Consider the following 57,671-nt stretch of genomic DNA (forward strand, 5'->3'; position numbering starts at 1 on the left):
ATTGGTCCTGACCTAACCGGTTCTAATCGGGCAAATACAGATTATATCCTTTTGAATGTACTTGAGCCAAGTGCTGAAATTCAAGATGCCTATAAATTGGTGGTCATCACGACAATGGACGGACGTACCTATACAGGCAATGTGGTAGCAGAAAATCCCAAGCAACTTACTTTAAAAATTGCTGGACAAGAACCTGTGAAGATCAATAAATCAGCGATTCAAAACAAAGAGGTAACCAATGTTTCTTTAATGCCTCCAGGCTTATTTGAATCACTTTCCGACAAAGAGGTGGTTGATTTAATGGCCTATTTAAAAAGTCCAAAAAAATTAATTAATAAAAGCCAGTGCGAATTTTAACTCTGATTCCTGCTGAATTGGTCAACAGATGGTTCCATTTTGAGGTCAACCCTCCCCAATCAGGCTGATCACCAATGTAGTAACCCAAATCATAAGTCAACTTGTAATAGATGGCCAGATTTGGGTTCAATTCAAAATTCACTCCTATTTGGGGTGCAAGAATAGCTTTGGTGAAAACCTTAGTTGCTCTTTGGGAAGATATGACCACCTTCTGATCTGATTTTAGATTTATAAATTGAAAACCTGCTTCTCCACCAGAGAATAGGGAAATGTGATCATTGATAAAATAATCATAGCGAAACAAAGCTTTTGTCTCAAACAATTGTTGGTATTGAGAGGAATAGCCTTCATCATTAATGACCCTGTTCAAATTAAAAAGCCCGAAATTAAGGCCATAATTCAGTGAATGTGCCATTCTGTAATCGTTGACATGGTGATTGAGGCCTAACTCATAGCCTATTGCAGGATTAAATACATCCTTTTGCTGACCTAGCAATACCTTTTGGGTAAGTCCACCACTGATTTCAATTTGTTGGGCGAAAACATTTTTGACAGACAAAATCAATAAACAGCTTAAAAGGACGGTAATGCTTATTTTCTTCATTTTTTTTATCTACTAAAATACAGGTTTCAAATGTTTTGACTTTCAGATGACTACAATGCAAAGACAATTTTTATTCCAATTGTGATTGAGAATAAATTCCTGAATGAAATGACCCAAGTCAAAATAGTTAAGAGTCGACCTACTCGTAATTTCATTTTAAACTGACCAATAACCCAAATGAAAAACTTAAACCACTTTTTAAAACTTAAGATTTGGTAAAGGATGTCTCATTACCCAAAGAAAAAAGTAACTTTGTGAGCAAAATATTACAAAACTTTGACAGCATCCGACAACGGAAAATACATTTGGAACCATGAGCTGGCAACCCTTCATTTATTGAAGGAGAAAGCCATTTTTTTAGTGAAGGAGAATACCCTCTTATTGGCTGACACGCATTTTGGCAAGGCCGCTCATTTTCGCAAGGCCGGTATTCCTGTTCCTGAAAACATTCATTTAGAAGATTTTGCGCGAATTCATCAATTATTGGACAGCACAGGGGCCTCAAAGGTCATCTTTCTAGGTGATTTGTTCCATAGTGATGCCAATGAAAGCTGGTTTACCCTACTTGAGTTCATTGAACTTCACCCAAATATCAGCTTTCAGCTAGTTTTGGGTAATCATGACATTTTACCAGAAAGTATATACAAAAACAGTCCATTAGAAATACATTCAGGAGGCTTAAAATTGGGTGATTTACTGTTAAGCCATAAACCTCAGGAAGGCCTTGCAAGGGATACATTAAATATCTGTGGCCATATTCACCCTGGCATTGTTTTGAAAAAGAACAGTAAACAAAGGTTCAGGCTACCGGCCTTTTATTACAAAAACAATTCGTTAATCATGCCTGCTTTTGGGCAATTTACTGGCTTGTTTTCCATGGATGTAAATAGCGCTGAAAGCGTCATGGTGACCACCCCAGAAAGGGTAATTCCAATCAAATTAAATAATAAGGTTGGTTAAGTAAATATACCTGATTAATTTTGACAAACACATTATTATGTGATGGCCAAATTAAAGAGAAAAAAAACGAGGCTGGGGAGTTATAAATTCACCAGTGTACTATTCAGCATTACCCTATCTTTACTGATGATGGGATTATTCGGTGTTATTGCCATCCAGGCAAAAAAACTGACATCTATCATCCGTGAAAACATAGAGGTGCAGGTATTTCTAAACAAAGAAATAGAGAAATCCAACATAGACAAGCTCATCGGACAGATGCGTAAAAAACCCTATGTCCTGCAAAAAGAAGAAGTACCAGTTCTAAAGTTCACTAGTAAGGATGAGGCGGCAGAAGTTTTTCTCGAGGAAGTAGGCGAGGATTTCACTAAGTTCCTTGACGACAATCCTCTTAGAGATTCATTTACCTTTTCAATCAATGAAGAATTTCAAACTCCTGAAGAAATTGATAAAATCGTAGCAGAGATAGAGGGGATTCCAGGTGTTTTTGAAGTTACCTACATGCAAGATGTCGTTTCTTCAATAAATGAAAACCTGTTAAAAGTGGGTATTGTTTTGGGAGCTTTGATTTTAATTCTACTGGTGACGGTGGTTATCTTAATAAGCAACACGATAAAATTAGCCCTATTTTCTCAACGGTTTTTAATCCGAAGCATGCAATTGGTTGGCGCCACTAAGGGCTTTATCAGAAGGCCGTTTTTATGGCGTGCTTTCTTATATGGCGCTTTGGCTGGTGTATTTGCCTCTGGTATTATTTTCACCCTTTTGGAATATGGTAAAAACTTCATTGAAGGATTACAATTACTTTATGATATAGAATTGCTTGCCATGTTATTTGGCACTTTAATTCTATTAGGAGCACTTATGTCCTGGTTAAGCACGTACCGCTCTATCAACAAATACCTCAACATGTCTTTGGACGAATTATACTAAGAATATGAAAAACAATCCATTGCCTTTTTCGAAAAAAAATTACCAGCTTATGCTCATAGGCATAGCCATTATTGTGATAGGTTTTACCATTATGGGAATGGACAATACCCTTCATGGTTTTGGATTTATGGGTTTAACCTTAGGTCCTATCGTCGTATTGTCGGGATTTCTTTTTGAATTTTACGCCATTTTTTATAAAACCAAATAAAGATAATGACCATTTTTGAAGCAATTATTTTGGGCATTGTTCAGGGCCTTACTGAATTTTTACCTGTTTCGTCCAGCGGCCATTTAGAAATAGCTGGAGCCCTTTTGGGAAGCAATTCATTACCGGAAGAAAGTTTGCTATTTACTGTAGTCGTTCATTTCGCTACTGCATTAAGTACAATCGTGGTGTTTAGAAAAGATGTTGGAGAATTATTGAGGGGGCTGTTTCAATTCAAAAACAACGAGGAAACAATGTTTTCTCTGAAAATCATTGTTTCCATGATTCCTGCAGTGATTGTAGGTTTACTTTTTGAAGAGCAACTAGAACAGTTATTTGGAGGCAAAGTGGTTTTTGTAGGCTTCATGCTTTTGATCACAGGCCTTTTACTTTACCTGGCCGATAAAGCAAAAAATACAGGGAAGCCAGTATCTTTTGTCAATGCTGTAATAATCGGTTTGGCTCAGGCGGTTGCTATGCTACCAGGCATTTCCCGCTCAGGAGCTACTATCTCCACTTCCGTTTTGTTGGGAATAGATAAGAACAGGGCAGCAAGATTTTCTTTTTTAATGGTTGTCCCGCTTATTTTAGGGAAAATTGGTAAAGACATTTTATCGGGTGACCTAACTTATCAAAGTGATCAGTTTGGAAGCATGGCGATTGCATTTATGGCGGCATTTATCGCTGGATTAGCAGCTTGCACCTGGATGATCCAATTAGTAAGAAAAAGCAAATTGAGCTATTTCTCAGTTTATTGTGTCATAGTTGGGTTAATAGCCATCGTTGCAGGAACATATTATTAATGGACAATCAGCAAAAACCATACGGAGAAGTATTTCTTGTCAATAAGCCTTACCAATGGACTTCCTTTGATGTTGTGAAAAAACTCAGGAATGCACTTAAGGTTAAGAAAGTAGGGCATGCAGGCACCCTTGATCCTTTAGCCACCGGACTATTGATCATTTGTGCAGGAAAAGAAACGAAGAACATAGAAAAATACCAGGCCCAGAAAAAGGAATACACTGGCACATTTGTATTGGGTGAAACTACCGAGTCTTTCGATTTGGAACAGGAAGTAATAACCGTTGCAGACCCATACCATTTGACAAAAGAGGAAATTCTAAAAGCTGTTGCAACGCTAACTGGCGACATCATGCAAATTCCTCCAAATCATTCTGCGATTAAAAAGGATGGAAAACGAGTATATGAGTCAGCGAGAAAAGGCATAACCGTAATCCTAGACCCAAGACCTGTTACGGTAGAAACTTTTGAAATAACAGGAATTGAACTTCCTGAAATTCATTTCAGAATCGTTTGTTCTAAAGGCACCTATATTAGAAGTTTGGCAAGGGACCTAGGTGACGCGCTGGAAGTAGGCGCTTATATGTCAGCACTTACTCGTGATGCAATTGGTGATTACAAACTTGAAAAGGCATGGGAGCTTGACCAATTGATAGACAAAATCAAAAAAGAGCAAAATGAAAATTTATAAATCTCTTGATGATTTTCCTTACATAGAAAAACCTGTAGTTACCATTGGCTCTTTTGACGGAGTACACCTGGGGCATCAAAAAATACTGAAAAGAATCAATAACATTGCCAGGACCATTAAGGGAGAAACCGTATTGGTCTCCTTTTGGCCACACCCAAGAATGGTATTGTTTCCCGAATCACATGGAATTAAACTGCTTTATAGTTTTGATGAAAAAGCAGCGCTTTTAGAAAGTTTTGGTGTAGACCATCTTTTAAGCATACCTTTTACGAAGGAGTTTTCTAAAATGGAATCGAAAGACTTTATTGAGGAAATTTTAGTTAACAAAATCAAAACAAAAAATTAGTCATAGGCTACGATCACCGATTTGGCAGAGGAAGAGAAGGCAGCTTTGCTCACCTTGATGCTGAGCAAGATCGTTATAATTTTGACCTGGAGGAAATCCCCCGGGAGGATATAGACAATATTGGCATTAGTAGCACTAAAATCAGAAAAGCGCTGGAGTCAGGGGATATAGTGAAGGCCAATGAATTTTTAGGCAGGCCTTATAATCTCCGGGGAAACGTGATAGAAGGAGATAAAATTGGTCGAACAATCGGTTATCCTACGGCCAATATCAAACTTGATGAACCTCATAAATTGGTCCCTATTGATGGCGCCTATATTGTGAGGGTCCTAATAGATGATGCATCCTATGCAGGCATGCTTAACATAGGCATGCGCCCAACTGTATCAGGCGAACGAAAGAATATTGAAGTAAACATTTTAGATTTCGATCAAAATATTTACGGTAAAACCATCAACCTGCAATTGTTAGCATTTTTACGACCCGAGAAAAAATTCGAAGACCTTACGGCATTAAAAATGCAGTTAAGTAAAGACCGAAACCAAGTGGTAGATTTCTTTTCAACCTTAAACAAGAAGTCTAATGATAAATAAAACCGTTAAAGACGGCATAGAAGCTGTATCCGACATAGAGAATGGTGCCGTTATACTTATCGGTGGATTTGGACTGTGTGGTATTCCAGAGGCAAGCATCAATGCCCTTCTAACCACCAACCTTAAAGGTTTGACTTGTATTTCAAACAATGCAGGTGTTGATGATTTTGGCGTTGGTTTGCTCATAAAGCAACACATGCTTAGAAAATTAATCTCCAGTTATGTTGGAGAAAACCTGGAGTTTGAAAGGCAATATAAAGTTGGTACGCTAGAATTAGAATTGATCCCACAAGGAACACTTGCTGAAAGAATCAGAGCAGGAGGAGCGGGTATTCCCGCTTTCTACACACCTGCAGGCATAGGCACCCATGTGGCAGATGGAAAAGAAGTAAGAGAATTTGACGAACGTTTATTTCTATTAGAGCGTTGGATAAAAGCAGATTTTGCGCTAATTAAAGCTTGGAAAGGAGATACAGCTGGAAACCTGATTTATAAAGGAACAGCGAGAAACTTTAATCCACTTATGGCTACAGCAGGCAAAATAACTATAGCAGAAGTCGAAGAGCTGGTACCTGTTGGTGAGTTAGATCCCAATCAAATTCATACACCTGGAATATATGTACAACGCATTTTTCAGGGAGATAACTATGAGAAGAGAATAGAAAATCAAACCGTTAGGAAATAATCTTTACTAAGCATGCTAAGCAAGAAACAAATAGCTCAGAGAATCGCCAGTGAGATCAAGGACGGTCAATACATTTACCTGGGAATAGGCATTCCAACGTTGATTGCCAACTATCTTCCTGAACAGCTAGAGGTGGTTTTCCAATCGGAAAATGGACTTTTGGGTATAGGCCCATATCCTGAAAAGGAAGACATGGATCCTGATATTATCAATGCCAGTAAGGAAACAATATCTATGGTAAAGGGGTCTTCCTTATTTGATTCAGCAGAAGCATTTGCCATGATCCGGGGAGGCCATATTGACTTATCCATCCTGGGAGCATTAGAAGTTTCAGAAAATGGAGACATCAGTAACTGGAAAATCTCTTCAGGACTTATTAAAGGAGTGGGCGGAGCATTGGATCTGGTAGCTTCAGAGGCCAAACTTTATGTGGCCATGCATCATTGTCACAAAGATGGTAGCTCCAAATTACTCAAGCATTGCGAGATGCCCATAACTGGAATTAAATGCGTTCAGAAGATATTCACTGACTTGGGCGTATTTACTATTTTGCCAGAAGGCGGCTTTAAATTGTGCGAAAGAGCACCAGGAGTAACTATTGAAGAAATAAAAGCTAAAACTGAAGGAAGACTTGTCATCAAGGGAGAAATAAAAGAAATGGAATTGTTTGCTCAGGATTAGTGAAGTCCTTTTGCCAATTCTTTCTTAATTTTGCATGAATTAATAGAATAATTATAGAAAATGAAAAAATCTGAAATCAAATTTACCGTTTCACTTGACGACGGTAATCTGCCAAAGAGTATAGAGTGGGATGCTACTGACAAAGAAACCGAAGGGCAAGAATCAACAAGAAGCATAAGTTTGAATATTTGGGATAACCTTAACCAAAGTACCTTAAGGATAGACCTTTGGACAGGAGATATGTCAGTTGCGGAAATGAAAAGATTTTATATTGACATCCTAGGTGGTATGGGTCAAAATATATTAAACAGTACTGGAGATGAGTATTATTCCGAAGAAATAAAAGCCCTTTGTGACCGTTTGGTGAAACATGTCAACGAAGAAAACGAAAAGAAATAATCTTTTTCATTCTCATTAAGAATGAAAGCAAAGGGATAATCCATTTAGGGTTATCCCTTTTTTTTTGCAAATTACAATTGCTGCAACCCTTTTTTTGTTCAATGATTTTTTAGAAAGAACTAGTAGGAGAACGTTTTAAAACAATTCATAAAAAAATAAAGCATTGCCCCCATATGAAATCTATCCAAAAATTCAGGTTGTAAGTATCGTTTATTGTCCTTAAAGCTAAAAGTAGTGCAAATTTTTAACCAATAAAATCCGCCAATTTTTTAAAAGAAAAAATTAGCGAATCAACACACATGGATTTGAGACTTTTTTTCACCTATTCCTTTTACAAAATAAATATTCAGTAAGTTAGCTCACTTATTATTATATAAATTCCCAAAATTTATTGTAGATTAAAGAACACATTTATACGCAGAGCATCTCAGCGATATTGTTTCAAAGAACAATTGAGCAGGATAATATCACTTAAATCATATTGCATTACCCATTTGACACCTAATCCCAAAGTGCCATGAAAACTAACCAACAACAAAAGGGTTTATATTATTATTTACTATTAATTTGGCTATTAACCCTACCTGTAGCCACATCATTTGCACAGGAATCTACTACCCTATCTGGAACCGTTAAAGACCAGGATACAGGAGAAACATTGATAGGTGTAAATATCCTTGTAAAGGGAAAGGTTTCGGGTACTATTACCGATGTTAAAGGTAATTTCTCTATTACCGTAAACGCTCCCCCTCCTTTTACTTTGATCTTTTCAATGGTAGGCTTTGCCAGTCAGGAAGTCCTCATTTCTTCTACTAACCCTTCACCTTTAGAAGTCAATCTGGCGGAACAAACATTTTTGGGGCAAGAAGTAGTTGTGTCTGCTTCCCGGGTAGAAGAAAGCATTCTTCAATCCCCTGTATCCATTGAAAAAATGGACATTCTAGACATAAGGGAAGCGCCTGGAGATTCTTATTACAAAGCCATATCCAATTTGAAGGGAGTAGATATCACCAGTTCTTCCATAAATTTTCAAATCTTAAACGCCCGAGGTTTTAACTCTACTGGTAACACCCGTTTTGTTCAGCTCACGGATGGAATGGACACACAGGCTCCTTCTTTGAATTTCCCAATTGGCAATCTCAATGGCCCTTCAGAACTAGATGTAGAAAGCATTGAATTTATACCCGGAGCCTCATCGGCACTCTATGGTCCAAATGCTTTCAATGGCATCCTTCTGGTAAACAGCAAAGACCCTTTCGATTACCAAGGGTTAAGTGCCTATTACAAACAAGGAGTCAATCATATCGGCTCAAATCCAGGTGAGCCAGGATCGCCACAACCTATGTATGAAGGGGCAATAAGATATGCCAAGGCTTTTAACAATAAATGGGCCTTCAAAATAAGTGCATCGATGATGCGGGCTGAAGATTGGTATGGCACCAATGAAACTGACCTTAACTCCGTTTCCCAAGGTGATTTACCTTTCAACCCAGGAGCAAACCTTGTTCATACCTTTGGCGATGAAGTGTCCAATAATATAGGTTTGCTAAGAAATGTAAGCGCTATACAACAACAAGCCAATGCCCTAGGGATAGGTGCCTATATAGGGAGTATTCCTGATCAGGTAGTTTCCAGAACAGGCTACTCAGAAAAAACCTTGGTCGATTATGGTGCGCGCAATTACAAATTAAATGGTGCTCTACATTACCGGGTCTCTGACAATGCAGAGCTGTTTTATTCCTTAAACTACGGTTCAGGTACTTCTATTTATACAGGTGCACAACGCTACTCCTTAAATGAATTTTTCATTACCCAGCACAAGCTGGAATTGAAAGGGGACAATTACTTCGTTCGAACTTATACCACCAGGGATAATTCAGGCAAGTCTTATATCTCAGATTTAAATGGTATTCTGATCAATGATACCTGGAAAGACAATTCAACCTGGTATGGGGAATACACACTAAATTATTTAGGCGCACTGGCGAATCAACAAGTTGTTCCTGGAACATTAGGAACTGTTCAGCAACAAACTGCCGCCCATCAATTTGCAAGGCAGCAAGCCGATACAGGCAGGTACTTACCTGGAAGCACTGAATTTAATGAAACAGCAGCGAACATTAGCGCAGACATTATCCCTAGTGGTTCACTGTTTTATGATCGCTCCCGGATGTACCTTACAGAAGGTCAGTATGACTTCAAAAATGAGGTGGATTTCATAGACCTTCAGGTAGGTGCGGCCTACAGGCTCTATGAATTGAGGTCCAATGGGACCATATTTGCAGATGGGGATGGAAACGACATCAGCATTACAGAAATAGGTGGATATGCTCAAGCGTCCAAACGTTTATTACAGGAAAAGTTAAGGTTAATAGGCTCTTTAAGGTATGATAAAAACGAGAATTTCGATGGTCAATTTAGTCCGAGAATTTCGGCAGTATTCACTGAAAAGAATCATAATTTCAGGTTGTCCTACCAAACGGGTTTTAGAATGCCTTCTACTCAAGCCCAACACATTGACCTCAATGTAATTTCTGCCCGACTAATTTCTGGCTTGCCTTATTATAGAGACAAATACAAAATATATGAGAATGGGTACTCATTGGCATCTGTCCAACAATATACTGCGGCAGTAGCTGAAGGAGCCAGCCCAATTGGGGCGTCTGCTACAGGGCTATTAGAACCAGTGACTTCACTTCCTGCTTTAAGTCCTGAAAAAGTCAAAGCCATAGAAGTTGGCTATAAGGGTTTGCTAATGGATAACAGGCTTCTAATTGATTTCGCTTATTATTACAATAGATACAATAATTTCATTTCTCAAACGGCCATTCGAAAAGCTCCGGGACCAGTATTCCCTGGTGCTGACCCCAATTCCGATGAAGGAGCCATTAATGCCATCAATGCACCTTCTCTTCTTACACCTGTGACCACCCCAGGACAAGAGAATACCTTCCAGACCTACACCAATATTGTAGACAGAGAGGTTCGTGCCCACGGATTGGTTTTAGGTGTCAACTTTAATCTCCCTGGTAATTATACCATAGGAGGTAATTACAATTACAACAAGCTACTAACTGAATTTGAAGCAGGATACCTTTCTGAGTTCAATACCCCTGAACACAAAACGAATATCGTCTTTGGCAATAGAAAACTCACCGATAAACTAGGGTTTAATATCGCCTATCGATACCAAACCTCATTTAGATGGGAATCCAGCTTTGCAAGGGGAAATGTTCCTGAAATCCATAATTTAGATGCTCAAATATCCTACAAAGTAAAAAGCATGAAATCCATCTTAAAATTAGGTGGGTCCAATGTTCTTAATAACAGGTATTTTCTAAATTTTGGTGGACCTACCACAGGAGCCATTTATTACCTCTCCATCACATTTGATGAATTGCTAAACTAAACCAATAAAATCATGAAACGATTTCAAACGTTTTTTACCTATTTGGCCATTGGTTTACTCCTCTCCTGCCAATATGAATTTCCAGAACCTGCTCAATTATCACCTGATTCCGGACAGGCCGATTTCACCAAAATGGTGACCATCGGAAGTTCTATTACAGCAGGTGTGATGGATGCAGCATTGTACGATAGGTCACAACAGAATTCCTTTGCTGTTATCCTTGCCAATCAGATGAAAGAAGCTGGCGGAGGTGATTTTAATGTCCCTGACATAAATGCACCAGTAGGTGATTTAATACTCACACCAACCGGCGGAAATTTAGGCCGTTTAATACTTACCGTGAATTTAAATACTGGCAGCATATTACCCTCACCAATTGTACCCGGAAATGCAATAACGCCATATACTGGGGATAAATTATCCATTAATAATTTCGGAATAAGTGGACTGGCATTGGCAGGTGCTCTTCTGCCTGCCTCTGGAAACTTACAGGAGCCTACCCATCCATTGTTTAACCCTTATTATGCAAGGTTTGCCAGTGCGCCTGGAACCTCAACGCCTATCGGAGATGCAGCAGCAGCAATGGCTGATGGAGGTACATTTTTTGTTTTTGGTTAGGAAAAAATGATGTTTTGACCTATGCGCTTACAGGGGGTGCCATACCAGAATTATTGACCAGTGAACAAGATTTTTCACAACGTTATCAGGTTGCTTTGGGAACCATGCTTCAAGCCAACCCTGAAGCCAAAGGGGCAATAGGAAACATTCCTAATATCAATGCACTCCCATACTTCAATACGGTACCATGGAATGCCTTACCGCTATCGGATGGATTGGCTAACTTGGCCAATGGTGCCTATAATGACTATAATTCTGCCCTTAGCAATTTAGTCGCTGCAGGAATGATTAGTGAAAGCGAAAGAGAACTAAGAAATATAAATTTCACTACAGGGCAGAATGGTTTTGTAATAGAAGACAAAACCCTGACTGACCTTTCGGGCCTTGGATTACCCCCAATCAGGCAAAGCAATGCAGAAGACAAGGTTGCACTTACTACCGGACAAATATTAGGTCAGACGCCCGGAAATGATCCAACTTTAATCTATGGGGTCACAGTTCCCATTGGAGACGAATACGTTTTGCTCCCTTCTGAACAAAATGCAATGACCGAAAAAATTGCAGCATTCAATCAGATTATAGCAACTGCCGTATCCGCTAACACTGACAGACTGGTTTTAATTGATGCGGAGGGATTTATGGACGATATTGGAAAAGGGCTGATTTCTTCAAATAATGTACCACTGACCAACTCCATAAGCCCCCCTAACGGAGTGTTTTCTACAGATGGTGTCCACCCAAATGCAAGAGGAAGCGCGGCTTTAGCTAACTATTTCATTACGGCGATCAATGGGAAATGGAATAGCACCATACCGATGACCAATCCAAATGCATTTATGGGCAATGATCTTCCACGCTAGGTCTTATGAAAACAGGTACCATCCTTTTGGCTGCTGGGAATTCCAGCAGATTAGGGAAACCCAAACAGTTGATCAAATATAAGGGGAATACCCTTTTGCAAAGCATTACTGATATCGCTTTGAGCGCCACCCAAGGGCCGGTAATCGTAGTTGAAGGGCATAAAAATTACCCCCTCACCTCACATCCAAGGCTAAAAAAGGTAGTGAACTTGGATTGGAAAAAGGGAATGGGCAGTTCATTAAAATTAGGACTGAAAATGCTAATGGAAAATGACCTGCCAGATCAAGTTTTGGTTCTTTTATCAGACCAACCAATGGTTGGTACTGAATTGATCCAAGATTTACTAGATGCAAAGGCAAATAGCCGGTTACCAATAGCTGCCTCTTATTATCATAACACGCCTGGAGTTCCGGCAATATTTGACAAGTCGGTTTTGGATAAGTTAGAGGCAATGCCAGATGAGGAAGGTGCAAAAAAGATTTTAATGTCAAATCCAGAGCTGGTGGCGTTGGTCAATTTTGAAGCTGGTAAAATAGATATAGATACTCCTTCGGATTTGATTGCCCTTAAAAAGTCGGACTGGGGCCATTTTGACAGCTAGAGACCACAGAAAATTGAAATTGTAATGGCATCAAACACATGCGTTTAGTTTGGGGGAGCATGAAAGATATTTGCCATGGCAGTAAAAAAATAAATCGTCACAAGCGCAATGATTAAGGTTTAATTGATAGACAAACCTTCAACGCAATGCACTTGTGACAAATTAGGTAAAGAAACTAGTTTACTGTAACACTAGCATCTAAAAGAGAAGCAGCCGCTTCGTCAAGGTATATACCGCAATCTGCATGCTGTTGTAAAATACTTGCAGGAAATTCCGGACTAACTTCGTTTTCAAGACAGGCTTTGACAGCCTTAGCTTTTCTTTCATCAGGTACTGAGCAGATGATTTTTTTAGCTTTCATTATCTGCTGAATAGACATGCTTATAGCTTTTTTAGGCACATCTTCTAAAGTTGGAAACCAGCCTTCTCCAAATTGTTGTTGACGACAAGCCACGTCCAGGTTCACTACCAAATAAGGCGTTTCAATGTCAAAATCAGCTGGAGGGTCGTTAAAAGCCAGATGTCCATTTTCACCTATACCAACCATGGCCACATCTATAGGGGATTTGGTAATAAGGTCATTTAAGCGCTTGGTCTCTTCGGCTGGATCCTTTTCACCATCAATAAGATGATAAGCTTTTAATTCTTTAACCTGATCCAAAAACCTTTCTTTAAGGTATTTTCTAAAACTTGCAGGATGGGTGATCGGTAAACCCAAGTACTCGTCTAAGTGAAACATGGTGACCTTACTCCAGTCAATATCCTCATGTGTCAATATCGTTTGAATCGTTTCAAACTGACTTGTTCCAGTAGCCAAAATAATATTGGCTTCACCTTTGTTTTGGATCGCTTCCAAAATTGCCGCTGCAGCGTGATCCCCTGCTAACTTGCCCATTTCAGATGGGTCTTTTCGATTATAAATCTTCATTTAATAGGTATATTTGTTAATTATTGAATTCATTTTTTCCCAAAATCATATGATCAGATTTAAACAAATTGTAAAAAGATCATAAATGAATTCTACCTATGATCAGGTAAAATATTGGGACTTCTTGTATACACTACAGCAAACACGAGGTAGCATTATAGATTAAATACAGCTCTTTCTACTCTTTCGCACATTTCTTTCCAAACATCCACTGATCCAATATAGGTCAACGAACCTTGTGATGAATTACTATTTAAGTTCAAGGCATTGGTGACTAAGCCAGGTAGTATGTTCCATTCAGCTTTACGCTATTCCTACAATACCGATACGAACTTTTTGAAATGTAGGCAACACATATCCGGATATATTAAAAACCAGAGGGTTATGCGAATTTTGAAAACTAAAATTTTCAACTTTAATCTAAGCTTTCAAACGGTCATGGTAGCTAAAGCAGTCAAGCCTCCTATTTTCAAAAATTCTTTTCTATTATTCTTCGTGATATTATAATACCGGATATTGGCAAAACTTACCCCTTGATTACCATTTCTTTTATAGTTAATGAAATAAAATTCCTTTTTATTACAAAAATTTGAAATAAATTGGGAGTATTAAGTTTTTTAAATAACTCCCCAAATTTACTGAAAGTCTTTGTCATGACAAACCCACCCATCAATCAAAATGATCCGGAGATAAATTCCCCGGTTTCTTCTTCACACACAGCTTCCAAAAGGCTACTCTCTATAGATGCATTAAGAGGGTTTGATATGTTGCTTATTGCAGGAGCTGGATCATTTATAGTACTTTTAAAAGGAAAAACTGGTATTTCTGCCATAGATTCGTTGGCTGGTCAGTTCTCCCACCCCGCTTGGAATGGATTTTCTTTTTATGATTTTATTTTCCTTTGTTTTTGTTTATTGCTGGAGTGTCACTGACCTTCTCTTTAAACAAGGGAAGAGCATTGGGTATGTCAAAAAAGACCCTTTATAGAAAAACATTTACAAGAATGCTAGTGCTTATTCTTCTGGGGATTTTATTTAAAAATTCACCAGTCCCATTTTTCGAACCTTCACAAATAAGGTTTGGAAGTGTATTGGGTAGAATTGGTATTGCTACTTTTGTGGCTACTTTAATTTACTTGAATTTCGATTTCTATAAAAGGTTAGGTGCTGCTATTTTAATACTTCTACTGTATTATGCGGCCTTATTTCTAATTCCTGTTCCTGGATATGGAGCGGGTGATTTAAGTTTTGAAGGAAATTTAGTTGGTTGGTTTGACCGTACTTTTTTACCAGGAATTCTTAAGCAAGAGATTTTTGATGAATTAGGGCTGTTAACTCAAATATCCGCACTTTGCTTAACCATATTTGGCACATTGGCCGGAGAAATTCTAGGCAAAGCCTGGTTGGATATCAAGAAAATAAAATACCTGGCCGTTGCTGGTGTTATTGGTGTAGTTCTAGGATTGATATGGGACTTGCATTTCCCAATCAACAAACACCTCTGGAGCAGTTCTTTTATCATGTTGACAAGCGGTTTAAGTTTCTTGACCTTACTGTTGTTCTATGTAGTTATTGATGTCTGGAAGATACGAAAATGGGCTTTTGTCTTTCAAGTCATAGGGCTTAACTCCCTCACCATATATTTTGCTTACAGTTTTATCGATTTTCGTTTTACAAGTCAAAAGTTATTTGCTGGCCTGTATGCCCCACTTGGTGAAGAATGGCATCCTGTTTTTCAAGCATTCGGTGCGCTCCTTTTGGTTTGGTTGTTTTTATACATCCTTTACCGTTTAAAGATTTTTGTAAAGGTATAATATAACTATACCCTCCCAAGTAGAAAAGCCTCTCAACATTAACGCTTATCATAAGAATTAATGTTGAGAGGCTTTATTATGTAAATTTCTAGCGATCTGTTAGAGGCGCTGTCTCCAATTAGCACCAATAAAAATAGCAAAGACCTACTATTTTTAAGCTATACCACTTTTAATAAATGCGGCTAATATCTGTTTAATGTTATGCCTTTACTTTTGTTGCAAGAGCAGCAGCTATCTCCATCAATGCTTTAATTTCCTCCTCATTAAATTCATAAGGATCTTTCATGGCTATCCCCAAAGTACCATATAGCTTCCCTTCTAAGATCATAGGGGCTGTGATGGCTCCTTCTACCTTAGTGTCTTTAGCACCTGGCCTCACTACTCCTGAATCATCTGTTTGTAAATTACACACTTGAACTGCTTCCATTCTTTCTGCAGCAATTCCAGCCATACCTTTACCCACAGGAATGGTACTCATCTTTGGTAGTAGAAAATCTGGAATTCCTACCTGAGCTTTAAGCTCTAAAAGTCCAGTTTCCGAATTTAACGCATGCAATGTGCCGGTAACGCAGTTAAACGAAGCAAGCGTTTCCTCAAGCCAGAGCTGCCACTCCAAGTTGCTTGAATTTAGAATCTTTTGGGCAAGATCAGAATTAGTTACCATTATTAATTTTATTTCGTTTTCAACAAAAAGATTTCACTACAATAATAAACAAATCCTATTTAACCTTTGCGGTTAATTTTATAAATTCGAATGAATAAACGACAATGTCATGCAGCTTTTTTATGAAGAGGAGATTAACGGGGACGTATTTACTTTGGATACTCAGGAATCCAACCACTTAGGGAAAGTACTAAGAAAAAACATAGGAGACACGGTGTTGTTCACGAATGGAAAAGGTTCTTTGTTTACCTGCCATATTGAAGACAATAACCCAAAAAAATGTCGCCTAAAAATAGTGGAGCAGATTTTTACTCCCATGGATAAATTCCATATTCACTTGGCCATTGCACCTACTAAAAATATGGACCGAATGGAATGGATGGTGGAGAAAATTACCGAAGTGGGGTTCAATGAAATTACCTTTCTGAAAACTGCGCATATTGAACGACCAAGATTAAAGCTGGATAGGCTTGAGAAAAAACTTATTTCTGCCTGCAAACAGAGTTTTAAAACCTGGTTACCTGTAATAAACCCAATTGTAGACTACGATAAATTTATTACTGACTCAGCATTTCAAACGCATGAGCGCTTTATTGCTTATGTAGATCAAGACAATGGTGAACACCTTATCAACCAAACTACTCCAAACCAGTCTTACTTAGTATTAATCGGTCCTGAAGGTGATTTTAGCCCAAAAGAAATCACTTCGGCCATTAACAATGGGTTTAAACCTTGTTCCCTTGGAAAGCACCGATTAAGAACTGAAACCGCTGGTCTTGTAGCCGTACATACTCTGAACCTATTGAACAACCAATAAACTTGCTTTAGTTAGGTAAAAGCTAAGGGCTATTAAAAGTGATTTATTTGGAGAAATGATTGTCATAATAAGTAAGGGCTCTCTCGAGATCCTCAGGAACATCTATTGCTACCGCCTGATGGGTAGTAGGTACCATTTTTATGCGAATCCCATTTTCCAACAATCTTAATTGTTCAAGCATTTCAACGTTTTCTAATAAGGACTTTTCCCATTTGGTAAATGTCATCAATAGGTCTTTTTTATAGGCATATATACCTATATGGCGGAAATACTCCGGAGAAGAGGTTTCATTTCTCTGGAAAGGTATGGGTGAACGGCTAAAGTAAAGAGAGAAGTTATTTTTGTCGGTAACCACCTTCACTATATTGGGATTTATGATTTGGCTAGCTTCCTTAATAGGAGACATAAGTGAAGCTACCTCTACCGTTTTATCCTCAAATACGGCAACCAGGTTAGACAGGGACTCTTTGTCTTGAAAAGGTTCATCCCCTTGCACATTTACAATTATGTCTGCTTCAATTGAAGCAGCAGCTTCTGCTATCCTATCGGAACCACTTTCATGTGCTTTTTGACTGAAAAACACTTTTCCTCCTTCTTTGCTTACAGCATCGGCTATGGATTGATGATCTGTTACCACCATCACCTCATCAAAAACACCTGTAGCCAGTGTACTCAAATAGGTTCTGGCGATAAGTGGTTTTCCTCTCAAATCGGCTAATAACTTAGCAGGAAAGCGAGTGGCTCCAAATCTTGCAGGAATTAAGGCAATGGTCTTCATTTATTGGATTTACAAATTCAATTTCAACTGTTTATCAATGATTTAGGATAAATTCTTTCTAGGTTTTTATCCTAAACCAACAAAATAAGGATTATATTAATAGCAAAGCTAAGCAATTTGAGAGCAATTTAGGGTAAAAAACAATATCTTTATTGATAGCCATGGACACTAACAAACAAAAAATGATCATGAAAAACATACGTGCCATTTTAGTCTTATTCGCCTTATTCTTGTGCGGCATGCATCCGGCATTTACCCAAGAAAACAATCAGGTAAAAGCCCTTTACGAAAAAGCAGAATATGATATCCCCATGCGGGACGGAGTAAACCTACACACCGTTGTCTATAGTCCCAAAGACAAATCAAAACCCTACCCTATCTTGATGCAAAGGACGCCCTACAGCGCAGGCCCTTATGGATCTGGCAAAATGAAAAACAAACTCGGCCCCTCTCAATTCTTAATGGAAGACGGTTATATATTTGTTTATCAAGACGTAAGGGGTCGTTGGATGTCCGAAGGTCTATATGACAATATGCGTCCTACACTTACAGAAAGAGTGGCTAGCTCTACCGAAATAGATGAAAGCACTGATACTTTTGACACCATTGAATGGCTACTTTCAAATGTAAAAAACCACAATGCAAAGGTTGGAATCTGGGGAATAAGTTACCCGGGTTTTTACAGTGCCGCTGCATTGCCCTATTCGCATCCCAATCTAAAAGCCGTTTCGCCCCAAGCGCCGATAGGTGATTTTTACTTTGATGATTTCCATCACAATGGAGCTTACTTGCTAAGTTACTGGCTGGCAACAACCGTTTTTGGTTACCAAAAAGACGGCCCGACAGAGGAGGCTTGGTATGACATGGTTAACCCAGAAACCAGTGATGGCTACCAGTTTTTCATGGACATGGGTCCACTGAAAAATGCAGACAAATGGTATGGCGAGGACAATTTCTTTTGGCAACAATTAAAGAACAACCCAGATTACAATTCCTTCTGGCAAAAGAGGAGTATCATTCCTCACCTAAAAGAGGTAAAGCCTGCTGTCCTCACGGTCGGTGGTTGGTTTGACGCAGAAGACCTTTACGGTCCACTTACCATTTATAAAACCATTGAAAGCAATAATCCTAACACCTATAACGCCATCGTTATGGGCCCATGGTCACATGGTGATTGGTCAAGGGAGTCAGGCCATCAAATTATTTCAAACATTTACTTTGGTGATTCTATTTCTACATGGTACCAAAAGAATATAGAACAAGAATTTTTCAACCATTTTTTAAAGGAGTCTGGGGAAGGGAAGCCAGCACTTCCAGAAGCGTATATGTTTGATACAGGAAAACATCAATGGGAAAAATTCAATGAATGGCCACCTAAAAACAGCCAATGGAAAAGCTTCTACCTGCATGAGGAAGGCAAGCTATCTTCTACAACACCAGAAGGTGACCGGTTTTCTACTTTTATATCCGACCCAGCCAATCCCGTCCCCTATAGCCAGGACATCAAATTAAACTTCACTCCTCGTAAATACATGGCGGATGATCAACGATTTGCAGCGAGGAGACCAGATGTTTTGACCTTTGAAACTGAGGTTCTACAGGAGGACATGACCTTGGCTGGGGAGATTATGGCCCGCTTAAAAGTCGCTACATCTCAAACTGATGCTGATTGGATCGTGAAATTGATAGATATTTACCCTGGCGATTATCCCAACCACGAATATGTACTTGATGGTGTAGAAATGGGGAATTACCATCTCATGGTTCGGTCAGAAGTGCTTAGGGGAAGGTATAGGGAAAGCTTTGAATTCCCAAAACCATTTGTACCAGATCAAATTTCTGCTGTAGATTTTAAGTTACAGGACGTATTTCACACCTTTAAAAAAGGTCATAAAATCCAAATTCAAGTCCAAAGTACCTGGTTTCCTTTAATAGACAGAAATCCTCAAAAATACGTAGAGAATATCTTTGAAGCTGATAATGAAGATTTCATTAAGGCAACACACAGGGTCTTTCATACAGAAAAATTTGCAAGTAAAATTGAAGTCATGGTACTTCCTTAGAATGGTTTAAAATTAGGATTTGCACGATTGTATTGTGAGAATGGCCAATGAAAATAACTATATTTATCTTTTATAATGCAACTCGAAAGTGATAAAGAAGTGTAGAAAACCGACAAAAAGCTTTTGAAAAGAGATGGTGGTTGCTCAATTAACATGAAATAAAACATTATGAAAACTAAAGAAAAAGAAATTGTGACCTTAAAAAGGTCATTATTAATTGATACAGAGGCTAAGCTTAATAAGCAAGTGGAAATGGAAGGGAAATCTTCTGCCTACTACCTTTCCATGGCTTCATGGGCAGAGATGCAAGGATTCTCAAATTCTGCTCGATTTCTATATGACCATGCTGAAGAAGAAAGAGGTCATATGCTTAAGTTATTCAGGTACATCAATGAGGCAGGTGGGCATGCAATTCAGCCTGAAGTCACGAATATCAGACAACATTTCAATTCCCTTAGAGAGGTTTTTGAGTTGATCCTTGAACATGAAATTGAAGTTACAAAGTCTATTAATATCATTGTAGATCATTGTTTCAACGTAAAGGATTTTGCTACCTTCAGTTTTATGCAGTGGTATGTGACTGAACAGCGTGAAGAAGAAACGCTTGCAAGGAGAGCTCTGGAGATATTCGATATAATAGGTGAAGAAGGCATAGGGCTTTGGACCATCGATCAGGAAATGGGCAAATTACATGCAACCAAAGAACCTGAGGTTTAATCCAATAATCTTCTAATCAAATTAAAAAACCCTTCAGTTATTTTACTGGAGGGTTTTTTAATTCCTACAATTTATTGAGCTTTATTTTTACCTGAAATGGGAATGGCTATTTTATCACCTAGATGAAACACTTGCTAAAAAAGACAGTTCACCTCTCTCGATACCGATTGAAGAACGCGTATTATTAGGATAAGATGGTAAAGTGAATTCCATCAAAAATTTTGATCTAATTAGGGCAAATCATTGCTTTGAATCAAAATGGCTCCTTTATTTTCCATTTCTGTGAAGGCTTCAATTGTATCATTCGGGGAAACATTCACACCTTTTGTAGCATCGGTCAACAAATAAGTTTTGAAGCCTAAATCCAGGGCATCTAATACAGTAAATTTGACACAGTAATCAGCCGCTAAACCAGTAACAAATACTTTTTCTATCCCTTCACCTTTTAAGAAGTCACCTAAGCCAGTTTCTTCTATTTTACCATTATCAAAAAAACCACTGTAAGAATCAACTTCAGGATTGGTGCCTTTTTTAAATATTTTATTCCAGCTTTGACCCTGTAGTGACTCAGGAAAACCAGCTCCTTCTGAATTTTCGACGCAGTGAATGGGCCACAAGTACTGATTAACACCATTTAGGTTTATGAAATCACCAACTTCTTTTCCTGGATGATTGGCAGCAAAACTGCCGTGGTTGGACGGATGCCAATCCTGGGTAGCGACTATAAGGTCAAATTTATCCTGAATTTGATTGATAACGGGGATTACTTCATTCCCATCCCCTACCGCGAGCGCTCCCCCCGGCAAAAAGTCATTTTGCACATCAACAATGATGAGCGCACTTTTATTTAAGTTAATTCCCATTGTCCATTGCTTTAGCTTTCAATACCAAGGCTGTTCGGTACTCATACAAGTTCGCTTCCAGCCCCACTGGATATATATGTGGATTGATCAACCTTTTGTGGGTTTTATCAAAAATGGCTAACCGATCTTGGGTCCGCTGCCTGATTTGTTGAATACTTGGTCGATCGTATATTTTCTCTCCCTTGCTGAAAATTGGCTTAAGAAGCACTTCTACTTCGGCATTGTCTACAGAGATTTTCTTTCTTCGGGTAGGATCTATTGGGTCTATGATGGTAACTGTATCACTTTTCTCCATCCCCTCGAGGTAAATCATATCTGCAATGGCTTTACCTTTAGAGGTATACCTCAACACGTTATGATATCCAGGAATGTTAATTTTTATGGATTGTTGAGACAATTTAATCTTTGGCACCCAATCACCATCTTTGCTTTTCAATGCAGACAACTTGTATACTGCTCCAAGTGCTGGTTGATCATATGCTGTTACAAGTTTTGTTCCAACTCCCCAAACATCTATCGATGCTTCCTGCATCTTCAAGGAAGTGATGATATGTTCATCAAGGTCATTACTTGCCACAATTTTAACATTGGGAAATCCGGCTTCGTTTAACATTTTCCTGGCGAGGTTACTGAAATAAGCCAAATCACCAGAATCTATTCTTATTCCTTTTAATTCCTTGCCTCGTTCTTTTAGTTTTTCAGCTACTTCAATCGCATGTTTGACACCCTGAACAATATCATAGGTATCTACGAGTAAGGTAGTATTGTCTGGGAAAGTTTCTGCATAGGATTCAAATGCAGACAGCTCATCGTCAAACGACATGATCCAACTGTGAGCGTGCGTTCCAGAAACGGGTATTCCAAAAAGCTTGGCTGCCATAACATTTGAAGTAGAGGCACAGCCTCCAATATAAGAGGCCCTGCTGGCCGCAAGTGCGCCATCGATTCCTTGCGCCCTTCTCAAACCAAATTCCATTACTGGATCACCGTTTGCCGCCAAAACAATCCTTGCAGCCTTGGTGGCAATCAAAGTTTGAAAATTGATGATATTCAATAAAGGAGTTTCTAAAAGCTGACACTGAATCAGTGGACCTTTGACCCTGACCATAGGCATATTTGGGAACACTACCTCCCCTTCCTCTACTGCATCTATGTCACAGCTAAAGGTCATGTTTTTCAAGTAATCAATGAATCCGCTTTCAAAGACTTTTTCTCCATTGGCCTCTTTCATTTCTGCCAAAAAAGCCAAGTCATTCTCACCAAACTTCATGTTCCTGCAGTAATCGATCACATAATCCAATCCTGCGGCGATAGTAAAGCCACTTTGGAAGGGGTTTTTTCTGAAAAACAGGTTAAAAATGGCCTCTTCCTCTGCTTTCCCAGCTTTCCAATAGGCATATGCCATGGTAAATTGGTAATAATCAGTCAGTAGGGTTAGAGAGCTATGGTAAAGGTCTTTGGTTATTTTCATATTAAGCGGTGCTATAAATCTCAAATTTACAGGTTTAAGCGGCTTAAACCACATTTTGACGCATTATTTTGATTTTGGGCTCCTCGCGTATAGAAAGTTGAGGATAACTCCTGATAGTACCAATAACATACCCCCGTAGGTGAATAAATTATAGGTCTCATCAAAAAGAATGAAACCAAAACCCAAAGCAAAAATAATCCCTATATAATTCAAGTTGGATACTTTTGCCAAATTAGCGTTTTGATAAGAAATCGTCATAAAATACTGTGCAAGTTGGGATAGAATACCTATTAAAAGTAGAAAGGCCCAATCCCAGCCTTCTGGTTGTTTCCAAAAAAAATAACTAAGCACCCCAGCTATAGGAATGGTCACTAGAGGAAAGTAAAAACAATCACCAATGGATGCTCGGTATTTTTAAGTTTCCTGATCACATTGTAGGCTAAGCCAGAAAACAAGGCTGAAGTAATGCCTATTGCCAAAAACAAGCTGTCAATCCTTGGATCAAATCCTTCAATCATTATTACTCCTGAAAAAGCAATGGCGAAAAAAAGGAATTGTTTGGGTTTGACTTTTTCTTTAACTATAAATATTCCTAAAATACTTGTGAAAATTGGACCTAGGTACTGAATCGTAACGGCACTTGCCAGGGGAATATGTTGAAGGGTATAGAAAAAAGTGATTAAACCAACAGAACCTACTACCCCTCTTATGACCAATAATTTCTTATTATTCCCGAAGACGGGCACTGCTTTGCGCTTTAAAATAAGATAACTAGCAATAAAGCTGAAAACTGAGCGGAAAAGGATAATTTCAATTGCTGGAATATGAGGCAAAGTCTTCACAGCTACATTCATTAGTGCGAAAAAACACACCGCCAGCAACATGTGCTTTACACTTGAATTACTCAAAACATTATTATTAATCGTAAATAAAAATTACCCCATTAAAAGCACTTTCAATAAAAATTGGTTCCGAAATGAAGATAAAAGGCGCAAAAGAAAACTAATTATCTTAAAGTTTGTTTAGCATATTAAAAAATGGGATTAAGCAAAGGACAAAAAGCACCAGACTTTACGTTACCTTCCACATCTGGCTCAGATTTTAAGCTTTCTAAAGATTTCTTTGGTAAAGCATGTGTTATTTATTTCTACCCCAAAGATTTCACAGGTGGCTGTACTGCTCAGGCCTGCGAATTCAGAGATCAATTTGAGGAATTCCGAGATTTAGACATTCCTGTTATCGGAATTAGCAGGGACGATATGGAAACACATCTGCGTTTCAAAAAAGAAAACAAACTTCCATTTGAATTACTCTCAGACACTAGTGGTGAAGTGTGTAAGAAATATGATGCGCTGGTGCCTATCATAGGTATTCCTAAACGAATCACCTATTTATTGGATAAAGGGCATGTAATTAAGGACGAATTTCAAGACATGTTCAATGCCAAGGCGCATATTAAAAAAATGTTAGACAATTATTAAGCAGAATACAGTGCACCTATTTCGTCCAAACTGAGAGGACTCCAAAAAAAAGGGATGCAAAAATGCATCCCTTTTTTATAGTGATATAAATAACAATTACACTTTAGGCAATTTCCACCCGTTGTTGTAATTGGCTTTAATAAATTTGTTTGCTTTTCCACTGGTAAATTGGCCTTTCTCTGCATCCCAATAGATCTTCTCACCTAATTTATAGGCAATATTCCCCATATGTGCATTTATTGCCGCAATGGATCCAGTTTTAATTCCACAGTTAAGCATTGAAGGATCATTCGCTTTCATTGCTTCTACAAAATTCCTGCTATGAATTCTCTGAGCAGATCCTTCAGGTTTAACAAGTTCCATGGCTTCAATTTTTTCTTTTTTGGTGCCATTCACATTTTCGGTTTCGGCAATCACTTTCCAGCCACCTCGGTTCACCACAAGTGTACCGTTGTTTCCAATAAAAGCAATGCCCTCCGTAGTACCATAATTCCCACCATCTATACCTGTGGCATGCTCCCAAAGCATATTAAACCCATCGTACTCATAAACAGTCTGCAAGGTATCCGGCGTTTCTGACGCATCATCTGGATAAGCCAATTTACCACCAGAAGCCATGATAGATTTAGGAGCGCTTACTCCCATTGCGTGCAAGGCAATATCAATTTCATGCACACCCCAATCTGTCATCAGACCTCCAGCATAATCCCAAAACCAACGAAAATTGAAATGAAATCGGTTGGCATTGAACGGTCTGTCGGGTGCAGGGCCAAGCCACATTTTATAATCTACACCAGCGGGAGGCTGGCTATTAGGAACCTTTGGAACAGGGTTCATCCATCCTTGATAAGCCCAGGTTTTTACCAGCCTGATATTCCCTAGTTTACCTGACTTGACCATTTCTATGGCTTGTGCATATTGCGACCCACTTCGTTGCCATTGCCCAACCTGTATCAATTTACCATATCGATCTGCAGCTTTAACCATCAAGTTGCATTCTTCTATGGAATTGGCTAATGGCTTTTCTGTATAGGCATGCTTACCTGCTGAAAGACTATCTATCAAGTTCAGGCAATGCCAATGATCGGGTGTGCCTATAATTACTGCATCTATGTTTGGATCTTCAAGCATCAGCCTGTAATCCTTGTATTGTTTCGGCCTTTTACCTCTTAGCTTGTAAACATCCTCCGTACGTTTGTCCAATACACTTTGGTCTACATCCGCCAAGGCTACACAATTGACTTCAGGAATACGCAAATGACTGTGCATATTTGACCATCCCATACCATTACAACCAATCAATCCGAAATTAATCTGGTCATTTGCTCCTATTCTGGTAGCACGAGCTTTCAAATGTTCTGCGGATAAAAAATTTGGCAAAGCTGCAAATCCTGCAGTAGTAAGTAATGATTTATGAATAAATTTTCTTCTGGAATTCATTATTACATGGGTTTAGGCTAATTAAGGGGTCAATCTAATTTTCTGGCCCAGATATTTCTAAAACTAACAGGGTTCCCATGATCCTGAATATGGAATGGTAACTGCGCGTCATGTTCCACATAATGAGGAATGCCTATGTACTCAGTAGGGCCTTTTAGCTCAACATTGTTTTGAACTAGGATGCCATTGTGAAAAACCGTAATTCTTGCTGGTGTAATTAACATGCCTTTCGCATCAAAACGAGGGGCTGTAAAAACTACGTCGTAGGTATTCCATTCACCAGGTTGGCGAGTAGCGTTTACCAAAGGTGGATGTTGCTTGTATATACTTGCTGCCTGTCCGTTAGAATAGGTCTTGTTATCATAGGAATCCAAAATCTGTAATTCATATTTTCCCATTAAGAAAAAACCTGAATTCCCACGGCCTTGACCATCACCTTTCACTACACTTGGAGAACGCCATTCCAGGTGAACTTGAACATCACCAAAAGTTTCTTTGGTTTTAATGCCTCCTGTTTTGGCTACTACAGTAAAAACGCCATCTTTTACTTCCCATTTTGGAAAGCTTCCATCCTTCTCGCTTACCCAAGCATCAAGACTACTTCCATTAAAAAGTACTATGGCATCTGCTGGGGGCAGGTGGTTTTCGTTCCCTGGACTAACTGGTTGCACAACGGGCTCATAAAATTCAGTAGCTTGAGGTGGTAATTTAATTTCTTTTTCCTGAGCTGTCACAGAAAAGGCTCCACTGACACCCAATACTAAAAACAAATAAAAGGATTTTGATTTCATTGGTATATTTTTGGTTTATGAATTTGTAAATTTCAAATTAAGTGATTTGTACCAGATAAACCCTAATTTAGGGCCATTAATTTTACTATACCTGGATATTTCAATGGATGAGTATCCAATTGTTTCCTGTAAAAAAATGTTTTAAACCCACCTTCATTGATTAGGGTTTCATTACAGGACTTATTATGATTACTTTTGTTATCCATCATTCAAAAACCTCCTAATTTTCGCGAAAAACTGTGCTAGAAATAGGATATTATCATTTGTAATTTAAAATTATGAACAATCGACAGTTATTTTTATCTCATTTGGCTCAAACCACTGATTTTCCTCTGTTGATAGAAATAGAGAAAGCAGAAGGGGTATTTCTTTATGGTCCAAAAGGTGAAAAATACATGGATCTTATTGCCGGAATTGGGGTGTCCAACATTGGCCATCGCCATCCAAAAGTATTGGCTGCAATCCATGATCAATTGGATAAATACCTTCATTTAATGGTCTACGGAGAATATGTCCAACAGCCTCAAACACTTTTAGCACAAGCATTGGTCAATACGCTTCCTCCAGAACTGGACAATGTATACCTGGTCAATAGTGGTAGTGAAGCGATCGAAGGTGCTTTAAAACTAGCGAAAAGATATAACAACCGAAGGGAAATCATCTCTTGTACAGACGCTTACCATGGTTCTTCACACGGGGCATTATCAATCGGTGGAAATGAAGTTTTTAAGCGGGCATACAGACCTTTGCTCCCCGGTATTAGAAATATAGCATATGGAGTCGAAGATCAACTAAGCTTTATTACTACTGAAACGGCTGCCATAATTCTAGAAACGGTACAAGGTGAAGCAGGAATAAGAGTAGCTGACAAGAATTATTTCAGGGCCTTGCGTGAAAAATGTAACCAGACTGGTACACTACTGATATTAGATGAAGTCCAGGCTGGTTTTGGTAGGACAGGAAAATTTTGGGCTTTTGAACATTTTGGTATCCAACCAGATATCTTGGTCTGTGCCAAAGGTATGGGAGGAGGAATGCCGATTGGGGCTTTCATTTCCTCTAAAAAAATCATGGATGTCTTTAAAGAAAACCCACTTCTAGGTCATATAACTACCTTTGGAGGACACCCAGTGAGTGCCGCGGCATCTTTGGCTACCATTAAAGCGATTATAGAAGAAAACTTGGTGGAACAAGTTGAGGAGAAAGCGGAATTGTTTAAAAGCTTGTTGAAGCATCCCAAAATCAAGGAAATTAGAAACAAAGGACTGATGATGGCAGTTGCTTTCGACTCTTTTGATGTATTAAAACCGATAATAGACCGTTGTATAGATGGTGGGGTGATTACAGATTGGTTTTTATACTGCGACAACGCCATGCGCATAGCACCTCCACTTACTATCAGTAATGAAGAGATAAGATTGGCCTGTAAATGCATTTTACAAGCCATCGATGAAGAATAATCTTCATTTAATATAAATTAGAATTAGAGTTACCTGAATAGTGAATTTTCATAAAGGCAGATTTTATGGATCACTAATGTTTGCATTGAAATCCCGACTGGAAAAGGGAGATGCAAATTGTACTGAGAACAAATAGACAAAGCTTTGAAATTTTGTCTATTTTGCAGAGAAATTGATTATACAAGAATAGATTAATTAAAAAATTAACCAATTGCATTATGATGATTCGCTATTTTTTATTCACCTTATTTTTATCCCTAAGCTTAAATTTATCGGCTCAGGAACAACCTGCTACTGCCTCTGATGGCGTTGAAAATGGTACAATTGAACAACAATTTGACTATTTAAAAAAGGTATCAACAAACTACCAGGAATATAAAGTCATCAAATTCCGTTCCCTTGAAAAACTCCAATCCAACATATTGGATTCTATTAAAGGGTACCAATCCACAATTCAGGAATTAAAAACGACACTACAGGAAAACAAAACGCAAATTGCCGATTTGAATCAGCGGCTTACAACTACAAAAGCAGATTTTGATAGAGCTGTTGAGGAAAAAGATAGTTTTAGCATTTTTGGAATGTTATTGCACAAGAATTTTTATAACAACCTGGTTTGGGGAATAATCATACTCTTAATTATAATTCTGGTTATTTCTTATTTCAGATTTAAGAGAAGTCATCAAATAACAGCTGAAACACAGCAAAGCCTTGAGGACCTTCGTGAGGAATTTGAATTGCACAGGAGAAATACCCTGGAAAGAGAACGAAAACTTAATCGCCAATTGGTTGATGCCTTAAATAATAAAGATTCATGAAAACCATTGCCATAGACATGGACGGTGTACTGGCAGATGTGTATCAGCAACTTATTGATATGCATTACAGCGAAAGTGGCATTACGCTAAAAAGCAGTGACATGGTAGGGATGACAGAAGCAGAAGCCTTTCCGCATCTTTTAAAACATGTGCACACCAAAGGTTTTTTTTGAAACAGTGCCACTCATCCCCGGTGGACAGGAGGTTGTAGCGGAACTATCAAAGCAGTATAAAATTTTCATCGTTTCTGCTGCCACAGAGTTCCCACTAAGCCTGACAGAAAAGCATAATTGGCTTAATAAACATTTCCCATTTATCAGCTGGCAACAAATGGTGTTTTGTGGCTCAAAAGAAATAATCAAGACGGACATAATGATCGATGATCATTTTAAAAATCTTGATGTATTTGATGGGAAGACCTTTCTTTTTACTCAGCCCCACAATGAAAAATCCAGCCCGGGAAAACATGAAAGGGTAAACAATTGGAACGAGATTAAAAAGATCCTATTGGGTTAAATACATACTCCTTTCGGGCATCACAATTATCATTCTCAAAGCAATATCCTCCATTCTAGCACATAAAAAACCACCTCATAAACCATAAAGAATGATTTATGAGGTGGTTTCAGTAAGCCAAGTAAAAAAAATTCCATCCTTATAAAAACCAGAACAGGATTTTTTTGGATGGAATTTAACAATTTTGTAATGCCTTTCGGCAAATGTCGACTCATGCAAAGACGTGTAAGCGCAATGGCTATCACGGGTCTTAGCAAAAGGAATTTATATAAAACGGTATAAGGTTTAAACGGCTAATTTCACATCAATAGCACTCAAACCTTTAGGAGTTTTTTCAGTTTCAAAGGTTACTTGATCATTCTCTCTGACGTCGTCAACCAATCCTTTTACATGGACAAATATACTGTCCTGAGATTCTAAATCTTTAATAAACCCGTAGCCTTTGGATTCATTGAAAAAAGTAACTTTACCTTTTCTTCTGAGATCTTCAGGATCTATAGGTGCTTGCTTAGACACACTTACTTCAATGTCTTCAAGCTCAATTTTTTTCTTCTTAACTGTAGGATCAGGGGGCGTTGAAGTGATATTTCCATCTTCGTCTACATAGGCAATCATATCATCCAGATCTCCTCCTTTATTGGAATTGGATTTCCTTACCTCTTTTTTTTCTTCCTTCTCTTTCTTCTTCCTTAATCTTTTTTTCTCTTTTTCTTTTTATTAAAAGTTTCTTTCGATTTTGCCATAAATTATTTTTGTTCTTACGTTAGTTTCATCCAGATATTAACCCGATCTTCCAGTAAATGCTTCCCAAATAATTGAAATGTTATTCATCAGGAAGAGCAAGAGTTCTGGAAAAAACCCATTTCAATCCAGTACAATCTTCAAGATAATTGGGTATTATTTCTCCGAGTAGGCACAAATTTGGCCAAAATAATGGATTTTTCCTATTTCAACCCATTAATATATTTTTTAAATCGTCTGCTAATCGCCTATTAACCTAATTTAACCCTTATCTACAATTGTCTTTTGTAAATTGTTAAGAAATCATAAAAATTCAGAAGCGTTAAAGCAGGAGGTTTGTGAAAGTTATCCCGGTGATTTTTTAGGTATTTTCACCTTAGAAAAGAAGAATTATTGTATTTTCGGGATTAAAGAATACTTCTAATTTAGAAATAGATTTTCTATTCCTAAATCAGAACTATTACCAATTTTAACCAAAATTATTTATCAATGAAAAAATGTTATCTCTTATTACTTTTCGTTGGACTGGTCTTCAGCCAACTAGCCTTGGGACAATCCCAACAAGGCCAGCTTATCCGAATAATGGTAAGCCCATCTTCTCCAGACATGATTTACCAAAAAGGCGATAACATTTCATTTGATGTAGCGGTATATAAATTTGGGAAGTTAATAGAAGGGGCTGAAATAGAATATGAAATTGGTCCGGAAAAAATGGATCCTGTTTTAACAGGTACCAGCACCCTAAAGAAAGGAACGACCACTATTAAAGGAGGGAAACTAGATGTTCCTGGTTTTGTCAGGTGTCAGGTAACCTATAAAGAAAATGGAGAAACTTATAGAAATACAGGTACTGCTGGGGTGACACCTTTGGATATCCAACCTACCACTACCTTACCGGATGACTTCAAAGCATTCTGGGATGAAGGCAAAGAGGCAATGAAAAAGATTCCTTTAGAACCTGTACTTACGCTTATGCCAGAACGCTCTACACATCATACAAATGTTTACCATGTATCCTTTAAAAACATCAGTGGTGACATTTATGGCATATTAACCAAGCCTAAGAAACCTGGGAAATATCCTGCCATCCTACATGTACCAGGAGCTGGAATCAGACCTTACTCTGGCGCCAACCTTAACCAGGATGTCATTTCTTTACAGATCGGAATTCATGGTATCCCTGTCAACCTTTATGAGTCTTCATTGTATCAGGATTTAGGTGCAGGTGCCTTAAATGGTTATAATAGAATCTTTCTTGATGATAAAGACAAATATTATTACAAGAGGGTATATTTAGGTTGTGTGAGAGCGGTGGACTTTATCTTTGCACAAGAGGAGTTTGATGGTGAAAATATTGGTGTGATGGGCGGAAGCCAGGGAGGTGCCTTATCGATCATTACCGCAGGCTTGGATGAAAGAATCAAATACCTGGTGAGCTATTATCCAGCACTTTCAGACCTTACAGGTTACCTACACGGCCGTGCCGGAGGTTGGCCTCAATTATTCAAAGACGAATGGAGCAATCAACCTAACAAGATTGAAACTTCAAAGTATTATGATGTTGTTAATTTTGCGAGATTTGTAAAAGTTCCAGGGTTTTATTCCTGGGGTTTTAATGACAATGTATGTCCTCCAACTTCCATGTATTCTGCCTACAATGTAGTGCCTGGTAAAAAGGAGTTGTCTCTTTACCACGATGCCGCACATTGGCGTTATTCAGAACAAAGTGCTGAAGGACACGATTGGTTAATCCAAAAAATAGGTGTTAGATAATTTTTAACAGAAAGTATTAAAAGTATAATGTGCCTGAAAACATTGAGTTTTCAGGCACATTTTTTTTATTCATTGTAATCCTATTTTCCTTTTCCAAAAAACAGCTTAATCATGTAGCAGAAGGCTATTTCAAAAGGGTTAAGCCTACTTATCAGTCGCTGGCCAGGAGGTCTCAATACCTTGTGACCTAACAAAGGACTGAAATTCTTTTAGCAAATCGCTATCCTCCCTTACTGTCTTGGGACTAACTTTCTTTGTTATCGCAAAAGGAACCAGCATCCCTACCGCTTCTCCAATACTCCATTCAACTGGATGTAAACGGTAGCAACCATTCGTAATATGAGTTGTCCCAATATTTTTATTTGCAGGCAATAGGTTTTCCGTTTCCTGAGGGATCAATGCCCCTAAAGGTATCTGAAATGGCAGGGAACCAAAATCTATATAATTGTCTCCACCGCAACTTGGATGTAAATCAATATGATAATAACCAATCCCCACACTATCATAAAAATCTGCTGCTTTTAAAGCCTTTCCTTCAAGTCCTGAAACCTGGGCACGTTGGGCAGCTCCCACATGCTCTTCTTTTACTGTAAACAGGGCCTTTATTCTCCTGGCCTCTCTCACATAAGGATATTTTGCCAAGCCATCTTCCGTACCCATTAAGTCATTTCTCAACCTAAGTCCTGGCCAACCCTTACCCCCATCCGGCCTGGGGGCTTCTGTTTGCAACCAATAAAGTAAAGACAAGCTTTGTTGCTTGCCGGCATCCAGGTGTTTTTTAAATTCATCCTCACTTACATCTACTATATTTCCAGACACATAATCATTTTGTGGCCAATTTACCAAGGTGGCATCTCCCTGATAAAACCCCGGCTGATGGTTTGCTTGAGAGATAATCTTTCGATAAACCATCAAGTTCAAACTATTTCCTGTCTTTATTCCCTCAGGGTGAAATCCAAGTTCCTTGGGTTTTAGGTCTTTCGGACTGCTGTAGTTAAGTTCAAGCATTTTTCCGGCCCAGGGAGGATTCATCTCAGGAGTGAAATTTTTCCAATAATCATAGTCTGAGGGTTTAGGAATTGTCCAGTCCTCCCCTTTCACATAATCAATTGCAAAACAAACCGTAAATGCCTGGTTATTATCTGGCCTGTGAGTTACTCCAGCATGAAATTCTCCAGTGTCCCCTTTGGCTTCACTACCAGTAATGTAAGCTGTACCAGTCAAAGGTAGCAAGTCTCCCAACTCTGTGGCATCCACAAAATACTCCCCTTCCAAAAGGACATTTTTATTTGTAAGCAAGTTTTTAGCAGTCAATGCCTGCACTCTTTTACCCGCTACTTTTGCCGTTGCTACCTTGTGATGCTTCAAAAGAATTAGCTTGCGAGAACTTTCATATGCTGCAAACATTTCCTCCAAAACCTTATGTCCCACCTTTGGCTCAAAACAAAGTCTTGAAACGGATCCTCCACCTGGGTTAAGTAATTTATTTGATGCTGCTTCAGGTGTTAAAGGATAAAATCTTTTGTAATAATCCCTGATTTTCTCTCTGAAAATCCTATACAATTCAGGTGCACCATGTGACTCAATCCATTGGTGTTCATCCGGCGGCACACCTTGTTGGGAAAGTTGGCCACCTAACCAATCTGTTTCTTCTGTCATCACTACAGTCAAACCATTTCTTAGTGCTGCAAAAGCAGCGGCGCAGCCTCCTAGTCCAGCTCCGGCTACAATCAAATCAGCCTGTAAAACTTTTCCACTTTCGTTTACGGACACCCTTTTCCTACTTTGACTAGCATGTACCGGTAAACCTGTAAGTGTGGCTGAAGCAATGGTTCCTCCACCCAACACCACCTTACCCATAAAGTTTCTTCTATTCATCTTATCTATATTTAATAGGCTTAAAATTGAATATTACGTTATTTGATTTTCTCTAAATTTTTCCAGACCTGATACAATCCTCTGGGTACATGAAAACAGCCTTTCCACTTTCCACCTTTTAATGGCAATTGCACCTTTCCATATCTGTCCAGGTAGCCAAACCACTCTGGGGAATCGGGATCTTTAAAATGTTTCCAGGTATAGTCATGTACTTTATTAAACCATTGAAGACACTCATTATTGCCTGTGATGGCATATGCCTTGGATAAAAACACCAATGTTTCCAAATGAACCCACCATAATTTCTGGTTCCATTCTAATTTTTCAGATGGGTGGCCAGAAATATCCAGAAAATAATATATGCCTCCATATTCCTTATCCCAGCCATATTCAAGTGTTCTCAAACCAGTAGCAATGGCTTTCTTGCACAAGTCCTCATCCTTGTATTTTTGGCTTAAGTCAAGCATAAACCACATCGCTTCAATGGCGTGCCCCGGACTTGTTAATCTACCTTCATAAGAATCAGAAAAGCTTCCATCTACATTCACATTCTCCAGTATCAATCCTGTTTCTTCCTGAAGAAAAACCTCCATTACCTCGTGGATTACACCAGGAACCAATGACTTGACCTTATCCTCATCTAGCAAAGACTCCATTTCCAGTGTTAAATTGCTCAAAATCATGGGCAAGGCAAAGCTTTTTAAATTCCTTGTACCTGGAAAGGTTTTGTTGTAAATCCCTTTTGGATTGTCCTTTCGTTCCAAGATATTTTCAAAAGTCTTCAAGGCTATTTCTGCGTATTCCTCACAGGGTGCCACTTTGTTCAATGCTGCAAAAGCCATTGCCGCAAAGCAATCAGAAAATATATTATAAGGTTGAACCAAAGGATTCCCCTTTTGATCTAAAGAAAATAAAAGGCTCCATTTTTATCCCTACCATGTTTAATTAGAAAGTCAGCGCCATTCTTGGCCAAATCAAGCCATTCTGTATTGGGCTTCACCTGATCGTACAACATGGCAAACATCCATACCTGTCTGGCTTGCAACCAGACGAATTTGTCAGTGTCATACACCTTACCAAACTGATCCAGACAAGTAAAATAACCTCCATTTACCTTATCTGGGCTGTTTTTCTCCCAAAACGGAATCACATTGTTTAGTAATTCCTCTTTGTATAAATTTAAATATTGCTTCATTGCTAATTATTTATTTTTTATCCCTTTACCAAACCAGTAATTTTCTATCTCCTCCAAACTTCTACCAGCTGTCTCGGGTATTTTTTTCCAGATAATATACATGTAGGGAAAGCACATCAATGCAAAAAACAGAAAAGTACCTGAAGGCCCCAAATTCTCCAAAAACCAAGGGGTCAATTGGCCTACCAGATAGGTACCTAACCACAATGAGAAACCGGCAATTGACATGGCTAATCCTCTTATTTTATTTGGATACATCTCGGAAAGCAAAACAAAAATTACCGCAGAGATAGATATGGCTGTGAAGAAAATATAGGCAAGAAATAGAATCAATAAGAATAAGGAAGGCAAACCATACATTTCGCTTCCATAAAAATAAAAGCTAATCAAAAGTAAAGAAATCACCATTCCAGATACACCGAAGTACACGAGTTTTTTCCTACCTACCCGATCTATAATAAACAAGGCCAGAATGGTTGTTAAAACATTGACTACACCCACCATCACCTGATAATAAAGTGCATCTCCCCCACTCAATCCAGATTGTTCAAAAATACTTGGCCCATAATACAGCACAGCATTGACACCCATAAATTGACCTAGAATTGCTATGGCCATCCCTAACAGAACCGGCTTTAGAACTAAGGGATTTTTTAATAGCCCCCAACTACTTTCTGTGGTCTGATCTGCTTGTTTCAAAACCTCTTCTACTTTTTGTTTACCAGTAACAGCAGAGGTGTAAAGCTTCGTGAAGACATGTTCAGCTTTGGCAATTTGATTGTTTATGACAAGCCACCGGGGGCTTTCAGGTATAAACAATAGCACGATGAAAAACAAAAACGCAGGAACGATTTCCATTCCCAACATTGCCCTCCAGACTTCTTCGTGAAAGACCTGAGACAATAAAGGGCTATCCTTGAAAAGTTGGGTTTCAGCAATACTCAACAATTGAAAGTTCATTAAAAAGGCACCTAAAAACCCAATAGTAATGGCCAACTGATACAAAGAAACCAGACTTCCCCTAATGGCTGAAGGGGCAACCTCTGAAATATACATTGGCGAAACAATCGATACCATCCCTATACCCGCTCCACCTATAATTCTATAAAGGATCAATTCATTATAACTACTGGCAATGGCACAGCCTATAGCGGAAATAGAAAATAAAACAGCTGAAAGGAGCATGACTTTTTTTCTTCCGTATTTATCTGAAAGTCCACCAGCAAAGCTTACCCCGATTATCGACCCTAATAATGCACAACCTACATACCAGCCTTGAGCGATCACCGACAGCTCAAATTGTTGACTCACTTGACTAATTGTTCCTGAAATAACAGCAGTATCATACCCAAATAAAAACCCTCCAATGGCTGCCACAAGAGATAAGAATAGTATATAGAGGTAAGAAGGGTTTATCTTCATAGAAGGCTCATTTTTAAGGTTAAAAGGAATAAAATTTATAAGGCCACTTGATGGCTAAAATACTGTTACTTAAAATAGTTGATTATACTTGAAATATGCAATAAGCACCCTTAAGCAGGATCTGAATTTAATCGTTTAATATTTCAGATAAATTCCATTCAAGCTTGGTATCGTAGAATATTTGCCCATTTAAAATACTCAATGGAGAATCAATATTGTTATGGTACAGTTGTCCTGTCCCCAAGCCCTGAGGCATTTCAGCCTTCAATGAGGAGGTAAGTTGGGCAATTGCATTTAGTCCAATATTACTTTCTAATGCTGAGGTCATCCACCAGCCAGTATTTGTTTGCTGGGCGAGGGCTACCCACTCTCTGGTAGGTATAATTCCACCTAGCAAAGTTGGTTTTAAAATAAGAAATTGAGGCCTTATCGATTCCAGGAGTTGAAGCTTATTTTCCCGACCATATATCCCTATCAATTCTTCATCCAAGGCAATTGGAATAGGTGATTGCTTACATAGTTCCCTCATTTCAGCTATCAATCCCGGTTGAATAGGTTGCTCTATACTATGGATTTCAAATTTGGCTAACCTTTCTAGTTTGCCTAGGGCATCTTGAGGAGCAAATGCGCCGTTTGCATCCACCCTGATTGAAATTTTATCCTTAGGAAAACGAGACCTTATTTTTTCCAGAAGCTCACATTCCTGGTCGAAATCAATGGCTCCTATTTTCATTTTTATGCAGTCGTAGCCTTGTTCGATCTTTTGGTCAATTTGCCTTTCCATAAAATCTTTCTCCCCCATCCAAACCAAACCATTTATGGGAAGAGGGGAACCTGAAGCATAAAAGCCATTGTCCAAAATCTTTCGTTGGCCTCCATTGATCAGGTCTAATAAAGCTGTTTCAAGACCAAATTGAACACTCGGGAATTCATGAAGCATCATGTTGTCAATCTGATTGAGCAACACTTCCTGACTAGCATGGAATTCCATTTCCTCCACTAAATTCAAAATCTTAATCGCTTGCTCCAGAAAGTTAGGCACATCATCCTTACTGAGTCCTTTTAATGGACCAGCTTCTCCTATTCCAATTATCCCTGGATATTGATCCGAAGTGACTTGAATAAAGTACGTTATTTTCTCTTTAAGTACTCCTCTGCTGGTTCCAGCCTCAAACTTAAAATTTAAAGGATAGGCTTTTATTGAGCATTTAACTTTAAACAATTGGGTCATTTTTATTTTTCGTTATACTCAAATATGACCATTTTCTTCCAATTCATAAAAGCTGGGGCGACCTGAATACCCCTAAATGTTCCATATATTATTCAAATGGTCAATGTCTCCATAGAAACATGGCATAATATCCCGCAATTGGATGTAAAGGGCTATATTTGCATCGGATTTGTAAAAAATGTTCAATATCGAGAATTATTAAAAATATGCGCATTGAAAGTGCTCCAAAGCTTCAGGATTATTACTACGAATTACCAGAAGAATTCATCGCCAAATACCCCCTTGAACAAAGAGATAAGTCCAAACTATTGTATTATGAAAATGGCACTATTCGTCATGAGAAATTTTCGGGCATTGCAGGTTTAATACCTGAAAATAGCCAGCTTGTTTTCAACAATACAAAAGTAATTCCAGCCAGGCTTCACTTTCAAAAAGCTACTGGAGCAAGAATTGAAATCTTTTTATTAAACCCAATTCTCCCATCTTCGCTTATTCAGCAAAGCATGGAAAGTACTGGTCCTGTAACATGGAAATGCATGATCGGGAACCTTAAAAGATGGAAAGAAAATGAACTGCTTACCAGCCAAATCGAAATCGATTCAATTACCTATAATTTAGAAGCCAAACTTATCGATAGGGAAAATAGAGCCGTTGAATTGAACTGGAATCCCAAGGACAAATCCTTTGCCTCAATAGTGGAAGCTAGCGGAGAAGTCCCACTACCGCCCTACCTAAACAGAGCCGCAGAGGAAGGGGATAAATTGCGTTATCAAACAGTCTACTCTGACAAAGAAGGTGCCGTAGCGGCACCAACAGCAGGCCTCCATTTTACCGATAAAACCCTCACTGTTTTAACATCTAAGGGGATTTCTCTAGAATACCTAACATTGCATACAGGGGCAGGAACTTTTCAGCCCATTAAACATGACAATGTTATTGAACATCCTATGCACAGTGAACAAATGGTGTTCTCAAAACAAAATATCCAAAATTTAATCGCTGCTAAAGGAAATATTATTGCCGTGGGAACAACTTCAATGCGCTCCTTAGAAAGCCTTTATTGGTTTGGTGTTAACTTATTGCTTGGGAAATCGGATAAGTTTCACATAGAGAAATTAGATCCTTACCATGAATATTCCAGCCTTCCCGATAAAAATGAAAGCCTAAAAGCTATTCTGGATTGGATGGAAAAAAATGAATTGGTTCAACTGATCGGAACCACGGAGATATTTATTTTCCCCGGCTATCAATTTAAATTGTGCAACGGTCTTGTAACCAATTTTCATCAGCCAGGCTCAACACTAATTCTATTGGTGGCAGCTTTTACGCATGGGAATTGGAAGGAAATCTATCAGGAAGCAATAACCAATAAATACAGATTCTTAAGCTATGGAGACAGCAGCTTATTATGGAACAACAAACTGAAATAACCCTATAGGTGGGTGTAAAATCTTCAATTTAATCGAACGTATCCCATGTCATCTATAAGAATAAATATTTTTATTGCCCTCCTATTAGCATTTGTTAATAGCACGTTTGCACAGGTTGACACTGTAAAGCACTATAGCAAAAGCTTGAATAGAGAAGTGAGCTATGCCATCACTTTTCCGGACTCCTATTATAAAACCAATGCGGATTATCCGGTAGTATACCTACTTCATGGTGCCGGTGGGAATTATAGCAATTGGCATAAAAGTGTTAAAAAACCTTCCCTTCTACCTGACTTGGCCAACACCTATGAAATGGTGATCGTGACTCCGGAAGTGGCTCCATATAGCTATTATTATGACAGCCCAATAATGGACTCGGTCCGCTACGAGTCCTATATTACCATGGACCTTATAAAAGAAATTGACGAGAAATACAGAACCATTGCGAGCAAGGGTGGACGGGCTATTACAGGATTATCGATGGGTGGTCATGGAGCCATTACACTTAGTGCAAAACATCCCGATTTATTTTTTGCTGCAGGCAGCATGAGCGGTGTTATGAATATTGACACCAGGGGATGGGATATTGATGAAAAAAGGAAAGATTTAAGAAAAAAGCAGCAAAAAGAAATGCTGGGAGAAATCAACTACGATGCACCTTTCAGTCCTTATACTGCTGTAGGCTTCATCGAAAAAATGAAAGAGAATGATGTCAAAATGATCATTGATTGTGGTACAGAAGACTTCTTATTGGGGACTAACCGACAGATGCATCAGCTCCTTCTTGAAGCTGGGGTTGCACATGATTATATTGAAAGGCCAGGTGCACATAACTGGGGATATTGGACCAATTCACTTCCTTACCACTTTCTATTTTTCAATGAGCACTTAAGAAAATAACTTCCTGAGAATTCTCTTTAATAATGAGGTGCGATAGGTTTTAATCACTTTTTTAAACTCTACTCCAAAGGACTTCTTAATCAATGAACAAACTTCAGAGGAATAAAGATTTTGCTCCAATCCCTCATCAATGCTATCAATAAAATCATGCGCTTTACAATTGGACTGGAGTGCATTTGCCATAAAACCTTTGTTAAAATTAAGCCCCAGGCATGCGATTCCTTTAATTGAAAAATCTTCTTTTCTATAGTGCAGTCTAAATGAAATATCACCTACTGGGTGTTCCCAGTAAAAATTTTGGGTATCAATGCCCCATTCGGGGGAAATTTCCCCATAGGTTTGCCAAGAAAGGTCCTTAAAAACATATTGTTTAGAAGAAAAATATTTAGGATTATGATCAATTCTTAGCTTATTCAAGCCATTTAAATAAGAAGAATCCTCCACTTCCTCCTCTGTCGCAATTTTGATTTTATCACCCACTGCATACACATTGGAATAACCCAAAACACAATGCCCTTTATTGGTCTTCAAAATTGCGTCTTTATTGAATTTCTTCAGATTCAATAAAGACGGACATGGCGTTTCATCATCTACAACAACCACCTTTCCGGCCAAAACTTCCTTCCCATTGGTGATTTTCACCCTAATCAGTTGGTTTGTATCTTTGGTAAAAGGTTTTATAATCTTGGTTTCAAAATTTAAATCAATGCCGTTATTTTTAAAATATTTACTCAATAACCAAGTCTCCTCTGTAGGTATTTCGCCTATAGCCAACCTGGAATTCTTACAGACAATTGAAGGTGAAAAACCATAATCCAAATACTTCAATGCCATGGCCATGGTGGCCATTCCATGCCCTTCTATGACTACTTTATTATTATTAAAACACTGATAATCTGAACCATAGGATTTATTGAAAAATGTTGATTTTGCAAAATCATCACCACATTTTAATTTAACATTCAAATCAAATTCACTAACAATCAACAAATAGTCGTAGTAAAACTCTCCGTCGCTATGGTAAAGCACATTCTTTTCCTGATCTATCGAAAGGATCTTGGAGAAATTAAATGTAAATGTGAAATTTTCCATCTGATAATGGGACTCCTCACCAGAAATTGGAGACAACTTTTTATTCTTTATTAGAAACAAAGCCTCAAATAAAAAGGGTGTAGTTCCTGACATATTGAAAATGGTAATATCCAAGTCCTTGAAACGTTCTTGCCAGCCAAGAAGAAAATCAATCCCCGATAAACCTAGCCCAACTACAACAAGTTGTGGTGACTTTTCTTTGCTCTTTTTGAGTACTGAATTTATCAATTTTAATGTCTTAATTAAAAAATAGCTACTATTTAAGATAACATATCAAGCCAACAATCAAGCCAGATTTTAAGCTTTAGGGCTTTCAGTTACGTTATTCCAACCATTCAGCAATAAGTTTCTATAATCTAGCTTTCAATTTGAAATTGAAACTATCCCTGAAAGCAAAGCCTAATATTATATACAGGTACTCCTTTCGAGTCTGTTAGTTCGTAAAGTATACCTCTAAATAAACACTCATTATTTCGCTGTATCCTTATTAAAATAAAAACAACAATTGAATTAACTCCCACATCTGATCGGATCCCGAGAACAAGAAATGTTAGTCTGTTCAGTTACGTAAAAAACCCATAAGGTAGATTTAACTCACTAAATGTTTGGATAAAATTATTCAACTATATTTGTAATACATGTCCTGATAGGCACTCAGAAAGGGTTACCATTTCATGAATCACATCCTCATAAATTGAAGCATCTTATGATTAAATTATTGCTTAGTTCGGGTTTGAGCAGGTTTTTTTCAGTATTACCTATAACACTTGTTTATTCATAAATTAAATGTTATATATTTCAGATAATTTAGTTCACAATTAAAAGCCTTTTAGTTTCTTCTGATATGCTCAAAGTTTTATTTGTAGCAATTGTTTTGACAGCCGCCTTACAAGCGAAGGCTCAAGAGCCTTTTTCAAAACAGTATGCTGATAAGTATAAAGAGGTACTACAGTTTTATCCGGAAATTAACACCGGTACCCATTATATTGAAGAAAACAGATCATTAGAAGGACATCCATTTTATTTGTCTGCTAAAATCGATTTTGGCAGCTTAACCATAGGTGATTTCTACTTTGAGAATGTACCACTTCAATATGATATATGGGAAGACTGGATTATTTCGTTTTCATCTGTTTTTAACCAAAGGATGATTCTAAATCATCAAAAAATTGATAGGTTTAAATTAATTGATGGTTCCACATTTGTTAAAAGAGAGCAACCTGATGGATTTCTATTTCATGCCAATGGTTTTTATCGAGAAATTGTAACAGGAAAAACAGGCTTATATGCAAAACACAGGAAACAAAAAAAACAAGAGTCTTCTACTATAGAGCTTAAAAGAAGCTATGATGAAGTAGTGAGGTATTTTTTCGAATTAGATGGTGAATTGGTCCCTATTCTGGGAAAAAGAAACCTTTTTGAAACCTTGGGGATTTCCAAAAACAAGCCAAACAAGAACTTAAAAGAGCTGGTTTAAGGTATAAGAAAAACAAAGAAGCCTATTTGCAAACTTTGGTAAGTATGTCTAATAATGTCCAACCATGATTAAGAAATTATTACGGCTAAGTAGCTTACTTTTTATAGTGGTCGTGCAGCTATCTGTTGCTCAAACACCGAATCAGGACCGTATTTCAGGGATTTTTGCTGGCCTTTCCTTTAATCAATTTGCCCGAATGATTGAGAGCAAATCTGATTATAAATTATTCTTCAAACCTGCTGATGTAGACACACTAACTATAAACATCAATGCCTACGAAAGTCCAATCGAAGACATTCTTGATGAAGTATTTACTTCCACAGGACTCTTTTATGCTATCGATAATGAAAAGAGGATTTTCATTAGTAAAGGATCAGCTTTAGACATGCGGCTCCCAGCTAACTTCTTTGCAGTGCAAAAAGAAGAAAAAGATTTAAACTTGCTCGCAAACAGTCAACAGGAAACGGAAGATAGAACTTTCGCCAAAAACAGGCTTTGGGAAATAGGAAACCGTAGTGCCTCACCAAGAGAAACAGACGCTATTCTGGAGGGGAAAATAATCAGTGCAGAGTCTGAAGAACCCATAATAGGTGCTTTGATATATACTACAGGACAAAACGCAAAATCCATATCAGACGAATTTGGTAATTATTCAATTACGCTCCCCAAAGGTCGACATACATTGATTTTCCAAAACTTTGGTGCTTATCAGGAACAAAGACAGGTAAATCTTCTAGGTGACGGCCAATTAAATGTGGAAATGGACGATAACATTATTTCGCTTACTGAAGTTACAGTAACCTCAGAAAAATCGGCCAATATTGAGCGCCCTGAAATGGGGCTGGCGTCCATCACTGTCCAATCCTTAAAAAAATTACCTGCGGTATTGGGAGAAGTGGATGTTCTCCGGGCCATATTGACCCTACCTGGGGTAAAAACTGTAGGGGAAGCCAGTGCTGGCTTTAATGTAAGAGGTGGTGCAGCAGACCAAAACTTGATCTTGTTTAATGGGGCTACTATTTATAATCCTACACATCTTTTTGGACTATTTTCTGCCTTTAATCCTGACATGGTTGAAAGTGTAGATTTGTACAAAGCTGGTGTTCCAGTTCAGTTTGGCGGCAGATTATCCTCAGTATTGGACATCAAGAGTAAGTACGGCTCCACAGAAGAAATCAAAGGAGGAGGAGGTATAGGCCTTATGACTAGCCGGCTGTACTTAGAAGGCCCGATCTCTGACAAAACCACTTTTGCTGTGGGGGGAAGAAGCACCTATTCTAACTGGTTATTCGGATTTTTGGATGAAGATTCGGAATTCCGGGATAGCAGGGCATCTTTCCATGATTTGAATCTCAACATGAAGCATCAAATCAACGAAAACAATGAAGTAACCATTTCTACCTATTGGAGTAAGGATTCTTTTCGTTTTGATAAAGACACCGTTTTTAATTACCAAAACCGGAACATAAGTGCAACCTGGACTCACTATTTCAGTGATCGACTTGAAGGTAAATTCCATCTGGGACATGATCAATATACTTTTGACATTCAGAGCCAACAAGATCCTTTAAATGCCTTTACTTTTGGATTTGGAATGGACCAGAGCAGTTGGAAAAATCATTTCACCTATGATTTAAATGACAAACACCAATTGAATTTTGGGATGAATGCTATTTATTACAACCTCAATCCTGGTAAACAAGTACCCCAAGGAAGTGAATCCATCCTCTTAAATGAACGTGTAACGCGTGAAAATGCCCTGGAAACATCCTTTTTTCTAGGAGATGATTATGAATTTAATCCAAAACTAATGTTCAGTTATGGGTTAAGGTATGTGATTTATAATTACCTGGGCCCAAACACAGTCAATGAATACCCTGCAAATTCCATAAAAACAGAGGATACTAAAACAGGTGAAACAACCTATGCATCAGGAGACCTTATAAATACCTATCAAGGTCCGGAAGTTAGATTCTCTGCGCGCTATGCTTTGGATAACTTCACTTCCATAAAGGCTGGATACAACAGCATGAGACAGCACTTACACATGCTCACAAATACTTCGGCCATCGCCCCTACTGATACCTGGAAGTTAAGCGATCCACATTTAGCACCCCAAATGGGACAACAATGGGCCATTGGGTTCTTTAAAAATTACCAATCAAATATAATAGAAACTTCCATAGAAGTTTATTATAGAAAAATGAAGAATTTGGTGGACTTCAGAAGCGGTGCATCTTTAATTTTGAATGACAATATTGAACAAGATGTACTCAATACACAGGGTAAGGCCTATGGTGTTGAGTTGATGGCGAAGAAAACCGAGGGGAAATTAAATGGATGGGTAAGTTATACTTATTCGCGGTCCTTATTAATGACTAATCCTGATGAATTGGGGGAAAAAGTTAACAGAGGTAAATTATACCCAAGTAATTTCGATCAACCTCATGACATCATGCTGGCAGGGAATTTTGAATTCACCAAGCGAATTAATACATCCGTCAATGCCAATTACAGTACTGGAAGACCAATAACCCTTCCAATAGCTAAGTTCTATTACAATGGATCGGAAAGGGTTTTCTATTCTGACCGAAATGACTACCGCATACCAGATTACTTTAGAGTTGATCTCTCTTTCAATATTGAAGGAAATCATAAAGTCAAGAAGCTTGCCCATGCCTCCTGGTCATTAGGTGTATACAATTTACTCGGTAGAGCCAATCCTTATTCTGTGTACTTTTCGCCAGAAAATGGTACAATTCAGGGTTATAAACTATCTATTTTTGCAAGACCTATTCCTTTTATCACCTATAACTTCAAATTTTAATGGATGCTGTAATTAAAAAAATACACCTTCCTGTAATTCTAGGTGCTCTTTTACTTTTCTTTGGTTGTCGAGAACCATTTTCTCCAGAGCTAAATGATCTTAACGAGCAGATTTTGGTGGTGGAAGGGTTTATAGAAGTGGGTGGCAGAACCACCAATATCAAACTTAGTTTGGCTTCCTCACTTTATACAGATACCTCGGATTTCCCAGTGCCTGGAGCAAACATTACCATTTTTGCAGAGAACGGTGAGAGTTGGGAATTGGACACGGATAATTTGGGGGCTTATGCAACCGATGCTTTTCTCCCTGAAAATGAAACATATACCCTTACAATAGATTTAAGTAATGGCCAAAGCTATGTTTCAGATAAAATAAAGCCTATTGAAAGCCCAGACTTTGATATTTCCTTTACCAAAGAGGACGGAGATGTGCAAGTTTACAGTAACACAACTGGAAATGATGAGGCAGAATATTTTTTATGGCAATACGAAGAAACCTGGTTGTACCGGACGCCAAATACCTCATTCTTTAATTATGACAAGGTTACAAAAGAAATGGTTGCCATTCCATTAGATCAATTGACAAACAGATGTTATAATTTTGATCAATCCAGAAGGGTGATTTTAGAGGCTTCTTCTCGATTTGAAAACAATAGAATATTTCAAAAAGAATTGTTAACAATCGACAGTCTTTCTGAAAAACTAGGTATCCGATATCGTATAAAAGCACGGCAGTATGCTATAGATAGAGAAGCATATATTTTCTGGGAGGGTATTAGAAGGAATTCGGATGACATTGGTGATATTTTCAGCCCATTGCCTTCTGCTGTTTCGAGTAATATCCATGCGGTAGCAGATCCAGACGAACCAGTCATTGGCTATATTTCTGCCGGAAAATCCAATGAAAGAATCTTATATATCAATACAAATGAAGTCGTCCCTTGGCGAACATCGATAAATGATTATTTTGGTTGTGTAATCGATACTGCTGCAACTGTAGACTATGAAGAAATCTTTGGTTTGTTGAATTTTACACCTTTGTATGAATTTTGTGAAAATTTACCCTGTGAAGGATTCTTTTATTCAACAGAGGCATGTACAGATTGTAGACTCAGAGGTGGAGTTCTTCAAAAACCTGAATATTGGAAGGATGAGTAAGCAGCTAAAACTTAATAACGTGACCTTAACTATATTTACTTTATGTCTATGGTTTCTGGGGAATTACCCAGTAAGCGCGCAAAATAGTGTGCAACTGCCAAAAGAAGAAGTAATAGTACAAGTAGTTAACCCCGTATCCCTAACGGAGGAATATTTATGGATGAACGTGACTGTAACAACGGATGGACAACCAAGTCCTTCTAAAGTCATATATATGGAGTTATTAGATAGAAATGGGATTTCAGTTGTAAAGGATCTCGCGGAACTAGTAAAAGGTGAAGTCAATTCCTATTTGATGCTTCCATCCGATTTGCCTTCAGATCACTATCTTTTAAGAGTCTACACAAGGATTAGCCCTTATACTTCAGGGGAAAAAGGGGTATTTCAATCCCTGGTTTCTATTATTAACCCAAAAGTCCCTCCTATTATTACACTGTCATTAACTTTGGGAGAAGGTAGTACTGCAATGTCACTGGAGGCCAAATATATGAATACAAAAGACAGCTTATTGGAAGTGGCTATTCCAATGGCTAATGCAACTGATATATCGGTGGTAATTAATAAAACAACGCCTTTTGACAATGTCAAAACGGCTTTAAATCACACTCAGATGTATCCTGTAGAGACGGATCCAAACCCCACGTTGGTTCCCGAACTATTTGGACATATTATAAAAGGAAAATTACTGGACAATGTAATCGACACTACTGAAGTATTCTTTCTTACGCTTCATGGCAGTCAATCCCATATGTTTATTGATAAACCCAATGAGAAGGGAGAGCTTTATTTTGAAACAGGTAATTTCTCCTATTATGATTACGCCATCATCCAAACTGCACAAACAGGGCAACAGGTGAATTTTATTCTTACCTCTCCTTTTTGGGACAAGGTCCCTGATGAAAATTTTCAATTACCTGTTTTAAATCTTAGTCAAAATGACGAAGAATTTATCAAGGAAAAGATCTTAGCCAGGGCAAGCCATCAATACTATGTTGGGCCATTAGAAATTCCAAAAGCGCCTTTGCCATTCCAATACATCACAGATTATAGTTACGCATTAAGTGATTATAATCGATTTGTAGATATGGCCACCACTATACGGGAATATGTCCCCATGGTAGTGGTCCGAAGTCAAAATCGTAAAACCATATTTAAAAATTTCAATATCCCTTACAACTTAGTGTTCAAAGAAAGCCCTTTACTAGTCATCGATGGAATGCCGGTATTTGATAGTGAGGCTTTTGCTAATTTCAATCCAAAAGGCATTGAAAGCATGGATATTATCAACCGGTATTTCTATATCAATGATCAGCAGTTTACGGGAATGGTCAACCTCACCTCATTTAAAAATGATTTTGGTGGTTTTGATTTGCCTAAAAACGCCCTGTTTATCACTTACAATGGCATTCAAAAACCTTTTCAATACCATTCTTCTTTGGAGTATGGTAACAACAATCATTTCCCTGATTTCAGGACTACTTTGACCTGGCAGACGAACAAAGAAACGGATGAAAATGGTAACCTCAACTTTTCTTTCAAGCCCTCTCGCTTAAAAGGAAAATATTTGCTGAGGATTCAATACAGGGATGGTCTTAACAATAATTTGAAAACTTCCCAATATTCCATAGATATGAAATAGTCGATTCTAGGCTGCAGAACACCTTATTTTTACCTGTTAAGTTCAAGGTAGTTTTCCTTTCTTAAGCTATCCTTTCTATCGTACAGATAATTCCATTTCTCCATGTAATCGTCTGCAGGAAGAAATTCATCGTTAGTGGCCTTGAGTTTTGCAGCTAAAATGCCATCCAGATGATTCTTTAATTGGCTAAACTGAGGCATATCTACCAGGTTGTGCATTTTGATAAGGATCCTGTTCGTTGTCATACAATAACCATGGGCCAAGTAAATCTTTAACATAGGTGTATTTCTTTGTCCTAACACCTCTGAATTCCCTTCCTCCATTCATAAATTGCCATTCATGAAAAGGCACAGGAAGCATGATCAGGGCAGCTTCATTGCCTAACTCATCCCCATCTATAAGGGCTTTTGAAAAATCTGTTCCTTCTATTGAATGTGGTATTTCCAGGTCACTTAAGCCTAATAAAGTGGGCAAAAGGTCAGGGGTATTGATAGGGTCGTATATCTGATGTGGAGTTTTACCCAATTTATCAGGATACCTAATTAGCAAAGGTACTTTTATGGATTCATCCCAAGGTCGTTGTTTCTTTAAAACGCCTTTTGACATTAGCATGTCCCCATGCTCAGAGGTGAAGACAAAAATTGTATTGTCCGCAACTCCTGCCTCTTCAATTGCAGCTAATAATCTACCTACCGAATAGTCCAAAGCTGTACAATGTGCATAATAATTGGCCATGACATTTCTTGCACTATCTTTAAAATCTTCAGGAACATTAGGCCTTACGTGTAATTTTGAAGCATCATACATCTGCTTATATTCTTCTGGTGCAGTATGATAGGGATCATGAGGCGGTCCCCAAGACAATACCAATAGGAAAGGGTTGTCTTTATTTTTGTTAATATAACTAATGGCACTATCTGTTTGAGAAAATGCATCATACCCTTCCCAAAACTGCTTTTGATTCTCCTCATCAAAATAAAAAGAGTCATTATAATTATGAGTAACTTCCCTCACTTTCCAATAATCAAAACCTTGTCTCCTTTCTTTTGGTACAGGTTTGTTTCTTGCACTAAAATGCTCCTCTCCTCGCTCATGCCCATTTAAGTGCCATTTACCAATATAGCCCGTTTGGTAACCTGCCTTTTTATATATTTTCGCAATGGTTGTAGCCTCAGTAGGGAAAGGTTTGTCATTGTAAAAAACCCCATGTGTCAATGGATATTGGCCAGAAATAAAGCTCCCTCTCCAAGGAGCACACACCGCCATTACCGTTACAGCATTGTGAAATACAGCACTCTGCTTCGAAAGGCTGTCCAGGTTTGGGGTAATGACATCCTCATTCCCTAAATAACCTATTGATTGTGCTCTCCACTGATCTGCCAAAATAAAAACAACATTTGGTGGGACAGTGGCCTTTTCAATCTTACCTTCTTCTTTTGCTTGCTCTTTACATGAAAAGCCAAGTAAAAGAATACTGCAAAGAATCAATGTTTTATAAAAATTCATCATTTGTGAAATTTGGGTCAAGTTAAGTTGGTGAAAATTACATAAAATTCAATCCCCTTGACTAAAAAAAATAAAGAATGGAGAAACTAAATTTAAATCCCCCTCTAAAATCCCTTGACCTAAAAAGACTAAGCTCATTTTTTATGGAATAAGCCCAAATCAAAATTTCTTCGTGCAACTCTTCTTTCTGGTTGAATTTCATCAAACACCTCTTTTCTCAATTCACTTTCGCTTTTCTTTTTGTACCAAAGTTCATCCGCTGATAAAACTATTCCAGCTTCATACAAATCCAATAAATGATCGTAAGGACCTCTTTTCGCTAAAAGTTTTACCAAAATAGGGGCCATTTCAATCATAATGAACAATGCCATGATTAGGAGATTGGCCCAATAAACAGCAGTGTTTGCATTGGTAAGTGCATCCAATGCTTGAATTCTTGCCGCCAGCCCATTATTTGCCGCCACTGATACCATTTGATAATCCAGTTCAGCCGTCATTTTTTCGTTGAGTAGATTGATTTTCTGTACTCTATCTTGAATTTTTTCACGGTTTAAGCTTTGGGTGTATTCCAAGTCTTTTTGTGCCAGGTCAAGTTGCGCCTCTTTTTTTTCTGCATTGATCCCAATGCCTGCTCTTCCGGTAGTTTCTCCAGTTTTCACTCCAAACCGCTCATTGTCATACTCTACTTGTTTTTCATTTCTAAAAGCTTCTTTGCCATTGATCTCAGCCTTTAACCCTTGAATTTCCTCTTCCAACTTGAGTAGTTCAGGATAACCTGCTTTTATTTCATCTTTACTTTCACTGATGGTTGCCAACCGTTGCCTATCTAATTCCCTATTGATTTCTTTTTCAAAAATTTTCAACTCCAATGGTTTAGCGATTACCAAGGCTATTAAAACAGCTAAAATAAGTCTAGGGAGGGCTTGCTTTAATTCCGATAGAAATTTCTCTCTTTTTTAAGGGTTGAAACGATGTACCTATCTAAATTAAAAATCATTAACATCCATACAATTCCAACAGCCAAAATGGTGTAAATGGATTCAAAAATGGTGAATAAGGCATAACCTACAGACAATCCAGCAAAGACAGCGGTAAACAAAACTGTTCCACCAATCCCGATAAATTGATGAATGGAACCAGGGCAACGTTTTACCAAGGGCAGGTATGCACCTGAACAAAATACGAGAAAGCGTTCTAATTTATTCATATAAGGCTGGTACTGCTTTAGATTTTTAACCAAACACATTTCAAGGACGCTGCCAAATATTTCCTTTAATTCAGTTTTAGAACGGTATTTAAGATAAATATTATATACAATTGATTATCAATGATTTAAAAAAGTTGTTTTGGTTAGAATTTAATTTTTAAACAATTTTCTTTTCTGCTAGTGGTAATAAAACACGTATTAAAAGCACAAAACAAAAAAATGTCCGGTTTAATTGTCCGTTAATGATACAGTCAAAATATTTTAAAATTCACATAATTAAAGTAGTTTAGATTCCAAAACCCATTTAAAATTATGAAAAAAAATAATTTCGTTTTAACAGCTCTTTTACTTTTTATATGTTTGTCCGTTTTTGCACAAGATCCTGCAAGATATAATAGCCAAGTAGCGCAGATTAATAAAGATTATCCCACCCAGAGCTATTTAAACAGCATTGTTTTCACTGGTAGTTCAACCATTCGAATGTGGAAAACACTTCAGGAGGATTTTCCAGAGCATAAGGTGATAAATGCTGGATTTGGTGGCTCACAGTCTGCTGATTTACTTTTTCACTTAGATAAACTAGTAATAGACTATAAGCCTTCAAAAGTGTTTATTTATGAAGGTGACAATGACATCTCAGGAGGAAAAGCTACAGAAGAAATTTTGGCCAATTATGACCTAATCGTAAGCAAAATTCACCAGGCACTTCCAGAAACAGAAATTATACTCATTAGCCCAAAACCTAGTGTATCCAGATGGGAATTGGCAGATAAGTATCTTGAATTGAATAAAAGTCTGAAAAAATCTACCAAGGGTAAAAAATACCTGAAATATGCCGATTTATGGAAACCTATGCTTAACAAGGACAAAGAACCTATGAAGGACATCTTTCTTGAAGACAACCTCCATATGAATGCAAAAGGTTATGACATTTGGGCCAAAACCATCAAAAAGTTTTTGTAAACCACTTTCCGGTACAAAGACAAGAGTGAAATTACATTCATTAAATTGACTTTCCAGAATTGAATAGTCAATAGGAACAATAACATTTCTACTATTGCCTAAATACAATGATTCTTTATATTTAGCCCGAAATAGGTAAATAACTACCTGTTTCGGGCTAAATATTTTATTAGAATTTTAGTGAGCTTGTTCCCTAAACTCCTTCTTTACTAAGCCATCGAATAAAACAGAATGGTGACGCCTTCGTCCATACCGTAGCCCGTATCCCTATTAAAAAAATCCAAATCCAATATAAAATACTATTGAGATTTGGAAAAGAGACCTGTCATTAGTTAATTTGCATTAAATTTCAGGAAACTGATTTATAAAGAAGAGGCGAGAGATCAGGCTCTGTGAACCTCTGGCAACCTTCCGAACCAAGGAAAGGTGCCAATACCTGCCCAATAAATAGGGAACGATAAATTAGAAAATATGACAGCACTTACATTCTCCTTCTTTATCTTTCTCGTTTATTTTCACCATTGTGCGACTTCGCTGAATGGTTTATATTCATGTGTCTACGATAAGAAAAATTTCTTTTATGGATTATAAAAATTTTGAAACACAGGCAGTAAGAATAGCTGCATCTTCCTCAAACCAGAGAGAACATTCCGCACCTATTTACCTGAGCTCCAGTTTCGTCTTTGATTCTGCCGAACAAGCCAGGCAAATGTTTGCTGATGAAATTGAAGGAAACATCTATTCCAGGTATGCCAACCCAAACACAAGTGATCTGATAGAAAAGGTATGTGCTGCAGAAGGCACTGAAAGCGGCGTTACAACTGCTTCTGGAATGGCCGCAATGTTTGGTAGCATGGCTTCATTATTAAGGCAGGGAGACCATATACTTGCCTCCAGGTCATTGTTTGGATCAACCCACCAGCTGCTTACTCGTATATTCCCAAAATGGGGAATATCACATACCTATGGAGACATATCAGACATTGGTCAGTGGGAACAATTGGTACAACCAAATACTAAAATGTTGTTTATCGAAACCCCTTCTAACCCGGGTTTGGAAATTATTGATTTGGAATACATTGCAAAATTTGCCAATGCACATAACCTCGTGTTGGTGGTAGACAATTGCTTTGCCACTCCTTACCTGCAGCAGCCTGCAAAATGGGGAGCACATATAGTCACCCACAGTGCTACTAAATTTATTGACGGGCAAGGAAGGGTTCTTGGAGGACTTATTCTAGGAAAAAAAGAACTCATTGACGAAGTTCAGTTTTTTATGCGTCATACTGGTCCATCATTGTCCCCATTTAATGCATGGATATTAGCCAAGAGCATGGAAACTTTGGCTGTTAGAATGGACAGGCATTGTGAAAGTGCACTTAAAATCGCGCAGTATTTTGAGGGAAACAAAGAAGTGGAAGTAGTAAAATATCCATTTTTAGCCTCCCATCCACAATTTGACCTTGCGAAAAAACAAATGAAGCATGGTGGTGGAATTATTACTTTAACGTTGAAAGGGGGGTTGCCTAGAGCTAAAAATTTCATTGATCAATTACAGATGATCTCTGTCACTGCAAACCTTGGTGATACCCGTAGCATTGTTACCCATCCCGCTTCCACCACACACAGTAAACTTACCCAAGAGGAAAGAGAGAAAGTGGGCATTTTAAACGGTTTAGTAAGGCTATCTGTAGGTCTGGAACATGTGGACGACATTATTCTTGATATAGAAAGAGCATTAGAGAAATCCAAAAACTAAAAAAGGGTTACATAATTCTATCTTGAATTATGTAACCCTTTTTTTTTGAAGCACAAAACTTCAAAACTTAGACCCGAAGTAAGCAATAGCCCTCCTATTGCTTACTTCGGGTTAATATAAATCATTTCTTATTATCAGAATCTTCTGGTTCTGCAATATTTACCTCCTTGTCATTTTCAAGTTGCGTACTTACCACAAAATAAGGTCCCGTTATCACTTCTTGTCCTTCTTCTAAACCCTCCAGGATTTCGATATTCTCAAAATCAGATATACCTGTTTTTACTTCCTGCACTACCGCCTTGTCTTCTTTTTTCAAAAACACCAACTCTTTCATGTTCCCTTTTCCATCACCAGACTCAATCACCTGGCTCGCTCGGACAGTAACAGCGGCAAGTGGAATCGCCAAAACGTTTACCTTCTTATCTGTGATTATTTCCACGCTGGCAGTCATTCCTGGGCGAAAAGGAAATGGATTTTCTTTGGTTACTAGATCTTTATAGGAATCATTAATGATTCGGATACGTACTTCAAACTCTGTAACAGCATCGGTGCTAACTTTTTCGTTGGCTGAATTGGCAATGGCAGTAACAACTCCGGTAAATTTTTTACCAGTAGAAGAATAGGAGTCCACTTCAATCAGAGTTGTATCGCTCATGCTTATTCTAACGATGTCATTCTCATTAACATTTACCCTTATCTCCATTTTTGACAAATCGGCAATCCGCAACATTTCTGTTCCGGCCATTTGAGCTGTTCCAACTACTCGTTCTCCTTGCTCCACAAGAAGATTGGACACAATTCCATCCGTAGGCGAGTAAACATTAGTCAACCTTAGGTTTTCTGCGGCTTCATCTACAGAAGCTTTTGCACTTTTCACTATAAACTCTGAGGCAATAACGGATTGTTTGGCTGCTTCAAGGTCGTTTTCACCAGTAAGAAAATCAGCATTAATCTGTTCGAAATCCGCATCAGAAATGACCTTGTCTTCATATAAAGATAGGTTTCTATCATAATCCAATTTTGACCGGTTGAATTGTGCTTCAGCACGTTTTAAACTTGCTCTTGATTGGGCTAAATTCGCCAATTGCTGGTTTAAATTGGCTTGTGCTCTGTCAAGGGCCGAGATGAAATTATCAGGCCTTATTTTGACCAACAAATCACCAATTTTTACTGAATCACCTTCATTTACATTTAATTCGATGATTTCTCCGGCAACATCCGGGCTCATTTTAACCTCGGTTTCGGGCTGAACTACACCCGAAGCACTTACCTTTTCTACGATGTCTTTTTTCCCGACTTTACCAATCTGGACTTCTAAAGGCTTCTCTCCTCCTACCCATCCGGCTTGCCTTCCTACAACCAACCCTACAACCAAGAGGGCAACTATTCCCAGTAAAATGTAAATTAATTTGTTTGACTTTTTCTTGGCCATTTTTCTGATCTATTATAGTGTAAGTGGATTCCCTAAATAAAAATCCAGTACTTTAACGCTAAAAACAAATTGGTACTTTGCCGTAACCAAATCTGCTTCCGCATTGAACAAATTATTTTGTGCAACCTGAAAATCAACTGCATTGATTGCTCCCACTTCGAAGCGTTGCTGAGACATCCTGAAGGACTCTCCAAGTGCTTCTACCCTTATCAGTGAACTTCTGTAAGACTGTTCGGCGGCGTAAGCTGAGGTATAAGCAGATTCTATATCTTGTCTCAAAAGATTCCTCGCTTCCATTTCCTGAATTTCACTTAATCGTTTCTGTACACGAGCCCGTTGAACACTGGCTTTGTTTCGAAAATTGGAAAAAACAGGAATACTTAATCCTATATTGGCTGACTGAGAAAGGTTGTTTTCAAATTGTTGTAATAGTGGATCAGGAGTCATAAACGTACTTTGATCAACATAATTTGAAAACACATTGGCACTAAGGCTTAAGCTCGGAGCATAGCCACCTTGGGCAATTTTAACTCCATATTCAGCACTTTTTACTGCCAATTCAGCTGCCTTAATCTGAGGTAATCTTGTTTCTGCGATACCATAAACCTCTCCTACACCTACACTCCCAATTTCTAAACCTTCAACACCTACATCAGGCACAATAATGCCAAATGAATCATTAAAAGGCAATTGGAGGGCCTGAGACAAATTCAACTTCGCTATTCGTAGATTGTTTTCAGAATTGATTACTTCTAATTCGTTAGTCGCTTTTTGAGCTTCCAAATCCAATTGATCCGCTTTAGGCAATGCTCCAGCCATCACCAGGCTTGTTGTTCGCTTTAATTGATCAATACTGGTTTTCAATTGGGATTTAGCGATATTCAATTGCTCCATAGAAAAGGCAACATTAATAAAGAGATTAATGGTGTTCAAAGTAATGTCATTCTTGCTAGTTTCGACATTAAGCCTGTTAACTTCTACATTCAATTTAGATTGTTGTATACTATTGCGAACCCTACCTCCAGAATATATAGGTAAGCTTGAATTGCCAGAAATATTTACATTACCAATTCTTCTGGATTCAAAATCATTGGTAACTGGATTGATAGATCTCCCCCAACGGAATCCAGAACTAACACCCATAGAAAAAGAGGGTAACATCTGCCCTTTTGATTCCAATAAGTTAGCCTCTGAACCAATCAGATTCAATTCAGATCTTTTTAGGTTTAGATTGTTATCCAAGGCAATTTCCACACTTTGTTCTAAAGTTAATTTACCTGAATTATCCTGAGCAAATGCAACCGGAAATAGCCCGGGAATTAATAGCATTATCAGTAAAACTTGCTTTTTCATGAACTGTGAAATTTTATCATTTTTCCGGTTGATAAGCTTATTTTATCCATCTTAAAATCCCGAAACTTAAATAAACCTGCTTAAAATAAGCAAACCAAGTGCTAGTTAGTCATTTAGTTTCAAAAATGAACCTTTCTATCTAAAAACCAGCTATGAATGACAATATTTAATTAGTTTTAACTTTAATGAAATAAGTTAAAACTAAAAATGTTCGATAATGAACATATTACTGTACAAAAATGAGACAGTTTTTTAAGAATAAAACGGACGGCTTTAGTGAAGTTAGAGAATTACCAATAAATAGAGCTCTTCTTTTTGGAGACGGCTTATTTGAAACCATGGTGTTCACCAATGGTCACTTTAGATTTCACGAAGATCATCAGGCGAGGGCAATCATGGGGCTTAAAAAATTACGAATTGAGTCCATCCCAGACCTTCTTAAAGTCAAAGAATTGCTTAACATCACCTACGGCAAGAACGCTACCTTGCGTGTGCGATGGAACATCTTTAGATCAGGAATTGGGAAATATAGTCCTATGGAAAACGATCATTGTGAACATTTGATCGTAACTGATTTTCAGCCTTCTCCCGGGCTTAAAAACAAAGCCTATATAAGCAACAGCATTCAAGTAAATGCCTCACCATGGGCCGGAACAAAAACCTTAAATGCCCTAACGTATGTTTTGGCCAATATTGAGCGAAAACAACAAGGGATGGATGATGTAATCCTCTTAGACGACAAGGGAAACATTTCAGAAGGAGGCAGTTCTAATATCTTTTGGGTTAAAAACAACAATTATTTTACCCCCTCCCTCCAAACAAATTGCATTGCAGGAATTGCCCGAAAGCAAATCCTGGACCAACTTAAAAACAAGGGTTTCAATTGTGAAGTTGGAATATTTAAAGCAAAGGATTTAATGGATGCAGATCAAGTGTTTGTAAGCAATGTTACAGGGATAAGTTATTTGCTCAATATCGATGGTAAAACTTTCGATACCAGACCTGAACCCACACTCCTTTCCCTTTTTGAAATTTAATTTTTATTCCACGATAAATATAAGATCAGTTTTATGCATTCAAACTTTTGAATTGGAATGCCCCCACTTCAAAAGTTAAGTTTGCAAGCTTTATTCATTAAATGAATTACACTGAAACCTCAGCCTTGATTCGTGGATGAGGGTCATATTTTAACAATTGGATGTCTTCATACTTGAATGAAAAGATGTCTTTTATCTCCGGATTTAACTTTAGCTGAGGTAAAGGCTTACATTCTCTGGTAAGTTGTAGCCTGGCTTGATCCAAATGGTTATTGTATAGGTGGGCAT

The 57,671-nt window shown here is 38.1% G+C and carries 52 protein-coding genes, 4 pseudogenes and 1 riboswitch (2 of these 57 cut by a window edge); of the genes and pseudogenes, 34 read left to right on the forward strand and 22 right to left on the reverse strand.

Features of this window, described 5'->3' with window-relative positions; all coding sequences use genetic code 11:
- On the forward strand, positions 1 to 357 hold the 3' portion of the coding sequence (locus ADICYQ_RS29770) for a c-type cytochrome (RefSeq protein ID WP_020890355.1). The gene continues 210 nt to the left of window position 1, outside the view; only the last 357 of its 567 coding nucleotides appear in the window; the start codon falls outside the window, past its left edge; it ends in the stop codon at positions 355 to 357.
- Here ADICYQ_RS29770 and ADICYQ_RS13650 read toward each other — a convergent pair.
- Complete coding sequence (locus ADICYQ_RS13650) at positions 332 to 961, reverse strand: hypothetical protein (protein ID WP_020890356.1); 630 nt, start codon at positions 959 to 961, stop codon at positions 332 to 334. The genes ADICYQ_RS29770 and ADICYQ_RS13650 overlap by 26 nt on opposite strands.
- A gap of 276 nt (positions 962 to 1,237) precedes the next feature.
- On the opposite strand from ADICYQ_RS13650, the gene pdeM reads away from it, so the two are divergent.
- The 13 genes and pseudogenes from pdeM (at position 1,238) to ADICYQ_RS13710 (ending at position 12,744) form a co-directional block, all read left to right on the forward strand.
- The gene (pdeM, locus tag ADICYQ_RS13655) at positions 1,238 to 1,921 is read left to right on the forward strand and encodes a ligase-associated DNA damage response endonuclease PdeM (protein ID WP_020890357.1); all 684 of its coding nucleotides are present in this window, start codon (positions 1,238 to 1,240) and stop codon (positions 1,919 to 1,921) included.
- Between the two features lie 42 nt (positions 1,922 to 1,963).
- A complete protein-coding gene (locus tag ADICYQ_RS13660) occupies positions 1,964 to 2,854 on the forward strand; it encodes a cell division protein FtsX (protein WP_040416273.1) in 891 nt (296 codons plus the stop codon).
- A gap of 4 nt (positions 2,855 to 2,858) precedes the next feature.
- Complete coding sequence (locus ADICYQ_RS13665; RefSeq protein WP_040416275.1) at positions 2,859 to 3,062, forward strand: DUF3098 domain-containing protein; 204 nt, start codon at positions 2,859 to 2,861, stop codon at positions 3,060 to 3,062.
- Between the two features lie 5 nt (positions 3,063 to 3,067).
- Positions 3,068 to 3,862 (forward strand): undecaprenyl-diphosphate phosphatase, encoded by a 795-nt coding sequence (locus ADICYQ_RS13670; protein ID WP_020890360.1) that lies wholly within the window; start codon positions 3,068 to 3,070, stop codon positions 3,860 to 3,862.
- Positions 3,862 to 4,551, forward strand: a complete 690-nt coding sequence (truB, locus tag ADICYQ_RS13675) for a tRNA pseudouridine(55) synthase TruB (RefSeq protein WP_020890361.1) — start codon at positions 3,862 to 3,864, stop codon at positions 4,549 to 4,551. The genes ADICYQ_RS13670 and truB overlap by 1 nt, the downstream gene beginning before the upstream one ends.
- Positions 4,552 to 4,630: 79 nt before the next feature.
- A pseudogene (gene ribF / locus ADICYQ_RS13680) lies at positions 4,631 to 5,490 on the forward strand (riboflavin biosynthesis protein RibF); the annotation flags it as partial.
- The gene (locus tag ADICYQ_RS13685; RefSeq protein WP_020890364.1) at positions 5,480 to 6,175 is read left to right on the forward strand and encodes a CoA transferase subunit A; all 696 of its coding nucleotides are present in this window, start codon (positions 5,480 to 5,482) and stop codon (positions 6,173 to 6,175) included. The pseudogene ribF and the gene ADICYQ_RS13685, both read left to right, overlap by 11 nt.
- A 12-nt stretch (positions 6,176 to 6,187) precedes the next feature.
- Positions 6,188 to 6,856, forward strand: a complete 669-nt coding sequence (locus ADICYQ_RS13690; protein ID WP_020890365.1) for a 3-oxoacid CoA-transferase subunit B — start codon at positions 6,188 to 6,190, stop codon at positions 6,854 to 6,856.
- Between the two features lie 60 nt (positions 6,857 to 6,916).
- Complete coding sequence (gene gldC, locus ADICYQ_RS13695; protein WP_020890366.1) at positions 6,917 to 7,255, forward strand: gliding motility protein GldC; 339 nt, start codon at positions 6,917 to 6,919, stop codon at positions 7,253 to 7,255.
- A 517-nt stretch (positions 7,256 to 7,772) separates the two neighbouring features.
- Positions 7,773 to 10,664, forward strand: a complete 2,892-nt coding sequence (locus tag ADICYQ_RS13700) for a TonB-dependent receptor (RefSeq protein WP_020890367.1) — start codon at positions 7,773 to 7,775, stop codon at positions 10,662 to 10,664.
- A gap of 12 nt (positions 10,665 to 10,676) precedes the next feature.
- Positions 10,677 to 11,282 carry a hypothetical protein gene (locus ADICYQ_RS28645; protein ID WP_020890368.1) on the forward strand — a complete coding sequence of 202 codons (606 nt, stop codon included), beginning with the start codon at positions 10,677 to 10,679 and terminating at the stop codon, positions 11,280 to 11,282.
- A 14-nt stretch (positions 11,283 to 11,296) separates the two neighbouring features.
- Complete coding sequence (locus ADICYQ_RS28650) at positions 11,297 to 12,142, forward strand: SGNH/GDSL hydrolase family protein (protein WP_020890369.1); 846 nt, start codon at positions 11,297 to 11,299, stop codon at positions 12,140 to 12,142.
- A gap of 5 nt (positions 12,143 to 12,147) precedes the next feature.
- Positions 12,148 to 12,744, forward strand: coding sequence for a nucleotidyltransferase family protein (locus ADICYQ_RS13710; RefSeq protein WP_020890370.1), 597 nt, complete (start codon positions 12,148 to 12,150; stop codon positions 12,742 to 12,744).
- 175 nt (positions 12,745 to 12,919) lie between these two features.
- Here ADICYQ_RS13710 and ADICYQ_RS13715 read toward each other — a convergent pair whose 3' ends face one another.
- Entirely contained in the window at positions 12,920 to 13,672 is a 753-nt protein-coding gene (locus ADICYQ_RS13715; protein WP_020890371.1) for a glucosamine-6-phosphate deaminase, read from the reverse strand.
- 653 nt (positions 13,673 to 14,325) lie between these two features.
- Between ADICYQ_RS13715 and ADICYQ_RS28655 the strand changes: the two genes are divergently transcribed.
- Both ADICYQ_RS28655 and ADICYQ_RS13720 read left to right on the forward strand, forming a co-directional pair.
- Positions 14,326 to 14,604 (forward strand): hypothetical protein, encoded by a 279-nt coding sequence (locus ADICYQ_RS28655; protein ID WP_020890373.1) that lies wholly within the window; start codon positions 14,326 to 14,328, stop codon positions 14,602 to 14,604.
- Positions 14,605 to 14,636: 32 nt separating this feature from the next.
- On the forward strand, positions 14,637 to 15,485 hold the full coding sequence (locus ADICYQ_RS13720) for an acyltransferase family protein (protein ID WP_235114650.1): 849 nt from the start codon (positions 14,637 to 14,639) through the stop codon (positions 15,483 to 15,485).
- A gap of 199 nt (positions 15,486 to 15,684) precedes the next feature.
- On the opposite strand, the gene ADICYQ_RS13725 is transcribed toward ADICYQ_RS13720, so the two are convergent.
- Complete coding sequence (locus ADICYQ_RS13725) at positions 15,685 to 16,101, reverse strand: GAF domain-containing protein (protein ID WP_235114652.1); 417 nt, start codon at positions 16,099 to 16,101, stop codon at positions 15,685 to 15,687.
- A 157-nt stretch (positions 16,102 to 16,258) separates the two neighbouring features.
- On the opposite strand from ADICYQ_RS13725, the gene ADICYQ_RS13730 reads away from it, so the two are divergent.
- The gene (locus tag ADICYQ_RS13730; protein WP_020890376.1) at positions 16,259 to 16,966 is read left to right on the forward strand and encodes a 16S rRNA (uracil(1498)-N(3))-methyltransferase; all 708 of its coding nucleotides are present in this window, start codon (positions 16,259 to 16,261) and stop codon (positions 16,964 to 16,966) included.
- A gap of 43 nt (positions 16,967 to 17,009) precedes the next feature.
- Here ADICYQ_RS13730 and kdsB read toward each other — a convergent pair whose 3' ends face one another.
- Positions 17,010 to 17,744 (reverse strand): 3-deoxy-manno-octulosonate cytidylyltransferase, encoded by a 735-nt coding sequence (kdsB, locus tag ADICYQ_RS13735; protein ID WP_020890377.1) that lies wholly within the window; start codon positions 17,742 to 17,744, stop codon positions 17,010 to 17,012.
- Positions 17,745 to 17,932: 188 nt separating this feature from the next.
- Between kdsB and ADICYQ_RS13740 the strand changes: the two genes are divergently transcribed.
- On the forward strand, positions 17,933 to 19,807 hold the full coding sequence (locus tag ADICYQ_RS13740) for a CocE/NonD family hydrolase (protein ID WP_040416309.1): 1,875 nt from the start codon (positions 17,933 to 17,935) through the stop codon (positions 19,805 to 19,807).
- 168 nt (positions 19,808 to 19,975) lie between these two features.
- Positions 19,976 to 20,524 (forward strand): ferritin, encoded by a 549-nt coding sequence (locus ADICYQ_RS13745; RefSeq protein ID WP_020890379.1) that lies wholly within the window; start codon positions 19,976 to 19,978, stop codon positions 20,522 to 20,524.
- Positions 20,525 to 20,754: 230 nt separating this feature from the next.
- Here the strand turns inward: ADICYQ_RS13745 and pncA are convergent, their stop codons facing one another.
- The 3 genes and pseudogenes from pncA to ADICYQ_RS13760 all read right to left on the reverse strand — a co-directional run bounded on the left by pncA (position 20,755) and on the right by ADICYQ_RS13760 (position 23,742).
- Positions 20,755 to 21,387 carry a bifunctional nicotinamidase/pyrazinamidase gene (pncA, locus tag ADICYQ_RS13750; RefSeq protein WP_020890380.1) on the reverse strand — a complete coding sequence of 211 codons (633 nt, stop codon included), beginning with the start codon at positions 21,385 to 21,387 and terminating at the stop codon, positions 20,755 to 20,757.
- Positions 21,377 to 22,858: a nicotinate phosphoribosyltransferase gene (locus ADICYQ_RS13755; RefSeq protein ID WP_020890381.1), complete on the reverse strand. Its 1,482-nt coding sequence runs from the start codon at positions 22,856 to 22,858 to the stop codon at positions 21,377 to 21,379. Before ADICYQ_RS13755 ends, pncA begins: the two co-directional genes overlap by 11 nt.
- Positions 22,859 to 22,921: 63 nt before the next feature.
- A pseudogene (locus ADICYQ_RS13760) lies at positions 22,922 to 23,742 on the reverse strand (DMT family transporter).
- A gap of 153 nt (positions 23,743 to 23,895) precedes the next feature.
- Between ADICYQ_RS13760 and ADICYQ_RS13765 the strand changes: the two are divergent.
- A complete protein-coding gene (locus tag ADICYQ_RS13765) occupies positions 23,896 to 24,339 on the forward strand; it encodes a peroxiredoxin (protein ID WP_020890384.1) in 444 nt (147 codons plus the stop codon).
- Positions 24,340 to 24,435: 96 nt separating this feature from the next.
- On the opposite strand, the gene ADICYQ_RS13770 is transcribed toward ADICYQ_RS13765, so the two are convergent.
- Together ADICYQ_RS13770 and ADICYQ_RS13775 are read right to left on the reverse strand one after the other, a co-directional pair.
- On the reverse strand, positions 24,436 to 25,779 hold the full coding sequence (locus tag ADICYQ_RS13770; RefSeq protein ID WP_020890385.1) for a Gfo/Idh/MocA family protein: 1,344 nt from the start codon (positions 25,777 to 25,779) through the stop codon (positions 24,436 to 24,438).
- Positions 25,780 to 25,808: 29 nt separating this feature from the next.
- On the reverse strand, positions 25,809 to 26,570 hold the full coding sequence (locus ADICYQ_RS13775) for a 3-keto-disaccharide hydrolase (RefSeq protein WP_020890386.1): 762 nt from the start codon (positions 26,568 to 26,570) through the stop codon (positions 25,809 to 25,811).
- Positions 26,571 to 26,848: 278 nt separating this feature from the next.
- Between ADICYQ_RS13775 and ADICYQ_RS13780 the strand changes: the two genes are divergently transcribed.
- The 4 genes from ADICYQ_RS13780 (at position 26,849) to ADICYQ_RS13790 (ending at position 29,364) form a co-directional block, all read left to right on the forward strand.
- A complete protein-coding gene (locus tag ADICYQ_RS13780; RefSeq protein ID WP_020890388.1) occupies positions 26,849 to 28,030 on the forward strand; it encodes an aspartate aminotransferase family protein in 1,182 nt (393 codons plus the stop codon).
- A gap of 218 nt (positions 28,031 to 28,248) precedes the next feature.
- Positions 28,249 to 28,848: a hypothetical protein gene (locus ADICYQ_RS13785; protein ID WP_020890389.1), complete on the forward strand. Its 600-nt coding sequence runs from the start codon at positions 28,249 to 28,251 to the stop codon at positions 28,846 to 28,848.
- On the forward strand, positions 28,845 to 29,021 hold the full coding sequence (locus ADICYQ_RS28660; protein WP_020890390.1) for a hypothetical protein: 177 nt from the start codon (positions 28,845 to 28,847) through the stop codon (positions 29,019 to 29,021). The genes ADICYQ_RS13785 and ADICYQ_RS28660 overlap by 4 nt, the downstream gene beginning before the upstream one ends.
- Positions 28,996 to 29,364 (forward strand): 5' nucleotidase, NT5C type, encoded by a 369-nt coding sequence (locus ADICYQ_RS13790; RefSeq protein WP_020890391.1) that lies wholly within the window; start codon positions 28,996 to 28,998, stop codon positions 29,362 to 29,364. The genes ADICYQ_RS28660 and ADICYQ_RS13790 overlap by 26 nt, the downstream gene beginning before the upstream one ends.
- A gap of 285 nt (positions 29,365 to 29,649) precedes the next feature.
- On the opposite strand, the pseudogene ADICYQ_RS13800 reads toward ADICYQ_RS13790, so the two are convergent.
- Positions 29,650 to 30,107, reverse strand: a pseudogene (locus ADICYQ_RS13800) (cold-shock protein).
- Positions 30,108 to 30,594: 487 nt separating this feature from the next.
- On the opposite strand from ADICYQ_RS13800, the gene ADICYQ_RS13805 reads away from it, so the two are divergent.
- On the forward strand, positions 30,595 to 31,878 hold the full coding sequence (locus ADICYQ_RS13805; RefSeq protein ID WP_020890394.1) for an acetylxylan esterase: 1,284 nt from the start codon (positions 30,595 to 30,597) through the stop codon (positions 31,876 to 31,878).
- A gap of 144 nt (positions 31,879 to 32,022) precedes the next feature.
- On the opposite strand, the gene ADICYQ_RS13810 is transcribed toward ADICYQ_RS13805, so the two are convergent.
- From ADICYQ_RS13810 to ADICYQ_RS13825, 5 genes are all read right to left on the reverse strand, one after another.
- Entirely contained in the window at positions 32,023 to 33,756 is a 1,734-nt protein-coding gene (locus ADICYQ_RS13810) for an FAD-dependent oxidoreductase (RefSeq protein WP_020890396.1), read from the reverse strand.
- A gap of 38 nt (positions 33,757 to 33,794) precedes the next feature.
- On the reverse strand, positions 33,795 to 34,640 hold the full coding sequence (locus tag ADICYQ_RS13815; protein WP_316929309.1) for an AGE family epimerase/isomerase: 846 nt from the start codon (positions 34,638 to 34,640) through the stop codon (positions 33,795 to 33,797).
- Between the two features lie 17 nt (positions 34,641 to 34,657).
- On the reverse strand, positions 34,658 to 34,951 hold the full coding sequence (locus tag ADICYQ_RS29775) for an AGE family epimerase/isomerase (protein ID WP_020890398.1): 294 nt from the start codon (positions 34,949 to 34,951) through the stop codon (positions 34,658 to 34,660).
- Between the two features lie 6 nt (positions 34,952 to 34,957).
- The gene (locus ADICYQ_RS13820; RefSeq protein ID WP_020890399.1) at positions 34,958 to 36,373 is read right to left on the reverse strand and encodes a sugar porter family MFS transporter; all 1,416 of its coding nucleotides are present in this window, start codon (positions 36,371 to 36,373) and stop codon (positions 34,958 to 34,960) included.
- A gap of 127 nt (positions 36,374 to 36,500) precedes the next feature.
- Positions 36,501 to 37,604 (reverse strand): o-succinylbenzoate synthase, encoded by a 1,104-nt coding sequence (locus tag ADICYQ_RS13825; protein WP_020890400.1) that lies wholly within the window; start codon positions 37,602 to 37,604, stop codon positions 36,501 to 36,503.
- 206 nt (positions 37,605 to 37,810) lie between these two features.
- Here ADICYQ_RS13825 and ADICYQ_RS13830 point away from each other — a divergent pair, with 206 nt between their 5' ends.
- A complete protein-coding gene (locus tag ADICYQ_RS13830; RefSeq protein WP_020890401.1) occupies positions 37,811 to 39,034 on the forward strand; it encodes an S-adenosylmethionine:tRNA ribosyltransferase-isomerase in 1,224 nt (407 codons plus the stop codon).
- Between the two features lie 45 nt (positions 39,035 to 39,079).
- Positions 39,080 to 39,934, forward strand: coding sequence for an alpha/beta hydrolase (locus ADICYQ_RS13835; RefSeq protein ID WP_040416282.1), 855 nt, complete (start codon positions 39,080 to 39,082; stop codon positions 39,932 to 39,934).
- Here ADICYQ_RS13835 and ADICYQ_RS13840 read toward each other — a convergent pair.
- Positions 39,923 to 41,254 (reverse strand): FAD-dependent oxidoreductase, encoded by a 1,332-nt coding sequence (locus tag ADICYQ_RS13840; RefSeq protein WP_040416284.1) that lies wholly within the window; start codon positions 41,252 to 41,254, stop codon positions 39,923 to 39,925. The two genes, ADICYQ_RS13835 and ADICYQ_RS13840, sit on opposite strands and share 12 nt — an antisense overlap.
- Positions 41,255 to 41,870: 616 nt before the next feature.
- On the opposite strand from ADICYQ_RS13840, the gene ADICYQ_RS13845 reads away from it, so the two are divergent.
- The 4 genes from ADICYQ_RS13845 (at position 41,871) to ADICYQ_RS13860 (ending at position 48,126) form a co-directional block, all read left to right on the forward strand.
- A complete protein-coding gene (locus ADICYQ_RS13845; protein WP_020890404.1) occupies positions 41,871 to 42,503 on the forward strand; it encodes a hypothetical protein in 633 nt (210 codons plus the stop codon).
- A 64-nt stretch (positions 42,504 to 42,567) separates the two neighbouring features.
- The gene (locus tag ADICYQ_RS13850; RefSeq protein ID WP_020890405.1) at positions 42,568 to 45,330 is read left to right on the forward strand and encodes a TonB-dependent receptor; all 2,763 of its coding nucleotides are present in this window, start codon (positions 42,568 to 42,570) and stop codon (positions 45,328 to 45,330) included.
- Positions 45,330 to 46,487: a DUF4249 domain-containing protein gene (locus ADICYQ_RS13855; protein WP_020890406.1), complete on the forward strand. Its 1,158-nt coding sequence runs from the start codon at positions 45,330 to 45,332 to the stop codon at positions 46,485 to 46,487. The genes ADICYQ_RS13850 and ADICYQ_RS13855 overlap by 1 nt, the downstream gene beginning before the upstream one ends.
- Positions 46,488 to 46,506: 19 nt before the next feature.
- Positions 46,507 to 48,126: a hypothetical protein gene (locus tag ADICYQ_RS13860; protein ID WP_146947197.1), complete on the forward strand. Its 1,620-nt coding sequence runs from the start codon at positions 46,507 to 46,509 to the stop codon at positions 48,124 to 48,126.
- A gap of 29 nt (positions 48,127 to 48,155) precedes the next feature.
- Here the strand turns inward: ADICYQ_RS13860 and ADICYQ_RS28665 are convergent, their stop codons facing one another.
- The 3 genes and pseudogenes from ADICYQ_RS28665 to ADICYQ_RS13870 form a co-directional block, all read right to left on the reverse strand.
- Positions 48,156 to 48,344 (reverse strand): hypothetical protein, encoded by a 189-nt coding sequence (locus ADICYQ_RS28665; protein WP_235114653.1) that lies wholly within the window; start codon positions 48,342 to 48,344, stop codon positions 48,156 to 48,158.
- Positions 48,313 to 49,635, reverse strand: coding sequence for a sulfatase family protein (locus tag ADICYQ_RS13865; RefSeq protein ID WP_235114655.1), 1,323 nt, complete (start codon positions 49,633 to 49,635; stop codon positions 48,313 to 48,315). The genes ADICYQ_RS28665 and ADICYQ_RS13865 overlap by 32 nt, the downstream gene beginning before the upstream one ends.
- Before the next feature lie 131 nt (positions 49,636 to 49,766).
- Positions 49,767 to 50,878, reverse strand: a pseudogene (locus tag ADICYQ_RS13870) (DUF4407 domain-containing protein).
- A 273-nt stretch (positions 50,879 to 51,151) separates the two neighbouring features.
- On the opposite strand from ADICYQ_RS13870, the gene ADICYQ_RS13875 reads away from it, so the two are divergent.
- Both ADICYQ_RS13875 and ADICYQ_RS13880 read left to right on the forward strand, forming a co-directional pair.
- Complete coding sequence (locus ADICYQ_RS13875) at positions 51,152 to 51,802, forward strand: SGNH/GDSL hydrolase family protein (RefSeq protein WP_040416288.1); 651 nt, start codon at positions 51,152 to 51,154, stop codon at positions 51,800 to 51,802.
- Positions 51,803 to 52,161: 359 nt separating this feature from the next.
- Positions 52,162 to 52,266, forward strand: a riboswitch (SAM riboswitch).
- A gap of 116 nt (positions 52,267 to 52,382) precedes the next feature.
- Positions 52,383 to 53,561, forward strand: a complete 1,179-nt coding sequence (locus ADICYQ_RS13880) for a trans-sulfuration enzyme family protein (RefSeq protein WP_020890413.1) — start codon at positions 52,383 to 52,385, stop codon at positions 53,559 to 53,561.
- A 121-nt stretch (positions 53,562 to 53,682) separates the two neighbouring features.
- On the opposite strand, the gene ADICYQ_RS13885 is transcribed toward ADICYQ_RS13880, so the two are convergent.
- Both ADICYQ_RS13885 and ADICYQ_RS13890 read right to left on the reverse strand, forming a co-directional pair.
- Positions 53,683 to 54,993 (reverse strand): efflux RND transporter periplasmic adaptor subunit, encoded by a 1,311-nt coding sequence (locus ADICYQ_RS13885; RefSeq protein ID WP_020890414.1) that lies wholly within the window; start codon positions 54,991 to 54,993, stop codon positions 53,683 to 53,685.
- A gap of 12 nt (positions 54,994 to 55,005) precedes the next feature.
- On the reverse strand, positions 55,006 to 56,346 hold the full coding sequence (locus tag ADICYQ_RS13890; protein WP_020890415.1) for a TolC family protein: 1,341 nt from the start codon (positions 56,344 to 56,346) through the stop codon (positions 55,006 to 55,008).
- A 239-nt stretch (positions 56,347 to 56,585) separates the two neighbouring features.
- Between ADICYQ_RS13890 and ADICYQ_RS13895 the strand changes: the two genes are divergently transcribed.
- Entirely contained in the window at positions 56,586 to 57,383 is a 798-nt protein-coding gene (locus ADICYQ_RS13895) for an aminotransferase class IV (RefSeq protein ID WP_020890416.1), read from the forward strand.
- Between the two features lie 106 nt (positions 57,384 to 57,489).
- On the opposite strand, the gene ADICYQ_RS13900 is transcribed toward ADICYQ_RS13895, so the two are convergent.
- Positions 57,490 to 57,671: the end of a thymidylate synthase gene (locus ADICYQ_RS13900; protein WP_020890417.1), read on the reverse strand. Its footprint extends 613 nt past the window's final position; only the last 182 of its 795 coding nucleotides appear in the window; the start codon falls outside the window, past its right edge; it ends in the stop codon at positions 57,490 to 57,492.

This window comes from Cyclobacterium qasimii M12-11B (genome assembly GCF_000427295.1).
Lineage (GTDB): Bacteria > Bacteroidota > Bacteroidia > Cytophagales > Cyclobacteriaceae > Cyclobacterium > Cyclobacterium qasimii.

Coding starts and splice junctions, on each gene's coding strand:
- ADICYQ_RS13650 (WP_020890356.1), bottom strand. CDS start 961: ATGAAGAAAATAAGCATTACCGTCCTTTTAAGCTGTTTATTGATTTTG.
- ADICYQ_RS13660 (WP_040416273.1), top strand. CDS start 1,964: ATGGCCAAATTAAAGAGAAAAAAAACGAGGCTGGGGAGTTATAAATTC.
- ADICYQ_RS13665 (WP_040416275.1), top strand. CDS start 2,859: ATGAAAAACAATCCATTGCCTTTTTCGAAAAAAAATTACCAGCTTATG.
- ADICYQ_RS13670 (WP_020890360.1), top strand. CDS start 3,068: ATGACCATTTTTGAAGCAATTATTTTGGGCATTGTTCAGGGCCTTACT.
- truB (WP_020890361.1), top strand. CDS start 3,862: ATGGACAATCAGCAAAAACCATACGGAGAAGTATTTCTTGTCAATAAG.
- ADICYQ_RS13685 (WP_020890364.1), top strand. CDS start 5,480: ATGATAAATAAAACCGTTAAAGACGGCATAGAAGCTGTATCCGACATA.
- ADICYQ_RS13690 (WP_020890365.1), top strand. CDS start 6,188: ATGCTAAGCAAGAAACAAATAGCTCAGAGAATCGCCAGTGAGATCAAG.
- gldC (WP_020890366.1), top strand. CDS start 6,917: ATGAAAAAATCTGAAATCAAATTTACCGTTTCACTTGACGACGGTAAT.
- ADICYQ_RS13700 (WP_020890367.1), top strand. CDS start 7,773: ATGAAAACTAACCAACAACAAAAGGGTTTATATTATTATTTACTATTA.
- ADICYQ_RS28645 (WP_020890368.1), top strand. CDS start 10,677: ATGAAACGATTTCAAACGTTTTTTACCTATTTGGCCATTGGTTTACTC.
- ADICYQ_RS13710 (WP_020890370.1), top strand. CDS start 12,148: ATGAAAACAGGTACCATCCTTTTGGCTGCTGGGAATTCCAGCAGATTA.
- ADICYQ_RS13715 (WP_020890371.1), bottom strand. CDS start 13,672: ATGAAGATTTATAATCGAAAAGACCCATCTGAAATGGGCAAGTTAGCA.
- ADICYQ_RS28655 (WP_020890373.1), top strand. CDS start 14,326: ATGACAAACCCACCCATCAATCAAAATGATCCGGAGATAAATTCCCCG.
- ADICYQ_RS13720 (WP_235114650.1), top strand. CDS start 14,637: ATGTCAAAAAAGACCCTTTATAGAAAAACATTTACAAGAATGCTAGTG.
- ADICYQ_RS13730 (WP_020890376.1), top strand. CDS start 16,259: ATGCAGCTTTTTTATGAAGAGGAGATTAACGGGGACGTATTTACTTTG.
- kdsB (WP_020890377.1), bottom strand. CDS start 17,744: ATGAAGACCATTGCCTTAATTCCTGCAAGATTTGGAGCCACTCGCTTT.
- ADICYQ_RS13740 (WP_040416309.1), top strand. CDS start 17,933: ATGAAAAACATACGTGCCATTTTAGTCTTATTCGCCTTATTCTTGTGC.
- ADICYQ_RS13745 (WP_020890379.1), top strand. CDS start 19,976: ATGAAAACTAAAGAAAAAGAAATTGTGACCTTAAAAAGGTCATTATTA.
- pncA (WP_020890380.1), bottom strand. CDS start 21,387: ATGGGAATTAACTTAAATAAAAGTGCGCTCATCATTGTTGATGTGCAA.
- ADICYQ_RS13755 (WP_020890381.1), bottom strand. CDS start 22,858: ATGAAAATAACCAAAGACCTTTACCATAGCTCTCTAACCCTACTGACT.
- ADICYQ_RS13765 (WP_020890384.1), top strand. CDS start 23,896: ATGGGATTAAGCAAAGGACAAAAAGCACCAGACTTTACGTTACCTTCC.
- ADICYQ_RS13770 (WP_020890385.1), bottom strand. CDS start 25,779: ATGAATTCCAGAAGAAAATTTATTCATAAATCATTACTTACTACTGCA.
- ADICYQ_RS13775 (WP_020890386.1), bottom strand. CDS start 26,570: ATGAAATCAAAATCCTTTTATTTGTTTTTAGTATTGGGTGTCAGTGGA.
- ADICYQ_RS13780 (WP_020890388.1), top strand. CDS start 26,849: ATGAACAATCGACAGTTATTTTTATCTCATTTGGCTCAAACCACTGAT.
- ADICYQ_RS13785 (WP_020890389.1), top strand. CDS start 28,249: ATGATGATTCGCTATTTTTTATTCACCTTATTTTTATCCCTAAGCTTA.
- ADICYQ_RS28660 (WP_020890390.1), top strand. CDS start 28,845: ATGAAAACCATTGCCATAGACATGGACGGTGTACTGGCAGATGTGTAT.
- ADICYQ_RS13790 (WP_020890391.1), top strand. CDS start 28,996: ATGTGCACACCAAAGGTTTTTTTTGAAACAGTGCCACTCATCCCCGGT.
- ADICYQ_RS13805 (WP_020890394.1), top strand. CDS start 30,595: ATGAAAAAATGTTATCTCTTATTACTTTTCGTTGGACTGGTCTTCAGC.
- ADICYQ_RS13810 (WP_020890396.1), bottom strand. CDS start 33,756: ATGAATAGAAGAAACTTTATGGGTAAGGTGGTGTTGGGTGGAGGAACC.
- ADICYQ_RS29775 (WP_020890398.1), bottom strand. CDS start 34,951: ATGAAGCAATATTTAAATTTATACAAAGAGGAATTACTAAACAATGTG.
- ADICYQ_RS13820 (WP_020890399.1), bottom strand. CDS start 36,373: ATGAAGATAAACCCTTCTTACCTCTATATACTATTCTTATCTCTTGTG.
- ADICYQ_RS13825 (WP_020890400.1), bottom strand. CDS start 37,604: ATGACCCAATTGTTTAAAGTTAAATGCTCAATAAAAGCCTATCCTTTA.
- ADICYQ_RS13830 (WP_020890401.1), top strand. CDS start 37,811: ATGCGCATTGAAAGTGCTCCAAAGCTTCAGGATTATTACTACGAATTA.
- ADICYQ_RS13835 (WP_040416282.1), top strand. CDS start 39,080: ATGTCATCTATAAGAATAAATATTTTTATTGCCCTCCTATTAGCATTT.
- ADICYQ_RS13845 (WP_020890404.1), top strand. CDS start 41,871: ATGCTCAAAGTTTTATTTGTAGCAATTGTTTTGACAGCCGCCTTACAA.
- ADICYQ_RS13850 (WP_020890405.1), top strand. CDS start 42,568: ATGATTAAGAAATTATTACGGCTAAGTAGCTTACTTTTTATAGTGGTC.
- ADICYQ_RS13855 (WP_020890406.1), top strand. CDS start 45,330: ATGGATGCTGTAATTAAAAAAATACACCTTCCTGTAATTCTAGGTGCT.
- ADICYQ_RS28665 (WP_235114653.1), bottom strand. CDS start 48,344: ATGCACAACCTGGTAGATATGCCTCAGTTTAGCCAATTAAAGAATCAT.
- ADICYQ_RS13865 (WP_235114655.1), bottom strand. CDS start 49,635: ATGATGAATTTTTATAAAACATTGATTCTTTGCAGTATTCTTTTACTT.
- ADICYQ_RS13875 (WP_040416288.1), top strand. CDS start 51,152: ATGAAAAAAAATAATTTCGTTTTAACAGCTCTTTTACTTTTTATATGT.
- ADICYQ_RS13880 (WP_020890413.1), top strand. CDS start 52,383: ATGGATTATAAAAATTTTGAAACACAGGCAGTAAGAATAGCTGCATCT.
- ADICYQ_RS13885 (WP_020890414.1), bottom strand. CDS start 54,993: ATGGCCAAGAAAAAGTCAAACAAATTAATTTACATTTTACTGGGAATA.
- ADICYQ_RS13890 (WP_020890415.1), bottom strand. CDS start 56,346: ATGAAAAAGCAAGTTTTACTGATAATGCTATTAATTCCCGGGCTATTT.
- ADICYQ_RS13895 (WP_020890416.1), top strand. CDS start 56,586: ATGAGACAGTTTTTTAAGAATAAAACGGACGGCTTTAGTGAAGTTAGA.